Below are 57671 nucleotides of genomic sequence, written 5' to 3'. Positions count from 1 at the left end.
CTGCTGCATGGTTCTGGCTTATCGCATCGCCCATTTCTGCTCTGTCTGGCGCAAGAAGAATGTGATTAATAACCTCTGGGCGGCGCCGGTACTGGTGCTCTATCGCATCATTACCGAATGCTTTTTTGGCTATGAGATTCAGGCTGCGGCCACCATTGGTCGTCGCTTTACGATCCACCACGGCTATGCGGTGGTGATCAATAAATTTGTGGTCGCCGGGGATGATTTCACCATCCGCCATGGGGTCACCCTGGGTAATCGCGGTCCGGACAATCTTGCCTGCCCGGTGATTGGCAATAACGTTGAGCTTGGAGCCAACGTGGTGATGATTGGCGAAATCACCGTGGGGAATAACGTCACCGTTGGTGCGGGCAGCGTCGTGCTCGACAGTATTCCGGACAACGCGCTGGTGGTGGGTGAAAAAGCCCGCGTGAAGGTGATTAAATGAATATTCTGCAATTTAATGTTCGTCTCGCCGAGGGCGGGGCAGCAGGCGTCGCGCTGGATCTGCATCAGCGTGCATTAAAAAAAGGGCTCGCGTCGCGTTTTGTCTATGGCTATGGCAAGGGCGGTAAAAAAAGCGTGAGTCACGATAACTATCCGCAGGTGGTGAAACACACCCCGCGCCTGACCTCGGTGGCAAACATCGCGCTGTTTCGCCTCTTTAATCGGGATCTGTTCGGCAACCTGAATAACCTCTATCGCACGGTAACCCGCACGCCGGGTCCGGTGGTCCTGCACTTTCATGTGCTGCACAGCTACTGGTTAAAGCTGACAGAGGTGGTGGCGTTTTGTGAGAAGGTGAAAGGGCATAAACCCGATACTACCTTCGTCTGGACGCTGCATGATCACTGGAGCGTAACCGGCCGCTGCGCGTTTACCGATGGCTGTGAAGGCTGGAAAACGAACTGCCAGAAATGCCCGACCCTCGAGAATTATCCGCCGGTGAAAATTGACCGTGCCCATCAGCTGGTGGCGGGTAAACGTCAGCTGTTTCGCGACATGCTGGCGCTGGGCTGCCAGTTTATCTCCCCGAGCCAGCACGTCGCCGATGCGTTCAATAGCCTGTATGGGGCAGGGCGCTGCAAGATCATTAATAACGGCATCGACGTCGCCACGGAAGCCATTCTGGCAGAGCTGGAGCCGGTCGCGGCGACAGCGGGCAAACCGAAAATCGCTATCGTCGCCCATGACCTGCGTTACGACGGTAAAACCAATCAGCAGCTGGTGCGCGACATGATGGCGCTCGGCGACAAAATTGAGCTGCACACCTTCGGTAAATTTTCGCCGTTCGAAGGGGCTAACGTGGTGAACCACGGCTTTGAAACCGACAAACGCAAGCTAATGAGCGCCCTCAACGGTATGGATGCGCTGGTGTTCAGTTCCCGGGTCGATAACTACCCCCTGATTTTATGTGAAGCGCTCTCTATTGGCGTGCCGGTAATTGCAACGCACAGCGATGCGGCGCAAGAGGTGCTGGAGAAATCGGGCGGGAAAACCTTCTCTGAGCAGGAGGTACTGCCGCTGGTCCAGTTGCCGAAGGCCGAGATTGCCCAGGCTGTTTTTGGCACTACCCTGGAATCGTTCCGCAACCGCAGCCGCAAGGCTTACAGTGGCCAACAGATGCTGGAGGAGTATGTCTCGTTCTATCAGAATCTGTAGTTATCTGCTGCTGCCGCTGATTTACCTGCTGGTCAACGTCAAGATTGCCCAGCTGGGGGAGAGCTTCCCCATCACCATCGTCACCTTCTTACCGGTTCTGCTGTTGTTGTATGTCGATAAGATAAGCGTGAAGAAGTTGATGATTGCGCTGGGGCTCGGCGCCGGGCTTACCGCCTTTAACTACATCTTTGGTCAGTCGCTGGATGCCAGCAAATATGTCACCTCGACCATGCTGTTTGTTTATATCGTCATTATTATCGGTATGGTGTGGAGTATTCGGTTTAAAACCATCTCTCCACATAATTATCGGAAGATCCTCAGGTTCTTTTATATTGTCATTGCCATCATTGTTATGCTTGCCGCTATGGAAATGGCGCAGATTATTTTAACCGGTGGCAGTAGCCTGATGGAGATAATCTCGAAATATCTGATTTACAGTAACAGCTATGTTCTGAACTTCATTAAGTTCGGTGGAAAACGAACCACTGCGCTCTATTTTGAACCGGCATTTTTTGCTCTGGCTTTAATCTCAATTTGGCTCAGCATCAAACAGTTTGGTATCAAAACCCCTAAGAGCGATGCTATGATTCTTGCAGGAATTGTCCTGTCAGGGTCCTTCTCAGGGGTGATGACATTTATCCTGTTTTACCTGCTGGAATGGGCGTTTCAGTACCTGAATAAAGAGGCGATTAAGAAAAAACTGCCCCTGGCAATCATTTCATTAGCGGTGTTTTTAGTCGGGCTGGTATTCGCGTTCCCGTACATTTCTACCCGTCTGGGTGATTTAGGAACAGAAGGCTCGTCATCGTATTATCGTATAATTGGACCGCTGGTGATGGTGGGTTATTCATTAACCCATATTGATGGTGTAGTAAGATTCGGCTCACTTTACGAATATGTTGCATCATTCGGAATCTTTAACGGTGCGAACGTGGGTAAAACCATAGACAATGGTCTGTATCTGTTAATTATTTATTTTTCCTGGTTCGCCGTTTTGTTAACGCTGTGGTATCTGTTCAAAGTATTCAAAATGACGATCAACGCGTTTGGTGATAATCAGAATTTTCGTGTGCAGCTTTATCTTTTTACGCCGGTTTCACTGTTCTTTACTGGGTCAATTTTTAGCCCGGAGTATGCGTTCTTAATTGTCTGTCCGTTTATTTTGCGCAAAGCGCTTAATATTACGAATTCATAACGAGGTGGTTATATGTTTCTTAGCGTCATTACTGTCGCCTTTCGTAATTACGATGGTGTAGTAAAAACCTGGCGCTCGCTGCGCAATCTGGCACGCGACCCCAGCCTCACTTTTGAATGGATCGTGGTCGATGGCGGCTCGGACGATGGCACCGCAGAGTTTCTCGAAAAACGCAACGGTGAGTTCAACTTACGTTATATCAGCGAGAAAGATAAAGGCATCTACGACGCCATGAATAAGGGCATCGACATGGCGCAAGGTCGTTACGCGATCTTCCTTAACTCCGGTGATGTGTTCCATGAAGACGTCGCGTTGTTTGTGCGCCAGCTGATGCGTGAAAAAGAGAATGCCATGTATATCGGCGATGCGCTGCTCGATTTCGGCGACGGGAATAAAGTCAAACGTGCGGCAAAACATGGTTGGTATATTTATCATAGCCTGCCCGCCAGTCATCAGGCTATTTTCTTCCCGGTCAATGGCTTAAAAACCTACCCCTATGATTTGCAGTATAAGGTTTCATCCGATTACGCCCTTGCCGCCAGAATGTTTAAAGCGGGCTTCCCGTTTAAACGCATTAAAGGGTTGGTGTCGGAATTCTCAATGGGCGGCGTTTCAACCTCGAATAATCTGGAATTGTGCCAGGACGCCAAAAAAGTCCAGCGCAAAATATTACGAGTGCCAGGGTTCTGGGCGGAATTATCTTATTTTTTACGTCTGAAAACGACGGGTAAAACGAAAGCCCTCTATAACAAAGCCTGAATATAAGAGAACGTTATGCAGGATCTTAGTGGTTTTTCCATGCCGAAGGGGTTTCGCGGCGCAAACGGAATCAAAGTTCAATTGTGGTGGGCCGTACAGGCAACATTATTTGCCTGGTCACCGCAAATTTTATATCGCTGGCGAGCATTTTTATTACGACTCTTCGGCGCAAAAATAGGAAAAAACGTAGTCATTCGCCCATCGGTAAAAATTACCTATCCGTGGAAATTAACCCTCGGAGATTATGCCTGGGTAGGGGATGACGCGGTGTTATATACCCTTGGCGACATTACCATCGGCGCAAACGCGGTGGTATCGCAGAAGTGTTATTTGTGCACTGGCAGCCACGATTTTATGAGCCCGCATTTTGATATTACCGCCACGCCTATTGTGATTGGTGAAAAATGCTGGCTGGCAACAGATGTTTTTGTTGCACCGGGTGTAACTGTTGGTGATGGCACCGTTATTGGCGCCCGCAGCAGCGTTTTTAAATCGCTACCGGCAAATGCAGTTTGCCGTGGCAATCCCGCAGTGGTGATACGCGAACGCGTAGAAACTGAAAAACTTTGATAAGTAGAGGAAAATAAACATGTCTAAAGTCGCTCTCATCACCGGCGTTACCGGACAAGATGGTTCTTACCTGGCAGAGCTGCTGCTGGAAAAAGGGTATGAAGTGCACGGTATTAAGCGTCGTGCCTCTTCGTTTAACACAGAGCGTGTTGACCATATCTATCAGGATCCGCACGCGGCTAACCCGAAATTCCATCTGCATTACGGCGACCTGACCGACACCTCTAACCTGACCCGTATCCTGCAGGAAGTGCAGCCGGATGAGGTTTACAACCTGGGGGCAATGAGCCACGTTGCGGTCTCCTTTGAATCCCCGGAATACACCGCAGATGTTGACGCCATCGGTACCCTGCGTCTGCTGGAAGCGATTCGCTTCCTGGGTCTGGAGAAGAAAACCCGTTTCTATCAGGCCTCCACCTCTGAGCTGTACGGCCTGGTGCAAGAGATCCCGCAGAAAGAGACCACCCCGTTCTACCCGCGTTCTCCGTATGCCGTAGCCAAAATGTACGCCTACTGGATCACCGTGAACTACCGTGAATCCTATGGCATGTATGCCTGTAACGGCATCCTGTTCAACCACGAATCACCACGTCGCGGCGAAACCTTCGTAACCCGTAAAATCACCCGCGCTATCGCTAATATCGCGCAGGGTCTGGAGAAGAAACTGCACCTGGGCAACATGGACTCCCTGCGTGACTGGGGCCATGCGAAAGATTACGTGAAAATGCAGTGGATGATGCTGCAGCAGGAAAAACCAGAAGATTTCGTTATCGCTACCGGCGTGCAGTACTCCGTGCGTCAGTTTGTAGAGATGGCTGCGGCGCAGCTGGGCATCAAACTGCGCTTTGAAGGCACTGGCGTTGAAGAGAAAGGCATCGTGGTCTCTGTAACCGGTCATGACGCACCGGGCGTAAAACCAGGCGATGTTATTGTTGAGGTTGACCCGCGTTACTTCCGTCCTGCTGAAGTAGAAACACTGCTGGGCGACCCAACCAAAGCGCACGAAAAACTGGGCTGGAAGCCGGAAACCACGCTGCAGGAGATGGTCGCAGAGATGGTGGCAAAAGATCTCGAAGCCGCGAAGAAACACTCCCTGCTTAAGTCCCATGGCTACGAGGTTGCCATCGCGCTGGAGTCCTGAGAATGACAAAACAACGTATTTTTGTCGCCGGTCATCGCGGAATGGTGGGTTCCGCGATTGTTCGCCAGCTTGAACAGCGCGGCGACGTCGAGGTGGTTGTTCGCACCCGCGACGAGCTGAATCTGCTTGATGGCCGTGCGGTAGAAGATTTCTTTGCCAACACGCGCATTGACCAGGTCTATCTGGCGGCGGCGAAAGTGGGGGGTATTGTGGCGAACAATACCTACCCGGCGGATTTCATCTACGAGAACATGATGATCGAGAGCAACATCATTCACGCGGCGCATAAGCATGACGTGAACAAGCTGCTGTTCCTCGGATCCTCCTGTATCTACCCGAAAATGGCGAAGCAGCCTATCGCGGAGAGCGAACTGCTGCAGGGGACGCTGGAAGCGACCAACGAGCCGTACGCGATTGCCAAGATTGCCGGGATTAAGCTGTGTGAGTCCTACAACCGTCAGTACAACCGCGACTATCGCTCGGTGATGCCGACCAACCTGTACGGGCCGCACGATAACTTCCACCCGAGCAATTCGCACGTGATCCCGGCGCTGCTGCGTCGGTTCCACGAAGCCACTGCGGATAACGCACCGGACGTGGTGGTGTGGGGCAGCGGTACGCCGATGCGCGAGTTCCTGCATGTGGATGATATGGCGGCAGCCAGCATTCACGTGATGGAGCTGGATCGCGAGGTATGGCAGGAGAATACCGAGCCGATGCTGTCGCACATTAATGTGGGTACCGGCGTGGACTGCACCATTCGTGAGCTGGCACAGACCATCGCGAAAGTGGTGGGCTACAAAGGCCGCGTGGTGTTCGACGCCAGCAAACCGGACGGTACCCCGCGCAAACTGCTCGATGTGACCCGTCTGCATCAGCTGGGCTGGTATCACGAGGTATCACTGGAACAGGGGCTGGCAAGCACGTACCAGTGGTTCCTGGAAAATCAGCACCGCTTCCGGGGGTAATGATGTTTTTAAGTCAGGAAGATTTTGCCACGGTCGTTCGTTCCACTCCGCTCATCTCTATTGATTTGATCGTGGAGAACGAACGCGGCGAGTTCTTACTGGGGAAACGAACCAATCGTCCTGCACAGGGCTTCTGGTTCGTGCCCGGTGGGCGCGTACAGAAGGATGAGACGCTGGCGAATGCCTTTGAGCGACTGACTCTCGCGGAGCTGGGCTTGCGTCTGCCGATGGCGGCAGGGCAGTTTTACGGTGTCTGGCAGCACTTCTATGACGATAACTTTTCAGGTCCGGACTTCACCACCCACTACGTGGTGCTCGGTTTCCGTCTGAAGGTCAGTGAGGCAGACCTGCGTCTGCCTGACGCCCAGCATGACGACTACCGCTGGCTGACGCCAGAGGCGTTGCTGGCAAGCGACAATGCTCACGACAACAGTCGGGCCTATTTCCTTGCCGAGCGTCAGGCCGGGGTGCCGGGACTATGAAAATCCTCGTTTACGGAATCAACTACTCCCCAGAGCTGACCGGGATCGGGAAATACACCGGTGAGATGGTCGAGTGGATGGCGAGCCAGGGTCACGAGGTGCGGGTCATTACCGCACCGCCTTACTACCCGGAGTGGAAAGTGGGCGAACGCTACTCCAGCTGGCGTTATCGTCGGGAAGAGGGCAAGGCCACCGTGTGGCGCTGCCCGCTTTATGTACCGAAGCAGCCGTCGACGCTGAAACGTTTAATTCATCTGGGCAGCTTTGCCCTGAGCAGTTTCTTCCCGCTGATGGCGCAGCGTCGCTGGAAGCCGGATCGCATTATTGGCGTCGTGCCGACGCTCTTTTGCACACCAGGCATGCGTCTGCTGGGCAAACTCTCCGGCGCGCGCACCCTGCTGCATATTCAGGATTATGAAGTGGACGCCATGCTCGGCCTGGGAATGGCCGGCAAAGGGAAGGGCGGCACCGTCGCGAAGCTGGCCAGCGCCTTCGAGCGCAATGGCCTGCACAACGTCGATTACGTCTCGACCATCTCGCGCTCCATGATGAACAAAGCGCAGGAGAAGGGGGTGGCGGCGGAAAAAGTCATCTTCTTCCCTAACTGGTCGGAAGTGGCGCGCTTTCGTGACGTGACAGAAAGTGACGCTCAGGCACTGCGCACGCAGCTGGGTTTGCCTGACGAGCACAAAATCATTCTTTACTCGGGCAACATCGGCGAAAAGCAGGGGCTGGAGAGCGTGATTGAGGCAGCGACCCAGCTTAGCGACCAGCCATGGCAGTTTGTCATTGTTGGCCAGGGGGGCGGCAAAGCCCGACTGGAAAAAATGGCCACCGAACGCGGCCTGACGAATGTGAAATTTTTCCCGCTTCAGTCCTACGACGCATTGCCGGCGCTGCTAAAGATGGGCGATTGCCATCTGGTGGTACAGAAACGCGGCGCGGCAGATGCCGTCCTGCCGTCGAAGCTGACCAACATACTCGCCGTCGGCGGTAACGCAGTCATCACCGCCGAAGCCGAAACCGAATTAGGCCAGCTGTGCGACAGCTATCCAGGGATCGCCGTCTGCGTAGAGCCAGAGTCGGTCTCTGCTCTGGTCGCCGGCATTGAACAGGCACTCGCCATGCCAAAAGAGAACACGGTGGCACGTGAATATGCCGAACGCACGCTCGAAAAAGAGAACGTGCTGAGCCAATTTATTGCAGATATACGGGGATAAATCATGAGTCAAAGCAAACTGTATCCGGTCGTGATGGCTGGAGGCTCTGGTAGCCGGTTGTGGCCGCTGTCCCGCGTGCTCTATCCAAAACAGTTCCTCTGCCTGAAAGGGGAGCTCACCATGCTGCAGACGACGGTGAACCGTCTGAACGGCGTGGAGTGTGAAAGCCCGGTGGTGATCTGTAACGAACAGCATCGCTTTATTGTTGCCGAGCAGCTGCGCCAGCTGAACAAACTGACAGAAAACATCATTCTGGAGCCTGCCGGACGTAACACTGCGCCGGCCATTGCCCTGGCGGCACTGGCAGCAAAACGCAGCAGCCCGGAGTGTGACCCGCTGATGTTGGTACTGGCGGCGGACCATGTCATCCAGCAGGAAGAGACCTTCCGCGATGCGGTTCGCGCCGCTATCCCCTATGCCGAAAACGGTAAGCTGGTGACCTTTGGTATCGTGCCGGACATGCCGGAAACCGGCTATGGCTATATTCGTCGCGGTGATGTGACGCCAGGCGAAGGCGACAGCGTGGCATTCGATGTGGCGCAGTTTGTCGAAAAACCGAATCTGGATACCGCGCAGGCCTATGTTGCCAGCGGGGAGTATTACTGGAACAGCGGCATGTTCCTGTTCCGCGCGGGGCGTTACCTCGAGGAGCTGGAGAAATATCGCCCGGATATTTTGCGCGCCTGTGAAAAAGCGATGAACGTCACCGACCCGGATCTCGATTTTATTCGCGTAGACGAAGCGGCATTCCTGGCCTGCCCGGAAGAGTCCGTGGACTACGCGGTAATGGAACGTACCGCCGATGCGGTGGTCGTGCCGATGGACGCGGGCTGGAGCGATGTAGGTTCCTGGTCATCCCTGTGGGAGATCAGTGCGCATACCGCTGAGGGCAATGTCCATCATGGCGATGTCATTAGCCACAAAACCGAAAACAGCTACGTGTATGCCGAGTCCGGCCTGGTGACTACCGTGGGGGTCAAAGACCTGGTGGTTGTGCAGACCAAAGACGCCGTGCTGATTGCTGACCGCAACGCCGTTCAGGATGTCAAAAAAGTGGTTGAGCAGATCAAAGCCGATGGCCGCCACGAGCACCATATCCACCGCGAAGTGTACCGTCCGTGGGGGAAGTATGACTCCATTGATGCCGGTGATCGCTATCAGGTGAAACGCATCACCGTGAAGCCGGGCGAAGGGCTGTCGGTGCAGATGCACCACCATCGCGCGGAGCACTGGGTAGTGGTGGCGGGAACCGCCAAAGTGACCATCGACGGCGAAATCAAACTGCTGGGTGAAAACGAATCCATCTACATCCCGCTGGGTGCAACCCACTGCCTGGAAAACCCAGGGAAAATTCCTCTCGACTTAATTGAAGTGCGCTCAGGCTCCTATCTTGAAGAGGATGACATCGTCCGCTTCCAGGATCGCTACGGGCGGGTGTAACCGCGCACTTGTTTGCCAGATAGCGTGTCGCTTACCTGGCCTGTGAATAAATAAGAATGAAATTGGCCCGGGTATGGGTCGGGCCAACTGTTGCCTGAATAAGGGGTAATCATGGAAAAGCTAACCTGTTTTAAAGCCTACGATATTCGCGGCAAGCTGGGCGAAGAGCTGAACGAAGACATTGCCTGGCGTATTGGCCGCGCCTACGGCGAATATTTAAAACCGCAAACTATCGTGCTGGGCGGCGACGTGCGCCTCACCAGCGAGTCCCTGAAGCTGGCGCTGGCAAAAGGGCTGCAGGACGCGGGCGTGGACGTGCTGGATATCGGCCTGTCCGGTACCGAAGAGATCTATTTTGCGACGTTCCACCTGGGGGTGGATGGCGGTATCGAAGTGACCGCCAGCCATAACCCGATGGACTACAACGGCATGAAGCTGGTGCGCAAGGGCGCCCGTCCTATCAGCGGTGATACCGGCCTACGTGATGTGCAGCGCCTGGCGGAAGCCAACGATTTCCCGCCGGTCGATGAAGCCCGGCGCGGCAGCTACAGACAAATTAATCTGCAAAACGAGTATATCGACCACCTGCTGGGCTACATCAACGTGGCGAACCTGAAGCCGCTGAAGCTGGTGATCAACTCCGGCAACGGCGCGGCCGGCCCGGTGGTGGATGCGCTGGAGGCCCGCTTTAAGGCGCTGAACGTGCCGGTGACCTTTATCAAGGTTCACAACACCCCGGATGGCAACTTCCCGAACGGTATTCCCAACCCGCTGCTGCCTGAATGCCGCGACGACACCCGCAACGCGGTGATCGAGCACGGCGCGGATATGGGCATCGCCTTTGACGGCGACTTTGACCGCTGCTTCCTGTTCGATGAGAAAGGGCAGTTTATCGAGGGGTATTACATCGTTGGCCTGCTGGCGGAAGCCTTCCTCGAGAAAAACCCGGGGGCAAAAATCATTCACGATCCGCGTCTCTCCTGGAACACGGTGGATGTGGTGAAGGCGGCAGGCGGCACACCGGTGATGTCGAAAACCGGCCACGCCTTTATTAAAGAGCGTATGCGTGAAGAAGACGCCATTTATGGCGGCGAGATGAGTGCGCACCACTACTTCCGCGATTTTGCTTACTGCGACAGCGGGATGATCCCGTGGCTGCTGGTCACTGAGCTGCTGTGCCTGAAAGGGCAGACTCTGGGTGAGCTGGTGCGCGACCGCATGGCCGCCTTCCCGGCGAGCGGTGAGATTAACAGCAAGCTGGCACAGCCTGCCGAGGCGATTGCCCGCGTGGAGCATCATTTTGCCCTTCACGCGCTGGAGATTGACCGCACCGACGGGATCAGCATGGCCTTCCCACAGTGGCGCTTCAACCTGCGTTCATCGAATACCGAGCCGGTAGTGCGTCTGAACGTGGAGTCCCGCGCCGACACGGCGATGATGGAAGCACGAACAAAGGACATTCTGGCGCTGTTGAATCAGTAATACGAAAACCTCCCCCTTACCCCGCCTTCTCCCCTTTGGCGAGAGGGCGGTGCGAGGGGAAAGGTAACGAAAGGAACAACGATGACAAATCTAAAAAAGCGCGAGCGAGCCAGAACGAATGCATCGTTAATCTCAATGGTGCAGCGTTTTTCGGATATCACCATCATGTTCGGTGGGCTGTGGGTGGTGTGTAAGCTCAGTGGGCTCTCGTTTTTATACATGCACCTGCTGATGGCGCTGATTGCGCTGGTGGTTTTCCAGATGATTGGCGGTATGACCGATTTTTATCGCTCATACCGTGGCGTAAAAATGACCACGGAGCTGATGTTATTACTGCAAAACTGGACGCTGAGCCTTATCTTCAGCGCAGGCCTGGTGGCCTTTAGCAGCGCTTTCGACAACAGTTTCAGTACTTATTTTTACTGGTATCTGCTGACCAGCGTCGGCATGGTCACCTGCCGCTCGTTGATTCGCTTCGGCGCGGGCTGGTTGCGCAACCGGGGATATAACAAGCGTTATGTGGCGGTAGCAGGGGATCTCCCGGTGGGGCTGGCCCTGATGGAGAGCTTTCGCAATGAGCCGTGGCTGGGTTTCGACGTAGTAGGGGTGTATCACGACGCCAAACCTGGCGGGGTGACCGCTGACTGGGCAGGTAACTACGAGCAGCTGATTGAGGATGCCAAAGCCGGCAAAATCCACAATGTTTATCTCGCCATCCCGATGAGCGAAGAGTCCTGCATTAAAAGGCTGATGCGAGAGCTGGCCGACACCACCTGTTCGGTGATCCTGATCCCTGACGTCTTTACCTTCAACATCCTCCATTCACGCATTGAAGAGGTTAACGGCGTGCCGGTCGTGCCTCTGTACGACACACCGCTCTCGGGTATCAACCGGGTACTGAAGCGCGTAGAGGACATCATCCTCTCCTCCCTGATTCTGTTACTGATCTCTCCGGTGCTGTGCGCCATTGCGCTGGCGGTGAAGTTCAGTTCGCAGGGGCCAATCATCTTCCGACAGACCCGCTACGGTATGGACGGTAAGCCTATCAAGGTCTGGAAATTCCGCTCTATGAAGGTGATGGAGAATGACACGGTGGTGACGCAGGCGACGCAGAACGATCCGCGCGTAACCCGCGTGGGTAATTTCCTGCGCCGTACCTCTCTTGATGAGTTGCCACAGTTCATCAACGTGCTGACCGGCGGTATGTCCATCGTGGGCCCGCGACCGCATGCGGTTGCGCACAACGAGCAGTATCGTGCGCTGATTGAAGGCTACATGCTGCGCCATAAAGTGAAGCCAGGCATTACCGGCTGGGCGCAGATTAACGGCTGGCGCGGTGAGACCGACACGCTTGAGAAGATGGAGAAAAGAATTGAGTTTGACCTGGAATACATCCGCGAATGGAGCGTCTGGTTCGATATCAAAATCGTTTTCCTGACTATCTTCAAAGGTTTTGTGAACAAAGCGGCGTACTAAGATGAGCTTACGAGAAAAAACCATCAGCGGCGCCAAATGGTCAGCCATGGCCACTATCATCATCATCGGCCTTGGGCTGGTGCAGATGACGGTGCTGGCGCGCATCATCGATAATCACCAGTTCGGTCTGCTGACCGTATCGCTGGTGATTATCGCCCTCGCCGATACTCTCTCGGATTTCGGCATCGCCAACTCCATTATCCAGCGCAAAGAGATTAGCCACCTGGAATTGACCACGCTTTACTGGCTGAACGTCGGGCTGGGACTGTCGGTCTTCGTGGTGGTGTTTCTGCTGAGCGATGTGATTGGTCATGTACTGAACAACTCGGATTTGGCCCCGTTGATTCGCACGCTGTCATTTGCCTTCGTATTGATCCCGCACGGGCAGCAGTTCCGCGCGCTAATGCAGAAGGAGCTGGAGTTCAACAAAATTGGCATGATTGAGACCAGTTCGGTACTGGCGGGCTTTACCTTTACCGTGATTAGCGCTCATTTCTGGCCGCTGGCGATGACCGCGATCCTGGGTTATCTGGTCAACACGGCGGTGCGTACCCTGCTGTTCGGCTATTTTGGCCGCAAAATTTACCGCCCCGGTTTGCACTTCTCCCTCAAGTCGGTCTCCTCCAACCTGCGCTTTGGCGCCTGGCTGACGGCCGACAGCATTATCAACTATGTGAATACCAACCTCTCAACCCTGGTGCTGGCGCGTATTCTCGGTGCCAGCGTCGCCGGGGGCTACAACCTGGCTTATAACGTGGCGGTGGTCCCGCCGATGAAGCTCAACCCGATCATCACCCGCGTGCTCTTCCCGGCCTTTGCCAAAATTCAGGATGATACCGAGAAGCTGCGGGTGAATTTCTACAAGCTGCTTTCGGTGGTGGGGATTATCAACTTTCCGGCGCTGCTGGGGCTGATGGTGGTTTCCAACAACTTTGTTCCGCTGGTCTTTGGCGAGAAATGGGTCTCGATCGTTCCCATTCTGCAGCTGCTGTGCGTGGTGGGCCTGCTGCGTTCGGTAGGTAATCCGATTGGTTCACTGCTGATGGCGAAAGCGCGCGTGGACATTAGCTTTAAATTCAATGTGTTCAAAACGTTCCTGTTTATTCCGGCCATTATCGTGGGTGGACACATGGCCGGTGCGATCGGCGTGACGCTGGGCTTCTTGCTGGTACAGATAATCAATACCGTTCTGAGCTATTTCGTGATGATCAAACCGGTGCTGGGTTCCAGCTACCGTCAATACATCCTGAGCCTGTGGCTGCCGTTCTACCTTTCGTTACCGACGCTTGCGGTGAGTTACGGCTTAGGGGTTGCCCTCGGCGGTCACCTGGCGCTGGGGGCCTTACTGGCGGCGCAGATTGCCGCAGGGGCGCTGGCGTTCGTGGTCATGATTGTGCTGTCGCGTAATGCGCTGGTGGTGGAGTTGAAACGCCAGTTTTGCCGCAGCGAAAAGATGAAAACCTTATTGCGTGCAGGATGAGGGCCAAAGGCCGCATCCGCTGAATGAAGAACCCCTTTTAGAGGTCATTATGAAATTATTGATTCTTGGCAACCACACCTGCGGTAACCGCGGCGACAGCGCCATTCTGCGCGGTCTTCTGGATGCTATTAACACGCTTGCGCCTGAGACAGAAGTGGATGTAATGAGCCGCTATCCGGTGAGCTCCTCCTGGTTACTGAATCGCCCGGTGATGGGCGATCCGCTCTTTTCACAGATGAAGCAACATAACAGTGCGGCGGGCGTGGTGGGACGCGTCAAAAAAGTGCTGCGCCGTCGCTATCAGCATCAGGTGCTCTTATCCCGCGTGACCGATACCGGCAAACTGCGCAATATTGCGATTGCCCAGGGGTTTACCGATTTTGTGCGCCTGCTGTCGGGCTATGATGCGATTATTCAGGTGGGCGGCTCCTTCTTTGTCGACCTCTATGGCGTGCCGCAGTTTGAACATGCGCTCTGTACATTTATGGCGAAAAAACCACTGTTTATGATTGGTCACAGCGTGGGGCCATTCCAGGATCCGCAGTTTAATCAGCTGGCCAACTACGTGTTTGGCCATTGTGACGCGCTGATTCTGCGCGAATCCGTGAGCCTGGATTTGATGAAGCGTAGCGATATCGACACCAGCAAAGTCGAGCATGGCGTGGATACGGCCTGGCTGGTGGATCATCAGACGGAAAACTTCCAGCCGAGCTACGCGGTGCAGCACTGGCTGGACGTTGCAGCGAAGCAGAAAACCGTTGCCATTACCCTGCGCGAACTGGCGCCTTTCGACAAGCGTCTGGGCACAACGCAGGCTGCTTATGAGAAAGCCTTTGCCGGCGTGGTAAATCGTATTCTTGAGAGCGGCTACCAGGTGCTGGCGCTCTCTACCTGTACCGGGATCGACAGCTATAACAAAGATGACCGCATGGTGGCGCTGAACCTGCGCGAGCATGTCAGCGATCCGTCCCGTTATCACGTGGTGATGGATGAACTGAACGACCTTGAGATGGGCAAACTGCTGGGTGCCTGTGACCTGACGGTGGGAACCCGTCTGCACTCGGCTATCATCTCCATGAACTTTGCCACCCCGGCCATTGCCATCAACTATGAACACAAGTCGGCTGGCATTATGCAGCAGTTGGGGATGCCGGAGATGGCTATCGATATCCGTCACCTGCTGGATGGTTCGCTGGAGGCGATGGTCGCCGATACGCTGGGCTCGCTGCCCGCGGTTAATGAACGTCTGGCAGTTGCCGTGAAGGCCGAGCGCGAAAATGGCCTTAGCATGGTGAAATCGGTTCTCGATCGCATCGGGGAGGGGAAATGAAGGTTGGTTTCTTCTTGCTGAAATTCCCGCTGTCGTCAGAAACCTTTGTCTTAAATCAGATCACCGCGTTTATTGATATGGGATATGACGTGGAGATTGTCGCCCTGCAAAAGGGCGATACGCAGAACACCCATGCGGCCTGGACTGATTATAATCTTGCGGCAAAAACGCGCTGGCTGCAGGTAGAGCCGCAGGGACGACTGGCAAAATTGCAATACCGTGCGCTGCGTACCCTGAGTGGTATGCATCGCCCCGCCACCTGGAAGGCGCTGAATGTCTCCCGCTATGGCGCGGAATCGCGCAATCTTATCCTCTCTTCTATTTGCGGCCAGACGCCGCAACCGCATCGGGCAGATGTTTTCATCGCCCACTTTGGTCCGGCGGGCGTTACTGCCGCCAAGCTGCGTGAACTGGGCGTGATCGAAGGCAAAATCGCTACCGTGTTTCACGGGATCGATATCTCCAGCCGCGATGTGCTCAGCCACTACACGCCCGAATACCAACAGCTGTTTAAGCGCGGCGATATGATGCTGCCCATCAGCGACTTGTGGGCTGGGCGACTGAAAACGATGGGATGCCCGACAGAGAAAATTACCGTCTCCCGCATGGGCGTGGACATGGATCGCTTTACCCAGCGTCCGGTCAAAGTGCCGGGTAAACCGTTGCAGATAATTTCCGTGGCGCGCCTGACCGAGAAGAAGGGGCTGCACGTGGCCATCGAGGCCTGCCGCCAGCTGAAAGCGCGCGGTGTCGATTTCCATTATCGCATTCTGGGTATCGGTCCCTGGGAGCGCCGTCTGCGCACGCTTATTGAGCAGTATCAACTGGACTCTCATGTTGAGATGCCGGGCTTCAAGCCCAGCCACGAAGTGAAAGCGATGCTCGACGAAGCCGATCTCTTTCTGCTGCCTTCCATTACCGGTACCGACGGGGATATGGAAGGCATTCCGGTGGCCTTAATGGAGGCGATGGCCGTGGGGATCCCGGTGGTCTCCACCGTGCATAGCGGGATCCCGGAGCTGATTGAACCCGGCCATTCCGGGTGGCTGGTGGCGGAAAATGATGCGCAGGCACTGGCCGATCAGCTTGCCGCCTTTGGCGATATCGATAACGACACGCTGACGCCGGTTGTGCATAACGCTCGCCGTAAGGTGGAGACCGATTTTAACCAGCAGCGCATTAATCATCAGCTGGCCAGTCTGTTACAAACGCTTTAAAACGGAGGCTCTATGCCGAAATCCATGACGCGACGCACGTTCGTCACTACCTGTTCATTGCTGGCGGTAGCGCCTCTGGTAGGTGTGCGCGCCGCGACAAAGAGCGGCACGGTGAATATCCGCGATTATAACAACCGCGACTGGATCGCCGCCTTTAAGCAGGCCTTTGCCGAAAGCGATACGGTGGAAGTTCCGGCAGGATTGACCTGCGAGAACATCAACACCGGGATTTTCATTCCCCAGGGTAAAACCTTGCTGATACGCGGCGCGCTAACCGGCAATGGTCGCGGTCGCTTCGTTCTGCAGGATGGCTGTAAAGTTATAGGGGAAGGGGAGGGGAGAACCGAAAACATCACTCTCGATGTACGCGGTTCGAACTGCGAGATCAAAGGGCTGACCATGAGTGGATATGGGCCCGTTACGCAGATCTATATTGGCGGTAAAAAACCGAAGGTGATGCGCAATCTGCTGATCGATAACCTGACGGTAACCAAAGCGAACTACGCCATCCTGCGGCAGGGATTCCACAATCAGGTTGATGGCGCGAAAATCACCAACTGTCGCTTCAGTTACCTGCAGGGGGATGCCATCGAGTGGAACGTGGCGATCAATGACCAGAACATCCTGATTTCTGACCACGTTATCGACCATATTGACTGCACCAACGGTAAGATCAACTGGGGGATAGGTATCGGTCTGGCGGGTAGCACTTACGACAATGAGTACCCTGAAGATCAGTCGGTAAAAAACTTTGTCGTGGCCAACATCACCGGCAGCAACTGCCGCCAGCTGGTGCATGTTGAGAACGGTAAACATTTTATCATTCGCAACGTCAAGGCCCGTAATATCACGCCGGACTTCAGCAAAAAAGCGGGTATTGATAACGCAACGGTGGCGATCTATGGCTGCGATAACTTTGTCATTGATAACGTTGAAATGGTCGACAGCGCAGGCTTTCTCATTGGCTATGGCGTGATCAAAGGTAATTATCTCTCCATCCCGCAAAACTTTAAGCTGAACGATATCCGGCTGGATAATCGTCATGCAGATAAAAAATTGCGTGGGATCCAAATCTCTTCAGGCAACGCGACGTCGTTTGTCGCTATCACCAACGTCAACATCCAGCGCGCCTCTCTTACCCTGCACAACAAACCGCAACACCTCTTTATGCGCAATATTCACGTGATGCAGGAGGCGACGACCGGCCCGGCGTTAAAGCTTAACTTCGACCTGCGCAAAGACGTTAGGGGCAAGTTTATGGCTAAGGAAGAAACGCTTCTGTCACTGGCGAACGTGAAGGCGGTGAATGAGAAGGGGCAGAGCTCGGTGGATATCGACCGGGTGGATCAACATGTGGTGAATGTGGATAGGTTGAATTTTGCGCTGCCCGGTAAAAGATAAAGCGTGCTAAGTGACCAATTATTAGGATTTATGCCCTGTAACCTCTTAAAGTTTATTACTGAACTCCCTGAATTTAAGGTCTATAATCCGTGCCATTAAATTTTTATGTTCATCCCGTCTAAAGCGTGAACCTCATGGAAGATACAACGATAGACCAGAGGGTGCTTTACACATTACAGAATGAGTGGTTTATGAACGATAAAGTATTATTTATTGGTGCGTCAGGTTTTGTGGGTACCCGTTTGATTGAGATTACCCAGGCGGATTTTAACGTGACCAACCTGGATAAACAGCAAAGCCATTTCTATCCCGAGATCACCGTATCGGGCGATGTACGTAATCAGGCGGAACTGGACAGCGCTATGGCGGGTTTTGACACTGTAGTGTTGCTTGCTGCAGAGCACCGTGACGATGTCAGCCCTACCTCGCTGTACTACGATGTGAACGTACAGGGTACCCGCAACGTCCTTTCTGCAATGGAAAAAAATGATGTTAAAAACATCATTTTCACCAGTTCAGTTGCCGTTTATGGCCTTAATAAAGTCAATCCAAATGAATCCCATCCGCAGGATCCTTTCAACCATTATGGTAAAAGCAAATGGAAGGCTGAAGAGGTATTGCGTGAGTGGCATTCTAAAGCACCAGACCAGCGTTCTCTGACCATCATTCGCCCAACCGTTATCTTTGGCGAACGTAACCGCGGAAATGTCTATAACCTGCTTAAGCAAATAGCAGGGGGTAAATTTGCTATGGTAGGCGCTGGAACTAACTTTAAATCAATGGCCTACGTAGGAAATATCGTCGAGTTTATCAAATTCAAACTCCAGAATGTTCATCCCGGCTACGAGGTCTATAACTACGTAGACAAACCGGATTTGAACATGAACCAGCTCGTGTCCGAAGTAGAAAAAAGTCTCGACAAAAAAATCCCTTCTGTACACCTTCCTTACCCACTGGGTATGTTAGGTGGTTATTGCTTTGATGTGTTAAGCAAAGTCACCGGCAAAAAATATGCGATCAGCTCCGTCCGAGTGAAAAAGTTTTGTGCAACCACGCAGTTCGATGCGACTAAGGTGCATAGCTCCGGTTTCAAAGCGCCTTATACTCTTTCTCAGGGACTAGACCGTACGCTGAAGTATGAGTTTGTACATGAGAAGAAAGACGACATCACGTTTGTATCAGAGTAAGCGTCAGGCTGCGATTAGTCGGAAAAAAGTTAGGGCGCACGGAAAATACGATTGATTCCGATTATTCTTGCTCCCTTTAACGTACGATCAGGTTATGTATAACTGCGATTTACACAAAAACGTGATTTGCGTGTGACGAGAATAAGACTTCGTCGTCTGGGCTGTGACCCGCGAAACGTCTATACTTCGTCATCCATACTAAGGTGGAAGAGATAATGATTAATTTGAAAGCAGTCATTCCGGTAGCGGGTCTGGGTATGCATATGCTGCCAGCCACGAAGGCAATTCCTAAAGAGATGCTGCCGATCGTTGACAAGCCGATGATTCAGTACATCGTCGACGAGATTGTTGCTGCAGGGATCAAAGAAATCGTTCTGGTTACGCACTCGTCCAAGAATGCGGTTGAAAACCACTTCGACACCTCTTACGAACTCGAAGCGCTGCTTGAGCAGCGTGTTAAGCGTCAACTTCTTGCCGAAGTTCAATCCATCTGTCCGCCTGGCGTGACCATCATGAACGTGCGTCAGGCTCAGCCGCTGGGCCTGGGTCACTCTATCCTTTGCGCGCGTCCTGTTGTTGGTGATAACCCGTTTGTGGTTGTGCTGCCAGATATCATTCTTGATAACGCCACGGCTGACCCGTTACGCTACAATCTGGCTGCTATGGTGGCTCGCTTCAACGAAACTGGTCGTAGTCAGGTTCTTGCTAAGCGCATGAAGGGCGATCTGTCTGAGTATTCCGTTATTCAGACCAAGGAGCCTCTGGATTCTGAAGGTAAGGTTAGCCGCATCGTTAACTTTATTGAAAAACCTGATCAACCGCAGACCCTGGATTCTGACCTGATGGCAGTTGGTCGCTATGTGCTGAACGCTGAGATCTGGGCTGAGCTTGAGAAGACCGAACCAGGCGCCTGGGAGCGTATCCAGTTGACCGATGCTATTGCTGAACTTGCTAAGAAGCAGTCTGTCGATGCGATGCTGATGACGGGCGAAAGCTATGACTGCGGGAAGAAGATGGGGTATATGCAGGCGTTTGTTCAGTATGGTCTGCGTAACCTCAAGGAAGGTCAGAAGTTCAGGGACAGCATTAAGAAATTATTGGTCAGCGAATAATAACCTAGCCACTTATAACGGCGTTACCAATCTTTCAACGGCAGTGAAGCATAATGGGTGATTCTTGCACGCATGTATGCTCACTGCCGTTTTCTTTTTAATTATTTATATTCAAGTAGTTATGCTGCGGACAAACATTCAATGTTTAATTATTTTTCCTTGTTTCTGACAGCATTTAAGAAGACAATTATCGCCTTAATTATTGTCCATATGGCACGATTACTTTAAGGATCCTGCCGGTAGTCTTACATTCAAATACGCTTAGTGAACTGGTAGCTGTTAAGCCAGGGGCGGTAGCGTGCATATTTTCTGGTACAGCGGACTGTTCCCTCTGTATCCAGTTGATCAATATCACTGTTTTAATCATTAACGGAAAATAACGCGTGAAAATTCTTGTTACGGGTGGCGCCGGATTTATCGGTTCCGCTGTAGTACGGCATATCATTAAAAACACTCAGGACCATGTGGTCAATGTCGATAAATTGACCTATGCCGGTAATCTTGAATCATTATCGGAAGTAAACGGAAGTGAGCGTTATGCTTTTGAGCATGCTGATATTTGCGATAAAAAGGCGATGGAACGAATTTTTGCTGAGCACAAGCCTGATGCTGTAATGCACCTGGCGGCAGAGAGTCACGTTGACCGGTCTATTACCGGCCCGGCGGCATTTGTTGAGACAAATATTGTAGGGACATATGTGCTGCTTGAAGCCGCACGTGGGTATTGGTTAACATTAAAAGATATTCAAAAATCAGCGTTTCGTTTTCACCATATTTCTACCGATGAAGTTTATGGCGATCTTCCACATCCGGATGAACATCTTGAAGGTGAGGACTTAGCGCTGTTTACGGAAACCACCGCATACGCGCCAAGCAGTCCTTACTCGGCTTCTAAAGCCTCGAGCGATCATCTGGTTCGTGCATGGCTGCGTACTTATGGCTTCCCGACAATAGTGACGAACTGTTCTAACAACTATGGTCCTTATCACTTTCCTGAAAAACTGATCCCGCTAGTAATTCTGAATGCCCTGGATGGTAAAGCGCTGCCGATTTATGGAAAAGGGGATCAGATCCGCGACTGGCTGTACGTCGAAGATCATGCGCGCGCGCTTTATATCGTTGCCACTCGGGGTATGCCTGGTGAAACTTATAATATTGGCGGACATAATGAGAAGCAGAACTTAGATGTGGTGCATACTATTTGCGACCTTCTTGATGAAATTGTGCCCAAAAAAGGCTCATATCGCGATCAAATCACTTATGTAACTGATCGACCGGGCCATGATCGCCGTTATGCGATTGATGCAGCCAAAATTAGTGCTGAACTGGGCTGGAAACCCCAAGAAACTTTCGAGAGTGGAATTCGTAAAACCGTTGAGTGGTATCTAAGCAATCAGGAGTGGGTCAATAATGTTAAGAGCGGCGCCTATAAAAGCTGGATAGTGCAGAATTATGGAGATCGAAAATAATGAACATTTTGCTATTCGGTAAAACGGGGCAGGTTGGCTGGGAGCTTCAGCGCGCACTTGCCCCGCTTGGCAATCTAATCGCATTAGATGTGTACTCCCAAGAATATTGTGGGAACTTTAGTAATCCTGAAGGCATTGCGGCTACCGTTCGCGCCATCAAGCCCGACGTCATTGTCAATGCCGCGGCGCATACCGCGGTTGATAAAGCAGAATCTGAACAAGAATTTGCGCAGCTGTTAAATGCTTCGAGCGTTGAAGCCATTGCTATAGAGGCGGCTAAGATTGGCGCCTGGGTTGTGCATTATTCTACGGATTATGTTTTTCCTGGCGATGGTGAAACGCCCTGGAAAGAGACGGATGCCACAGCGCCTTTAAATATTTACGGGCAAACCAAACTCGACGGAGAGAAAGCGCTACAAGCTAATTGTCCTAAGCATCTTATCTTCCGCACAAGCTGGGTGTATGCCGGTAAGGGTAATAATTTTGCAAAAACCATGCTGCGTCTTGCTAAGGAGCGTAGCGAACTTTCCGTTATTAATGACCAGGTCGGTGCGCCGACAGGTGCAGAGTTGTTGGCGGATTGTACTGCTCACGCCATCCGCGCAGCATTGATAAGGCCCGAACTTGCAGGCTTGTATCACTTGGTTGCGTCTAATACTACAACCTGGTATGACTATGCTGCACTGGTGTTTGATGAAGCTAGAAAAGCGGGTATTGAGCTGGCGATTGAAAAATTGAATGCTGTGCCTACTTCGGCTTACCCGACCCCGGCGCTTCGGCCGCACAACTCCCGTTTAAACACCGAAAAGTTCCAGCGTAATTTTGGCTTGACGCTGCCATCGTGGGATGTGGGAGTAAAACGGATGCTTGCCGAGCTTTTCACGGAGCAGGCTATTTAATCAATTTGTAATGCCTGGCGACGGGCATTTTTCACTTAAAGGGAAATTTAGATGACTACTCGTAAAGGTATTATTCTTGCTGGTGGCTCAGGTACTCGTCTTTATCCGGTAACGATGGCAGTAAGCAAGCAATTGCTGCCTATCTACGACAAGCCAATGATTTACTACCCATTGACCACGTTAATGTTGGCTGGCATCAAAGATATTCTTATTATCAGCACCCCGCAGGACACGCCGCGTTTTGAACAGCTGTTAGGCGATGGTAGCCAGTGGGGTCTAAACCTCCAATACAAAGTGCAGCCAAGCCCGGACGGACTGGCTCAGGCATTTATAATTGGTGAAGAGTTTATTGGTGAGGATAGCTGTGCGCTGGTTCTTGGGGACAACATCTTTTACGGCCACGATCTTCCGAAGCAACTTGAAATGGCTAAAGCTAAAGATAATGGCGCAACCGTATTTGCCTATCACGTGAACGACCCCGAGCGTTATGGCGTAGTTGAATTTGATAAAGATGGCACGGCTATTAGCCTGGAAGAAAAACCGCTGGAGCCTAAAAGCAACTATGCTGTGACCGGACTCTACTTTTACGATAATGATGTTGTAGAGATGGCCAAAAATCTGAAACCGTCTGCGCGCGGCGAACTGGAAATCACAGATATTAACCGTATATATCTTGAGCAAGGGCGTTTGTCAGTAGCTATGATGGGGCGCGGCTATGCCTGGCTGGATACAGGTACGCACCAGAGCCTAATTGAGGCAAGCAACTTCATTGCGACGATTGAAGAGCGTCAGGGGCTGAAAGTGTCATGTCCCGAAGAAATTGCTTATCGGAAAGGATTTATTGATGCTGAGCAGGTTAGAAAACTGGCTGAGCCGCTGAAAAAAAATGCTTACGGTCAATATCTGTTGAAGATGGTTAAAGGTTACTAAGTAATGAATGTTATTAAAACTGAGATTCCAGATGTACTTATTTTTGAGCCTAGGGTCTTTGGTGATGACCGTGGTTTTTTCTTTGAAAGCTTCAGTCAAAAGATCTTCGAAGATGTGGTAGGACATAAAGTTGAATTTGTGCAGGATAACCACTCTAAATCTTGTAAGGGCGTGCTTAGAGGTCTCCATTACCAGCTGGAACCGCATGCCCAAGGTAAACTGGTGCGCTGTGTGGTGGGCGAGGTATTCGATGTTGCAGTTGATATTCGTCAATCATCACCTTCTTTTGGTAAATGGGTGGGAGTAAATCTTTCTGCTGAGAACAAACGCCAGTTATGGATCCCCGAAGGATTTGCGCATGGTTTTTTAGTGCTCAGTGATAGTGCAGAGTTTGTTTATAAAACTACAAATTATTACCATCCAGAATCGGATAGAGGTATTAGATGGGATGATCCATCTTTAAATATAGCATGGCCTATAAATGGTGAAGTATTACTTTCTGAAAAAGATAAACGTCAAGCTTATCTTTCAAAAAAATAAAAATTTTAAATCTGAGTTTAAGAATATCTAAATGACGCTTTTCTCGAATGCAAAATGGGTCAGTATATCTCAATTTGGTAAAATATTGATTCAGCTATTAAGCTTAACGATCCTAACTCGTTTTATCCCTCCTGAGGATTATGGCTTAATGGCTTTAGCGACTGTAGTACTAAACTTCGTTCTAATAATTAGGGATCTTGGTACAGCATCAGCAATAATTCAGAGAAAAGAAATAGATAATGATATATTAAATTCAGTTTTTTGGCTCAATATATTAATGGGCGCGGTGTTATTCATTGTTGTGAATGCACTTACCCCGTTAATAGAATCATTTTTGGCCAACCCTAAGTTAGGCAATATTCTTTTCCTTTTATGCTTTTGTTTTCCAATTGCTAGTGCAGGTTCTGCACCACAAGCGTTAATGGAAAGAAATTCAAAATTTAAAGAAGTAGCGATAATTGAGTTAGTGTCTGCTTCTGCAGGGTTCTTCGTTGCTTTATTATTTGCTATGAATAATGGTGGAGTATATGCTTTAGTTTCCCAAATAATAACTAATTCGTTGTTATCTTCATTTTTACTTATTGCATTATCTAGCTGGCGGCCATCTCTTTATTTCGATTTCAAAAGCGCAAATAAGATATTAGGATTTAGTGGGCGATTAACCGTTTTCAATCTAGTAAACTATCTATCTAGAAATGCTGACAGCATGATTATTAGCCGACAATATAATGCTACTATATTAGGCTCGTATTCCCTTGCATACAGAATTATGTTGTTTCCATTACAAAGTTTAACCTTCATTGCCTCGAGATCTTTGTATCCGGTTTTGAGTAGAAATCAAGATGACTTGGTTACAATAAGAAATATTTACCTCAAAACTATTTTTATTATATCTAGTTTAACAATCCCCATGATGTTAGGACTTGCAGTGTTACGTGAGCCGTTTGTAGGCTTTGCTCTTGGTGAAAATTGGACGATCACTGCTAGTTTGCTTCTATGGTTAGCTCCTACAGGAATCATTCAATCTATACTGAGTTGTTCGGGCAGTATCCTAATGTCCACTAATAATGCAAAAACTTTAATGTTTTTGGGTATATTTAGCGCTATTTTACAGATATCGTCATTTTTAATAGGCTCTTTATTCACTATAAAGATCTTTGCTTTTTCCTATTTTATAGCAAATATTATTAATGCGTTTGTTGTTATGTATTTTACGCTGGGGTGTATAAAACAAAGCACCCTTGGATTTTTAAAGGTATTGGCTGTTCCATCTTTATCTGGTGGGATAATGTTTGGTTGCATATATTATCTGTATTCCATTTGTGTGTCTGCAAGGTTTAATGATTTCAGTATTCTAACAATATTAACTATTGCAGGAGTCATTATTTATCTCATGGCTTTTGTTTGCTTTACTAAGGTTCTTGTCAATTTAAACGTTTTTGAAAGCGAAAATCTCCCGGCATTCGTTAAAAATATTTTAAAATTGAGGTAAACTGTGAAGGATAAGGTTTTCATTATTGTCTTATATAATAAAAAATGCTCCGAAAGTATAACATTAAAAAATCTAGTTATGTGCTCATTAAATGTAGACTCCATTTGTATTGTTTGGAATAATGGTCCACAGAGCATAAAAGTTGATGCTAAAGAATTTTTTTCAAAAACGAATGTAGATTATAATTTAATTGAAACCGTTGAGAATATTTCGCTTGCAAAAATTTATAATCGTGTGATGATACAATATGAAGCTAAGCGCTACATTATATTAGACGATGATTCGAAAATATCATCTCATTATTTTACTGCTCTAGACTCGATAGCAGTGAATGATGTAGGTATGCCAGTGATTTATTCTAATGGGGTTATCGTAAATCCCCGTATAAACAATATTGAATACAAACCAAATCAAAAAATTAAAGATGACGATGTTATAACAACCATTGGTAGCGGACTTGTCATTGGGGAAAATGTTGCTTTATCCTTACGTGAAAAGTTTTCAGATGTATTTGATGAAAGGTTTAATTTGTACGGCGTTGATACGTCCTTTTGTTATCGATTAAAGCATGTCTATAACGCTAATATCAAAATAATATCAGGGTTTGAACATAATCTTTCAAGGCTTAATAGCTGTTCTGATACTTTGAAAGTTTTCAGACGTGAAGAAAGAAGTAATGATGTGGCTCTCCAGATTAGATATTATCTTTCAAGAAAGAAATGGATTCCAATGCTAACTATGATTATGTTAAGTTCATTGAAAAAAGCCATAACGAATAAACCACAACAATATAATCTTATAACAGTATTGAAAGTATTTATTAAGGGTAAACATGAACGTCTATAAGAATAGCTTTGCTATATCAGGATTAGGCATTTTTTTTATTTTTTCTATTTTATTTTCATTAACGGCTTTTTCTCCTACTTTATCTGTCTATTTCTTAATATTATTTTTAGTTTTTTGTAATTTCCCTGAAAACAATAGCGCACATGGTCTGCTTGTGCTGTTAGTGTTTACATGGGTTATCTTTAACGCCCTCGATGTCGTTTCATTTGAAAACTTTATTTTAGCAAGTGATGATTTCTCCTCATATTATAATAATTATGTTAATTTTCAAATGAATGGTTTTTATAGTGAAGCTTTTTTTGAATTTGGATATGGAGAGATTGCGTTACCCCTGATAAATTATCTTTCAAGTCTAATTATCGACGGCTATGAACCATACAAACTTAAATTAATTTATTCTGTCCTTCAATCATTTGGTTTAATTGGCTGTTGTATAAGCATTGCAAAATATTATAACTTGAGCTTAAAACAAAGATATTTACTTATTGCAGTAGTAATTGCATTTTTTAAGCCCCTCGTCGGTATACAATTGTCTAGACAGTGTTTTAGCTCAATTTTTATTGTACTTTCAATATTTTCCTATAATCGTTCAAAAAAAATTAGCTTTTTCCTAATTTCCTTTTTATTTCACTCATCAGCAATAATATTATATCCACTAACCGTTTTTCTTTTCAAAAAAAGAACGAAAAGAGATTTTTTACTTACAGTCATCTCTGCACTTGGCTTATATCTATTCTTTACAATAGCATATTCAATTCTTCGTGATTCTATTATTAACATTCCAATTCTAAATAAATTAGATTATGCTCTAAGAATGATTTCAGAACCTGATAAATTAAGGCAATCCGTTATAACCTCACTATTGCTAATGATTTATCTCACGCCATTAATTCTTATATGTTTCTATTCTAAGAAGCAATCCTATTTTAAATTCAACATTTTAATTATATTCACTTTTTTGATCTTTTTTAGCACGTTCCCTGGTGTAAATAATAGAATATTCTTAACACAGCTATATTTGTTTTTGGGAGTCTACTATTACCTCATTATGTTCCATGGTTTTAATACTTACAATTTGTATCATCGCTTGTTCGTCGCTCTTTGTTTTACATTCTTATTTGTGCAGTCACATTATGGAAATGAAGGTAGGCGATTTAGCAATTTCGACATAAATCCATTCTTCTATATGCAGACATTAGATCACAAAGAGTTCGAAATAAATCGAGGAGCTTTAGAATAAAATGAATAGGATTGTAATCTATACGGCTGTAACTGGAGATTATGATGATCTTTCACCATTGATTGAAGAAGATGAAATTGATTATATCTGTTTTACAGATAATAACTTTACCGGCATTATACCTAAACCCTGGAAGCAGATTCGGCTTCCAGGGAGTAAATTTTCAAATAAAGATTTAGCTAGGTTCTGTAAAATAAATCCTCACCGCCTCTTACCACAATATGATAAATCTTTATGGATCGACGGTAATATTATAATTAAAGGCAATATAAAAAAATTTATCGTTGATACATTGAATTCCCATGACATAGCATCCTATGATCATTGGTGGCGTGATAAGACAGAACAAGAATTATTCGAATGCGCAAGAAGTGGGTTCGATCCTGCATGGAAATTGCGTAAGCAATTATCACGATATTCAATGGACGGCTATATTTCAAATAACTTTTATGAAAATAATGTATTATTTAGAAATCATATGAAGTCGGATGTTATTAATATGCATAATACATGGTGGGAAGAGTATATTAAGGGTGGGAAAAGAGATCAATATTCTTTTACATATTCCGCATATAAGAATGATGTTAATATATATTCACTAGGCGTTCATGATCCCAGAGTAAAAAAAAATATTTTTGATTATAAAGAGCATAAGCGAAAGAGGCCTTTCAAACAGTATGTTTTGATTATAATTAACAGAATTTATATTAAACTGTTTTCATGGAAAATAGCACCACCTATGCGTGAAAACATATTGTTAAAAAACAAAATTAAGGCCAAGAGATAAATATGTCTAAAAAAGTTGCTGGAATTATTGTTACTTATAACCCTGATATAATTTTATTACGTGAATCTCTAGAAGCGTCTTCTGAACAACTTGAATGTATATATTTAATTGATAACAATTCTAAAAATTCATCGGAGATTTCCAATTTATCAAAGTTGTTTAGAAATACACACTTTAAATCATTTGCAGAGAATGTTGGACTGGCTAAAGCTCAGAATCTTGGTATTGAATTAGCCAGAGAGAATTCTGAAGTTGATTATATTATTCTCTTTGATCAGGATAGTGTTATAGAGAATAATTTTATTGACACATTATTATCTGACTATCTAAACAAAAAGCAAAACGGTTGTAAAATAGGGGCTATTGGCCCAACATTTTATGATCCTATAACTGGTTTCAAATATCCTGCCACAGTTTATGTGGGACCATTCATCAAAAGAATAGTAGCTGAGAAAGAACCAATAAAGGCTACATATTTGATTGCATCAGGATGTTTTATCAGTAAAGATGTTTTGAATGAAGTAGGTTTAATGCGTTCAGAACTTTTCATTGATTATATCGATGTTGAATGGAGTTTACGAGCTAAAAGCTTAGGTTATGATTTATTTATATCACCTAATGCAAATATGGCTCATACAATTGGTGACGCTAGGCGCAGTATTTTTGGAAGAACAATCTCTATTCATTCACCATTTAGACGATATTTTTTAGTAAGAAATAGTTTTTACATGCTTAGACTCAATTATGTGCCACTAGGCTATAAATTACGAGAGCTATTCTTTAATTTTGCACGCATAATCATCTCGGCTATATTTTCTGATAACAGATTGAAAACGTTAAAATCTGCATTTTTTGGTATCATCGACGGTATATCAGGAAAGTTCGGACCCACAAAAAGAGATATTTAGGATAAAATTGTGAAAGTTTTATATATCATAACCAAAGCCGATGAAATTGGTGGTGCACAGGTTCATGTTCGTGATCTCGCAAAAAAACTTGTAGCCGAAGGCCATGATGTCCATGTCATTGTTGGAGAAAATGGGGCTCTGGTAAATCAACTAAAACAAAATAATATTGAAGTGACTATTGTTGATAAACTAATAAGAGACATTTCACCTTTAAAAGATTTTCAGGCTGTTATTAATATTAGACAATTAATAAAAAAATTAGCACCAGATATAATTGGTCTCCACTCTTCAAAAGCCGGAATTATTGGACGTTTGTCAGCGTTAGGTTTAGGTATACCCGTTGTTTTTACTGCTCATGGTTGGGCTTTTGCTGATGGTGTTGGAGAAAATAAAAAAAAGCTATACATTTTTATTGAAAGATCTCTTGCCCCATTAGTTAATAAAATTATAACAGTCTCAAACCAAGATAAAGAACTAGCATTGAAATATAAAGTCACAAGTGACTATAAGCAGGTTGTGATCCATAATGGCATGCCTGATTTGGCTGAGGAAATAGACTTAACTAGCAAAGAGCTTCGTTCCAAAATCAAGATTATCAGTGTAGCACGTTTTTCTGAACAAAAAGATCATGAAACACTTTTAATAGCGCTAAGTCAAGTCGAGTATAAAAATTGGATATTAACCCTTGTTGGTAAGGGACCAAAAATGGAGTATATTAAATCTTATGCTTGTCAATTAGGTATTCGTGATAAAATTGAGTTTTTAGGCGAATGTAATGACGTAAGTAATCTATTAAGCAACAGCGATATATTCACGTTAATAACTAATTGGGAAGGGTTGCCACTTAGTATAATCGAGGCAATGCGAGCTAGCCTTCCTGTGGTTGCCTCTGATGTTGGTGGCGTACGAGAATTGATCGACGATAATCATACTGGCTTCTTAATAAAACATAAAGATGCAAATCAGTTAACTCAAATATTTGAAAAATTATTCTCTGACTCGAGTCTAAGACAACAAATGGGCCATTCAGGCCGTGTAAAATACCTTGCTAATTTTACATTTGATGATATGTATTATAAAACCCTTTCGCTTTATAAGGGATTAATTAAAAGGTCATAATTTATCCGCGTATTACGATAAAAGCTTTAATGACTCATAACAATGAAATCATTTTTATTGAAGAAATATCTTTTTTTTTAGTATAGTGTTTCTTGACAGTCGTATAATTAGTGATGATCACACCTGACAGGAGTATGTAATGTCCAAACAACAGATCGGCGTTGTCGGTATGGCAGTGATGGGGCGCAACCTGGCGCTCAATATCGAAAGCCGTGGTTATACCGTCTCCGTTTTCAACCGCTCCCGTGATAAGACCGAAGAAGTGATTGCCGAGAACCCGGGCAAGAAACTGGTTCCGTTCTACACGGTGCAGGAGTTCGTTGAATCTTTGGAAACGCCTCGTCGTATCCTGTTAATGGTGAAAGCGGGTGCAGGTACAGATGCTGCTATCGATTCACTGAAACCATATCTGGATAAAGGCGACATCATTATTGATGGCGGTAATACCTTCTTCCACGACACCATTCGTCGTAACCGTGAACTGTCTGAGGAAGGCTTCAACTTCATCGGTACAGGTGTATCCGGCGGTGAAGAGGGCGCTCTGAAAGGTCCATCTATCATGCCTGGTGGCCAGAAAGAAGCATACGAGCTGGTTGCGCCAATCCTGACCAAAATCGCCGCAGTTGCTGAAGATGGCGAACCTTGCGTAACCTATATTGGTCCGGACGGTGCGGGTCACTATGTGAAGATGGTTCACAACGGTATCGAGTACGGCGACATGCAGCTGATCGCTGAAGCTTACGCATTGCTGAAAGGTGGACTGAACCTCTCCAACGAAGAGCTTGCTGAAACCTTCACCGAGTGGAACAACGGTGAGCTGAGCAGCTACCTGATCGACATCACCAAAGATATCTTCACCAAGAAAGACGAAGACGGTAAATATCTGGTTGACGTGATTCTGGATGAAGCTGCGAACAAAGGTACCGGTAAGTGGACTAGCCAGAGCTCTCTGGATCTGGGCGAGCCGCTGTCTCTGATTACCGAATCTGTATTCGCGCGTTATATCTCTTCCCTGAAAGAGCAGCGTGTCGCCGCATCTAAAGTGTTGAGCGGTCCACAGGCTAAACCTGCCGGCGACAAAGCGGAATTCGTTGAAAAAGTGCGTCGTGCACTGTACCTCGGCAAAATCGTTTCCTATGCTCAGGGCTTCTCTCAGCTGCGCGCTGCATCTGATGAGAACAACTGGGATCTGAACTACGGCGAAATCGCGAAGATCTTCCGTGCAGGCTGCATCATCCGTGCTCAGTTCCTTCAGAAAATCACCGATGCGTACGCTGAAAACGCCGGCATCGCTAACCTGTTGTTGGCGCCTTACTTCAAACAGATCGCGGATGACTACCAGCAGGCATTGCGTGATGTTGTGGCTTATGCGGTTCAGAATGGTATTCCGGTACCGACCTTCTCCGCTGCTGTTGCATATTACGACAGCTACCGTGCTGCTGTTCTGCCAGCAAACCTCATTCAGGCACAACGTGATTACTTCGGCGCGCACACTTACAAGCGTACTGATAAAGAAGGTGTGTTCCACACCGAATGGCTGGATTAATCTGATTTAAGTCAGCATGCTATGCGAGCCCGGTATATGTTACCGGGCTTTTTTTTGCGCCAGAATGCCCATGGTGACTCGGTTTACAGTTTCTGGCCTCGCTGAGCCTGTAAAAATCGCTGCAATTCGTGCTTAGTGTATAGAGGTAACTTCCTTGACAGTCGCTCGGCTTAAGGGGTAAAAACCCCAACAGTTGTATATTGCGCTGGCGTTGTTTCGCCTCCAGATTCTTACCAATTAAGACGTTAAACGAATGAAAATAACTATCTCCGGAACAGGTTATGTCGGTCTCTCGAATGGGATTCTGATTGCGCAGCACCACGAAGTGGTAGCGCTGGATATCGTGCAGGCGAAGGTTGATATGCTTAACCAAAAAGTGTCGCCAATCGTGGATAAAGAGATTCAGGAGTATTTAACCACTAAGCCACTCAATTTCCGTGCCACTACGGACAAGCAAGATGCTTATCGAAATGCCGATTACGTCATCATTGCAACTCCTACTGACTATGACCCGAAGACTAACTATTTCAATACTTCCAGCGTTGAAGCGGTTATTAAAGATGTCACAGCGATCAACCCAAATGCGGTAATGATCATAAAATCGACCATCCCGGTAGGTTTTACGCAGTCGATTAAAGAGAAGATGGGAATTGATAACGTCATCTTTTCTCCTGAATTCCTGCGTGAGGGGAGGGCTTTGTATGACAATCTCCATCCTTCACGAATCGTCATTGGCGAGCGTTCAGAACGTGCAGAGCGATTCGCTGCTTTGCTTCAGGAAGGGGCGATTAAGAAAGATATTGAAGTGCTGTTTACGGATGCCACCGAAGCCGAAGCGATCAAACTCTTTGCCAACACCTACCTGGCCATGCGCGTTGCCTACTTCAACGAGCTCGACAGCTATGCCGAGAGCTTGGGGCTGAATACCAGGCAGATCATTGAAGGGGTTTGTCTCGACCCGCGGATTGGCAATCACTATAACAATCCCTCTTTTGGCTACGGTGGCTATTGCTTGCCAAAAGATACGAAGCAGCTGCTGGCTAACTACCAATCGGTGCCAAACAACATCATTTCGGCCATCGTGGATGCAAACCGCACACGTAAAGACTTTATTGCCGATTCCATTCTGGCGCGCCAGCCAAAAGTGGTCGGTATCTATCGTTTGATCATGAAGAGTGGTTCCGATAACTTCCGTGCGTCTTCTATTCAAGGGATTATGAAACGTATCAAGGCGAAAGGTATTCCGGTCATCATTTACGAGCCCGTAATGCAGGAAGATTCATTCTTTAATTCCCGTGTGGTTCGTGATCTGGAGGCTTTCAAAGAAGAAGCCGATGTCATTATCTCTAACCGTATGGCAGAAGAGCTTATCGACGTTGCCGACAAGGTCTACACCCGCGATCTCTTTGGCAATGACTGAAAACCTTGATTGCCCGGCTTGTCCGGGCATTTTTCTTATGTTGCAATAGCTTTTATCAGGCTAACTGTAGGAAAAATTCATTCCGAAAAGGCAATCTGAAACTGCGTAAAAGTTTCGGATATGTAGGACTCATTTCTTTATGCTTCGTCGATTTCCTATAGAAATTAATGCAATAACCGATAAACTGTATTAATAACGTTCTGCCTTGTGGTTTTTTCATTGTTAAGGATTATATGACGTACAATAACAACAACGTGGTCTCACGACGCAATGACCCGGAACAGATTGATTTAATTGATCTTGCACTACAGCTCTGGCGTGGAAAATGGTTGATCGCTGCGTTTGTTGCCATTGCTATCGTTATCGCTGGCGCGTATCTGATGCTTGCCAACGAGCAATGGTCCTCCTCTTCAATTATCACTCAGCCTGATTCAGCTCAAATCGGTACCTACAGCACTGCATTAAATGTACTTTATGGCAATTCTGCACCCCGCCTGCAAGATATCCAGTCTAACGTATTCAACCGTTATAATGCTGCAATTTCAGCTTTAGCCGGCACCCTGGAGAATAAAGAAGAGCCGGAAAAACTGATCATCGAGCCGGTGGTTAAAGGCCAGCCTGTACCTCTTAAGGTTAGCTATGTGAGTGATTCGGCGAAAGCCGCGCAAAAGCAGCTCGCTGTATACATTCAGGAGATTGATGAGCAGATCGGTAAAGAACTGTTCAGCGATCTCAAAGATAACATTGAGCAGCAGGTTGCGACCCTGAAGACCTCGATTGAAAACCAGGAAGAGATTGCGCAAGAGCAGAAAGACCTGCGCATCAGCCAGATTAGCGAAGCGCTCAAATATGCTGAAGCGGCCAACGTAACCAAACCGCAGATCCAGCAGACGCAGGATGTTACTCAGGACAGCATGTTCCTGCTGGGGACCGATGCCTTGTCGGCGATGGTGCAACGCGAGTCTTCACGCCCATTGACCTTTGCGAATGACTACTACCAGAACAAGCAGCGCCTGCTGGATATTGAAAAGCTCAAGATTGAGCCGACATCCATTCATGGCTATCGCTATGTTATGAAGCCAGACCTGTCTATCCATCGCGACAGTCCTAAGCGCAGTATTACGGTTATCCTGGCCGTGCTCCTCGGCGGTCTGATCGGCTCTGGTTTTGTCCTCGGCCGGAACGCACTACGAAATTACCATCAGAAAGCGTGATGATTCATTAAGCAAAAAAAACCGGGTTTCCCCGGTTTTTTTATTTGTGTCTTTTACGCAAGTTTTCAATAACCGTCGTTAAATCCAGCTCCTGATCCTGAAGCAGCACCAGCAGGTGATACATCAAATCAGAGGCTTCATTGGTCAGTTCGTCGCGGTCATGTACCGTCGCAGCGAGAGCGGTTTCTACACCTTCTTCTCCCACTTTCTGCGCGATACGTTTGGTACCGCTGGCGTAAAGTTTGGCGGTATACGAGCTATCCGGGTCGGCCGTTTTACGTTCTGCTAAAAGTTGCTCCAGCTGATATAAAAACAGCCACTGGTGGCTGGCCTCACCAAAGCAACTGCTGGTACCCAGATGGCAGGTTGGGCCGATAGGGTTAACCAGCACCAGCAGGGTATCGTTATCACAGTCCGGCGTGATGCTCACCACATTCAGGAAATGGCCCGAGGTTTCACCTTTGGTCCATAAACGCTGTTTAGTACGTGAGAAAAAAGTCACTTTACCGGTGGAGAGGGTCTGCTGCAGGGCATCCTGATTCATATACCCCAGCATTAGCACTTCGCCCGATACCGCGTGCTGTACCACGACCGGCAACAGGCCGGCGGTTTTTTCCCAGTCCAGCTGCGCGCGTTGTTGCTCTGTTAACATACCCGTATCTCCACGCCCTGGTCCGCCAGGAACGTTTTTAACTCACCAATATTAATTATCTGCTTGTGAAACACCGATGCGGCCAGCGCACCGTCGACATTAGCGTCGCGGAAGGCTTCCAGGAAATGCTCCATCGTTCCGGCACCGCCAGAAGCGATCAGCGGCACGTTGCACACGGCGCGAACTTTGCTCAGCTGTGCCAGGTCATACCCGTTGCGTACGCCGTCCTGGTTCATCATATTCAGTACGATTTCGCCCGCTCCGCGTTTTTGCACCTCCTGCACCCAGTCGAGGGTCTCCCACTGCGTCACCCGGGTGCGGCTCTCATCGCCGGTATATTGGTTAACATGATATTTGCCGGTGGCTTCATCAAACCAGGTATCAATCCCCACCACAATGCACTGTACGCCAAAGCGATCCGCCAGACGGGTGATTAGCTCCGGCTCTGCCAGGGCAGGGGAGTTGATCGAAATTTTATCAGCGCCGAAGGAGAGGATTTTTGCAGCATCCTCTGCCGACTTGATGCCTCCCGCCACGCAGAACGGAATATCAATCACTTCCGCGACGCGTGCCACCCAGCTTTTATCCACCACGCGGCCATCGCTGGAGGCCGTAATATCGTAAAAGACCAGCTCATCCGCGCCTTCATCGGCATAGCGTTTGGCCAGCGGGACGATGTCGCCGATGATCTCGTGGTTGCGGAACTGCACCCCCTTTACCACCTGACCATCGCGTACGTCGAGGCAGGGAATTATCCGTTTTGCCAGCATTGAATTGCCTCCGTCACCGTAAATTTCTCTTCCAGCAGGGCGCGTCCTACGATCACGCCACGCACGCCTGTCCCACGCAGGGCAGCAATATCATCCAGCTCACCAATACCACCTGAGGACTGGAACGCCACCTGCGGATAACGGGCACAGACTTCTTCGTACAGCGAGACGTTCGAGCCCGCGAGGGTGCCATCCCGGGAGATATCCGTGCAAAGGACATGCTTTAGACCAACCGGGAGATAGGTATCCACCAGAGCTTCCAGGGTGACGCCGGAGTTTTCCTGCCAGCCGCTTACTGCCACCTGCTTCGTGCCCTGGTCGTCAATACGTACGTCCAGCGCTAACACCAGCGCGTCAGCGCCAAAGCGACGAAACCAACCTTTCACCGTTTCGGGATCTTTTACCGCAGTAGAACCGACCACCACGCGCGCCACGCCCGCGTTAAGCAACGCCGCCACATCTTCTTCAGTACGTACGCCACCACCGACCTGCACCGGCACGTTCACGCCGGCAACCAGTTTTGTCAGGAGGGAGATCTGGCGTTTGGTGGGATCTTTTGCGCCGGTCAGGTCTACAAGGTGCAGTACTTCAGCCCCCTGAGCGGCATAATCTTGCAAACGCGGCAGCGGATCCTTGCCATAATCGCGCTGCTGGCCGTAGTCGCCCTGGTGCAGACGAACAACGGTGCCGTCAATCAAATCTAATGCTGGAATAATCATTACATCTCCAGGAAGTTTTTCAGCAGCTGTGCGCCTGCGGCACCCGACCGCTCCGGGTGGAACTGCACGCCATAGAAGTTATCTTTCTGCACCGCTGCGGTAAATGCTTCGCCGTATTGGCACTGGGCAATGGTGTAAGTGTTCACTGGCATGGCGTAACTGTGCACAAAGTAGAAATAGGCGCCATCCTCAATGCCCTGGAACAGGCGATTACCCGCTTTCGGGTAGACGCGGTTCCAGCCCATATGCGGCAAAGGCAGACCGTGGTCGGTCATCTTGGGGACGTCCTGCTCGATAATATCCAGCAAATCCACGCCGTTACTCTCTTCGCTACGGCGACCCAGAAGCTGCATGCCGAGGCAGATACCCAATACCGGTTGGGTGCAGGCTTTGATGAGTTCAACTAACTCACGCTCGTGGATCTGGTCCATCGCGGCCTGGGCGGTGCCCACGCCGGGTAAAAACAGTTTGTCGGCGCGCAGCACAATATCGGCATCACGGCTCACCACGGGGTCATAACCGTGGCGGGCGATGGCCGATTTTACCGAGTTCAGGTTGGCGCAGCCGGTATCAAGGATCACCACATTCATCACAGCACTCCCTTCGACGACGGCAGGGCGTCACCTTCCACACGAATAGCCTGGCGCAGCGTACGGCCGAAGGCTTTGAACAAGCTCTCTACGCGGTGGTGATCGTTCTTCCCTTTGGTTTTCAGGTGTAGGGTTACACCCATGGTGTAGGAGAGTGAACGGAAGAAGTGCTCGACCATCTCTGTGCTCAGGTCGCCGACGCGCTGATAGGTAAAATCGGCTTTGTATTCCAGGTGCGGCCGACCCGAAATGTCGAGGGCACAGCGTGCCAGACACTCATCCATGGGCAGCACAAAACCAAAGCGGTTGATGCCACGCTTGTCCCCCAGCGCCAGCTTGAGGGCTTCGCCCAACGCCAGACCGGTATCTTCGACGGTGTGGTGATCGTCAATATAAAGGTCACCTTTAACGGCGATCTCCATGCGAAAACCGGCGTGAGTACAGATCTGATCCAGCATATGGTCAAAAAAACCGACGCCGGTGTGGATTTTGCTACCGCCTTCGCGATCCAGCCAGACCTTCACATCAATTTGCGTCTCTTTGGTATTACGCTCAACGTGAGAGTAGCGGTCGCGTTTCGTGAGTTGTTCGCCAATCATGGCCCAGTTAAGGTCGTTAGCGTTGTAACGCAGGCCAGCGATACCCATATTCTCCGCCAGCTGAATGTCGGTGGCGCGGTCGCCGATGACATAGCTGTTAGCCTTATCGAGTACCGCGTCTGCCAGATACTGCTCTACCAGCTTGACCTTCGGCTTACGGCATTCGCAATTATCCGCTGGCAGGTGCGGACAGATAAGCACGTCATCGAACACCACCCCCTGCGAGGAGAGGATCTGCATCATCAGGTTATGCGGGCCGTCAAAGTCTGCCTGCGGGAAGCTGACGGTACCCAGCCCATCCTGATTGGTGATCATCACCAGTTTGAAACCGGCTTTCTGCAGCTTCAGCAGAGTAGGGATCACGTCGGCTTCAAAGGCCAGTTTGTCGAAACGATCGACCTGATAATCGCTGGGGGGCTCCGAAATAAGGGTGCCGTCACGATCGATAAAGAGGGTCTTCTGGCTCATACTTTCTCCGCATTCAGGGCGTCGATAACGCGCTGGCTCTCTTCACGGGTGCCGATGGTGATGCGCAGGCAGCCGCTCAGAGAAGGTTGTTTATTTTGATCCCGTAAGATAATGCCCTGATCCCACAAAGATTTAAATACTGAGCTGGAGGCGGTAAAGCGCACCAGGATGTAGTTCGTTTCCGAATCGAATACCTGTTCAACGCAGGGAATGGACTTTAAAGCGTTCACCAGGTACTGACGTTCAACAAGGATCTGCGCCACGCGGTCACGCATCGCGTTAATGCCCTGCGGAGCCAGCGCCTGGGCCGCGATATCAGCAACTGGCGTAGAGAGCGGATAGGGTGCGATGACCTTCATCAGCAGGTCAATTACCGGTTTATTGGCCAGAGTAAATCCGCAGCGCAGCCCGGCGAGGGCGAAGGCTTTCGATAATGTACGCAAGATAACCAGGTGCGGATACTCATCCAGCCAGCCTGCCAGCGTCGCCTGCGGGCAAAACTCGATATAAGCTTCGTCTGCCACCACCAGTGCTTTCCCGCGAGTCATCTCCAGCAGGGTGCGGATATCCTGCGGATTGATCAGTTGCCCGGTCGGATTATTCGGGCTGCAGACAAACACCACCTTCACGCCATCCAGATTATCAGCGATAGCCTGCAAATCGAGCTGCCAGTCGTCGCGGGCAGCTACTTTGCGCAGTTCCACGTTGAAGGTTTCGGCGCTCACGCTATACATACCGTAGGTTGGCGGGCAGTAGAGCACCGCGTCCTTGCCTGGTTCACAGAACGCGCGAATCAGCAGTTCGATGCCTTCGTCAGCGCCCCGGCTAACCAGCACCTGCTCCGGCTTTACGCCGGCGTAAGCGGCATAATTTTCAATAACCGCCTTTGGCTGGCATTCCGGATAGCGGTTGAGCGTTTGTTGGGTGAGGGGATACTCCACAGGTGTTGGGAATTCATTGGCATTCAGCCAGACATCGCCGCTTCCGCCCAGACGACGAGCAGACTGATACGGGGTCAGCGCGCGGACGTTGTCGCGGGCCAGCTCTTCAATGTTCATGCTTGCTCCTTCAGGGCTGCAACGCGCAGCGTAACGGCATTCTTATGGGCGGTCAGGCGTTCTGCAGCGGCGAGGGTTTCGATGGTCGCCGCCAGGGAGGCGAAGCCTTCACGAGAGAGTTCCTGCACAGTCATCCGTTTCTGGAAATCTGCCAGTCCCAGGCTGGAGCAGGTAGCGGTATAACCATAGGTTGGCAGCACGTGGTTCGTCCCCGAGGCGTAATCGCCAGCGGATTCGGGTGACCAGTCGCCCAGAAACACCGAACCAGCGCTGGTAATGCTGTCGACCAGGTCACGGGCGTTGCGGGTCTGAATGATCAGGTGCTCAGGTCCGTAGAGGTTAGAGATCGCCACGCACTGGGCCAGGTCGCTGGCCACAATCAGACGGCTGGCAGATAACGCCTGGCGGGCCGTCTCTGCACGGGGGAGGTCGGCCAGCTGGCGCTCTACGGCTTCGCCCACGCGTTGTGCCATGCCCGCATCCGGCGTCAGTAAGATCACCTGAGAATCGGGGCCGTGCTCTGCCTGCGACAGCAGATCGGAGGCAACAAAGTCAGGCGTGGCACCGCTGTCGGCGATCACCAGCACTTCAGAAGGGCCGGCAGGCATATCAATGGCCGCGCCGTCCAGACGCTGGCTCACCTGGCGCTTGGCTTCGGTCACGAAGGCATTGCCAGGGCCAAAGATCTTATCCACGCGAGGAATCGAATCGGTGCCCAGCGCCAGCGCTGCGATAGCCTGCGCGCCACCCACGTTGAAGATTTCCTGCACGCCGCACAGCTGTGCGGCATAGAGGATCTCATCGGCAATCGGCGGAGGAGAACAGAGCACCACTTTATGGCAACCCGCAATGCGTGCCGGGGTCGCCAGCATTAATACGGTAGAAAAGAGAGGGGCTGAGCCCCCCGGGATATAAAGGCCGACGGAGTCAATCGGGCGGGTTACCTGCTGGCAGCGCACGCCTGGCAGGGTTTCGATATCGACGTTTTGCAGTTTCTGCGCCGTGTGGAAGGTGTCGATATTCTTTACAGCAACGGCCATCGCCTGCTTCAGTTCATCGCTCAGGCGCGCGCTGGCGGCATCAATCTCTTCCGCACTGACCTTCAGGGCACGCACCTCGGTTTTATCGAACTTAGCACTGTATTCACGCAGTGCGTCATCGCCACGTTTTTTGACGTTTTCGAGAATCTCCGCAACGGTACGGGTAATGCTGTCGGAGGCGGAGATCGCCGGGCGCATCAGTAATTCTTTTTGCTGCGCGGCACTACAGCTATTCCAGTCGATGATTGTGTTAAAGCTCATGGGCATTACTCCATCATCTTCTCAATAGGCAGCACCAGGATAGAGCTGGCACCCAGCGATTTCAGTTTTTCCATAGTTTCCCAGAAGAGGGTTTCGCTGCTCACCATGTGCATTGCTACGCGCTGCTGATCGCCTGCCAGCGGAAGAATGGTTGGGCGCTCGGCACCCGGCAGCAGGGCAATCACTTCGTCCAGACGCTCGGTCGGGGCGTGCATCATGATGTATTTGGATTCACGCGCCTGGATAACGCCCTGGATACGGGTCAGCAGGCGGTCAATCAACTGCTGTTTGGCATCAGGCATCTCGCCATCGCGCTGAATCAGACAGGCTTTTGAACGGAACATGACTTCCACTTCACGCAGGCCATTAGCCTCGAGGGTCGCACCGGTGGAAACCAGGTCACAGATGGCATCGGCCAGTCCGGCGCGCGGCGCGACCTCAACTGAACCATTCAACAGACAGGATTTAAATTGCACCCCTTTCTGGTCGAGGTAACGCTTCAGCAGGTGCGGATAAGAGGTGGCGATGCGCTTACCGTTGAGGGAGGCCGGGCCGTCCCAGGCTTCGTCAGCCGGGGTTGCCAGCGACAGGCGGCAACCGCCGAAGTCCAGACGACGTAGCGTAAAGTAACGCGGATCCTCACCCTGCGCACGGCGAGTCAGTAGCTCTTCTTCCAGCACGTTCTCGCCAATAATGCCCAGATCCACCACGCCATCCATCACCAGGCCTGGAATATCGTCATCACGTACGCGCAGAATATCAATCGGCATATTCTCTGCCAGCGCGATCAGGCGCTGTGTGTGCAGGTTAATCTTAATGCCGCAGCGCGCCAGAAGTTCGCGTGAATCATCGCTCAAACGGCCTGATTTCTGAATAGCTATGCGTAAACGTGAATTATCTAACATTGTTGGTTCCTCGTGATCCTGTTTTAACCTGTCTGAATACGATCCAAAAAAAAGCCCCCGGAAGAAGATCTTCCGGGGGCTTTTCTCGCGTTCATGCACCACTGGAAGATCTGAATGTCTTCCAGCACACATCGCCTGAAAGACTAGTCAGGATGATGGTGATGATGGTGGTGTTTAAATGGAACGCGTGTCATAAAATTCTCGATGAATGCTTATTCATGTGATGTCTTTTAACCTAAACCACTTGTGTCACTGAAAGCAAGGGCTTTTTTTAATCATTAATTCATTTCATATTGTAGCTATGAATTGTCAGTTCCGGACGGCTGGCGTAGCCTTAACAGAGACGCGTAAATGTCAGGAGAAGACGGATGAAAAAGGTCGCAATTGTCGGTTTAGGGTGGTTAGGGATGCCGCTGGCGATGTCATTAACGGCACGAGGCTGGCAGGTGACGGGCAGCAAAACCACCGCAGACGGCGTGGAAGCCGCGCGGATGTGCGGTATCGAAGGGGTCGAATTGCGCCTGGAGCCAGAGCTTATCTGCGATGCCGACGATCTGGATACGCTGATGAATGTCGACGCGCTGGTCATTACGCTGCCCGCCCGCCGAACCGGACCGGGAGACGGATTCTACCTGCAGGCGATGCAGGAGATTGTCGACAGCGCCCTGGCCCATGATATTCCACGCATTATCTTTACCAGTTCAACCTCGGTCTATGGCGATACCGAAGGAACGGTAAAAGAGGACAGTCCGCGCGCGCCGGTCACCGCGAGCGGACGGGTATTAAAAGACCTGGAGGACTGGCTGCACAATTTACCGGGTACACAGGTTGATATCCTGCGTCTTGCCGGCCTGGTCGGGCCGGGGCGTCACCCGGGTCGTTTCTTTGCGGGGAAAACGGCGCCGGACGGGCAACATGGCGTTAATCTTGTGCATCTTGAAGATGTCATCGCGGCAATTACCCTGCTTTTGCAGGCTCCAAAAGGCGGACACATCTATAATATATGTGCGCCCTCTCATCCCGCTCGTAGCACCTTCTACCCGGTTATGGCGCGTCAGCTTGGTCTGGAACCTCCGCATTTCCACGATGCGCAGGGCGAAAGAAAAGGCAAAGTGATTGATGGTAACCGTATCTGTCACGAACTGGGATTTGAGTATCAATTTCCCGATCCGCTGGTTATGCCGATGGAGTGATGCAGCCCGCGGAGGCAATTGCGCCACAAGGGGGAAGCATGAAACCACTGCTGGATGTTCTTATCATCCTCGATGCGCTGGAAAAAGAGGGCAGTTTTGCCGCTGCGTCGGCAAAACTGTTTAAAACGCCCTCGGCGCTCAGCTATACCGTGCACAAGCTGGAAAGCGATCTCAATATCCAGATCCTCGATCGTACCGGGCACCGCGCCCGCTTTACCCGTACCGGGCAAATGCTGCTGGAGAAAGGGCGGGATGTACTGCACGCCGTGCGTGAGCTGGAAAAACAGGCCATTAAACTGCACCAGGGATGGGAAAATGAACTGGTCATTGGCGTGGATGATACCTTTCCGTTTTCGTTACTGGCCCCGCTGATCGAGGCTTTTTATGCGCGCCATAGCGTCACGCGGCTGAAATTTATCAACGGCGTGCTGGCCGGGTCCTGGGAGGCACTAATTCAGGGCCGGGCGGACATTATCGTCGGTGCACTCCATGAACCTCCCCAGCTCAGTGCCTTTGGCTTTGCCTGTCTTGGTAAACTGGAGCAGGTCTTCGTGGTGGCGCCACATCACCCCCTGGCTCAGGAAGCCGAACCTATTAACCGACGCGTTATTAAAAATTACCGCGCTATCGTGGTGGGAGATAATAGTTTGCCTGGCTGTGCGGTTTCGTCTCAGCTGCTCGACGATCAAGAGGCCATCACCGTCTTTGACTTTAAAACTAAACTCGAACTGCAAATAAACGGCCTCGGTTGCGGTTATCTGCCTCGCTATTTAGCCCAGCGCTTTATAGAAAGCGGAGCGCTAATAGAAAAGCAGGTTTTAGCACAGACCAGTGATGAGTCGGTATGGATAGGCTGGAATGAGCAAACTGCGGGGCTTGCCAGTGCATGGTGGCGGCAAGAGATTTTAGCAAATAGTGCTATTGCTGCAGTTTATGCAGCAGCTGGCGTCGAAAAATCAGCCAGTTAGATCAAATAAAGTTTTGCATGCCTTCGCAATCTATTGCATTACTGCCAGCAGATGGGGCAAAATGCCGCCGCTGCAAACAAATGAATAATCGACGATATAAAAGGCGTCGGTTATTTTTTTTTGCATGTACGAAACGAAACTAAAACCAAGAGGCCGGGCTTCGTACCGGATAGATATTTACTAAAATCCGACAGTTGTTGTCGCTGAGGAATAAACGAAATGGGGCAATTTTTCGCTTACGTGGCGGTTATCACCGTAAAGGAGATTAACTATGTCGCATAACGCAACTCCAAACACCTCTCGCGTGGAATTACGTAAAACCCTTACGTTGATTCCGGTTGTTATGATGGGCCTTGCCTACATGCAGCCGATGACGCTGTTCGATACATTCGGTATCGTATCAGGCCTTACTGACGGTCACGTTGCAACGGCATACGCCTTTGCGCTGGTCGCGATTCTCTTTACAGCGCTGAGCTACGGTAAACTGGTTCGCCGTTTCCCGTCTGCAGGCTCTGCATACACCTATGCTCAGAAATCCATTAGCCCGGCTGTTGGCTTTATGGTGGGCTGGTCATCTCTGCTGGACTACCTGTTCATGCCGATGATCAACATTCTGCTGGCTAAAATTTACTTCGAAGCGCTGGTACCTTCTATACCGTCGTGGATTTTCGTTGTGGCGCTGGTGGCCTTTATGACCATCTCTAACCTGCGCAGCATCAAAACCGTGGCTAACTTCAATACCCTGATCGTTATTCTGCAGATGGGTATTGTGGCGGTTATCGTGGGTCTGATCATTTATGGCGTTTCCCACGGTGAAGGGGCAGGTACGCTCACCAGCACCCGTCCGTTCTGGTCTGAAGGGGCGCACGTTGTGCCGATGATTACCGGCGCGACCATTCTCTGCTTCTCGTTCCTCGGCTTCGATGGTATCTCCTCGTTGTCTGAAGAGACCAAAGACGCAGAGCGCGTGATTCCGCGTGCCATCTTCCTGACGGCGTTGATTGGCGGCCTGATCTTTATCGGTGCTTCCTACTTCCTGCAGCTGTACTTCCCGGATATCTCTCGCTTTAAAGATCCGGACGCGTCACAGCCAGAAATCATGCTGTACGTTGCGGGTAAAACCTTCCAGTGGGGCGTGCTGATCTTCTCCAGCGTGACCGTTCTGGCATCCGGTATGGCTGCACACGCAGGGGTTTCTCGTCTGATGTACGTGATGGGCCGCGATGGTGTGTTCCCGACGCGCTTCTTCGGTTATGTTCATCCGAAATGGCGTACCCCGGCATGGAACGTGCTGCTGGTCGGTGCGATCGCACTGCTGGCCATCAACTTTGACCTGGTAACCGCAACCGCGCTGATCAACTTCGGTGCGCTGGTAGCCTTTACCTTCGTTAACCTCTCGGTTATCTCGCAGTTCTGGATCCGTGAGAAGCGTAACAAGACGTTGAAAGACCACTTTAACTACCTGATTCTGCCAGTTTGTGGTGCCCTGACTGTGGGTGCACTGTGGGTTAATCTGGAAGAGAGCTCCATGGTTCTGGGTCTGATCTGGGGTGGTATCGGTCTGGTTTATCTGGCTTGCGTGACCAAAAGCTTCCGCAACCCGGTACCGCAGTACGAAGACGTTGCATAATCGATAGCGTTGAATAACAAAAACCGGAGACATCGCCTCCGGTTTTTTTATATCTGAAATAACTAAAGGTTCTAACCAGGAACATTTGGTTATTTGTCCCTGCCCGGCGAGTCATTAATAATTTGCCTCCTGATGTTTTGCTGGCTTATTAATAATTATGCTCTCTATGATCTTTAGCGGACTGTTCTGCGGCGCGCTGCTGGGTTTTGTTATGCAGCGTGGGCGGTTCTGTCTCACCGGCGGTTTTCGCGACATGTACATTGCGAAAAACAACCGCATGTTTTATGCCCTCTTAATTGCTATCTCCATCCAGAGTCTGGGCGTATTTGCGCTCATTCAGATGGGACTGGTGCAGTATGATGCCGGCACCTTTCCATGGCTTGGTACCGTAGTGGGGGGCTATATCTTTGGCCTGGGTATCGTCTATGCAGGCGGCTGTGCCACCGGAACCTGGTATCGCGCTGGCGAAGGGTTGATCGGCAGCTGGATTGCGCTCTTCACCTATATGCTGCTGAGCGCGGTAATGCGTTCACCCCATGCGGATGGCCTCAATCAGGTGCTAAAAACTTACAGTACCGGGCACAACTCTATTGCCGAGACCTTTGGTTTCTCCGTCTGGCCGTTGATAGCGCTGTTACTGGTGGTCACGCTCTGGGCTGTAAGCAAAGAACTGCGTAAACCTAAGCTTAAGGTCGCGTCATTGCCGCCGCGCCGTACCGGTCTTGCTCACTTGCTGTTTGAAAAGCGCTGGCATCCCTTTGTCACCGCCGTTCTCATTGGTTTGATCGCGCTGCTGGCGTGGCCACTGAGCGAGGCGACAGGGCGTATGTTCGGTTTAGGGGTGACTTCCCCGACAGCCAATATTCTGCAGTTCCTGGTAGCCGGACAGAGCAAGTTCCTGAACTGGGGCGTCTTCCTGGTGCTGGGGATTTTCCTGGGTTCCTTTATTGCCGCGAAGGCCAGCCGCGAGTTTCGTGTACGCGCCGCAGATGCGCAAACCACGCTACGCAGCGGCCTGGGTGGCATGCTGATGGGAGTAGGCGCCAGTATGGCCGGTGGTTGCTCTATCGGCAATGGCCTAGTCATGACGGCGATGATGACCTGGCAGGGCTGGATTGGTCTGGCCTTTATGATCCTTGGCGTATGGACTGCGTCATGGTTTTTATATGTCCGTCCGCAACGCAAAGCGAAACTTGCGGCTGCGACGGCCTGATGAATAACAGGAGCTGTTATGGCGATTAAAAAACTGGATGTGGTGACGCAGGTTTGCCCGTTTCCACTGATTGAAGCAAAAGCCGCGCTGGCTGAGATGGCCAGCGGTGATGAATTGATTATCGAATTCGACTGCACGCAGGCGACAGAAGCCATCCCACAGTGGGCGGCAGAAGAGGGGCACGCGATCACAGATTATCAGCAGGTGGGTGATGCCGCGTGGAGCATCACCGTTCAGAAGTCCTGAGCCAAACGCCCTCCCGGCCGCGGGAGGGCGTAATCAGACGATCTCCTGGGCGTATTGATAAAGCGCCTTCAGTAGCCCAAGCTTCTCGTTATTACCTTCATACTGACCGTAGAGCATCTCCAGCTCCTGGGCGTAAGCCTGCAAGAACTCAGGCGTAAAGACGTTGCGACGATGCTGCAGCCAGCGCGCCTGCTCGTCTTCATCCAGCGTGCCGGGAAAGTTACGGGCACGGTAATTAAAGATAAGCTTCTCTATACGCGCATCGGCAAAGGTCAAATCCAGCGCGGGCAGATTACGTGGTTCGGTTTGCAGTACGATGTTCATTGCCGCACGGTCCGCATCGCTGAAGAAGCCGTTATAAAGCTGGGCATCCACGTTATCTGATGGCGTGAAAGGTTCGGCTTCGGCGAAAATTGCCACCACTTTCTCACGCACCTGGGGATTCTCGCGAAGCACCTTCAGATTATCCAGACAGCGCTGACGGTCGATACCCAGCCGGTCAGCATCTTCCGGACGCAGGGTATTGGCCTGCGCCAGTACCGGGCATTTATTGACGTGCAGTAGCTTCACCGGCACGGCGGACTCGTCGCCCAGTGCATCTTTAGGCGTATACAGCCGCTCGCGCAGAGTATCGCTATCCAGATCCAGCAGGGGAGAGATGTCCCCCGCCAGGTCTACCATAATCACCGCGTTACGGTTTTCCGGGTGCCAGGCCAGAGGGGCTACCCAGCTGGTGTTACCCCGCCAGGCGCCAAACATCCCCGAGACATGGACCAGGGGTTTCATTTGCGGGACGTCGATGAGGGTAGTCAGTTTCTGCTTACTGCGGTGGCTCAGCAGATAATCGAACAGCTTCGGCTGCTGCGCTTTCACCAGCTTTGCCATGGCAATGGTGGCGTAAACATCCGCCATCGCATCGTGGGCGTTACTGTGTTCGATACCGTTAGCACGGGTTAGATGCTCAAGTCGAAAACTGGGCAGCCCTTCATCGTTTTCAGGCCAGTTAATCCCCTGCGGACGCAGGGCGTAGCATGCGCGCATCACATCCAGCAGGTCCCAGCGGGAGTTGCGATTTTGCCAGCTCCAGGCGTAAGGATCGTAGAAGTTGCGGTAGAAAATGTTGCGCGTCACTTCATCATCGAAGCGCACGTTGTTATAACCCACCACGCAGGTATTGGGTACGGTAAACAGATCGTGAATACGGCGGGCAAACTCCGCTTCGGTAACCCCTTTAGCGCGAGCTTCCTGCGGCGTAATGCCTGTCACCATCACTGCGCCGGGTTGAGGCAGATAATCGTCTGCTGGTTTGCACCAGAACACTTCCGGCTCGCCGATAATGTTGAAGTCGGCATCGGTTCGGATAGCTGCAAACTGGGCAGGGCGGTCCAGCGACGGGCTGGTACCAAAGGTTTCGTAATCGTGGAAAAGGAAGGTAGGTTGTTTATCGGTATCTGCCATTGTTTCACATTATCCAAATTCGTTTATTAACTGCCTGTTACCATTCGAAAAACAACCCTTTCTACACCTGAGTTTGTCCACGAACGTTTAAAATGCCTCGATGTCCATGTGATTGAGCGTACAGGAAACGTACCAAACCAAACCACTCGTTCGAGCGTACCAAATATTATCTATAGGCATCGCAACTTATTCAGCATCCCAGTAATGGTAAACCATAATCGGGTCCACAAGAAGTGCCGATGCTGATTGGGCTTGAGGCCACATTTATAGTGAATGACCCGATTTCGATATTGGCATTAATGGAAAGGGAAATCTCGGTGGGGTGTTATTAATATATACCAATCTTTTGAACTCAAGAGGCTCTGCAGATTACTACTTAAATGCGAGACCGTTATCTCATTGGCGCAGAACCGCATACATAACGCCTCGATTTCTGATTCGGAATTATGTCAAAATTCTTCTCATACAAGGGCTATGATTATTTACCAGTTTACTATTAATGTTACCTCGCTGATAAATACTTATGAGGATGGTATGAAAATGTATTTTTTATATATAAAAGGCTTGATTAGCTTGCCCAACAAAGTATTCTATAGTATGGGGAATCCAGCCGGAACTTGTTATAAAGGCATATTGCCAGCTGTTTTATTAGATAACAAAAGCTAATGCTAATAGCGACGAATACTGCTGAGATAGTTCATGCCTGCTGTCAGGAGGGATTGCTCCGAATAAGTTTACACAGTGTTCAACTGGTTGTATTCGTGTGATGAGCGTTTTTTACATTTAAGATATCGCTAATCCTCAAAAAATAACCCTTACAAGATTGGTGTAAAAAAAGTAATGACCGTGCTTTAATCTATATTTGAAATTTATTACTGGATTTAAAGGTTTCTCAATATTAATAATCATCACTTGCATATGTTCATTGTATCCTTGCTTTCTGTTGCTTTTGTCTCTTGAGGGGAGGCTGGTTAATTAAGCAATAAGATATATAAACCACTCCATTTAATGCTTTATTATAAAGGGCTAGTGTTTAAAATGCTTATGAATAAGGTGAGTGAAACTGAAAATATATTCAGCTAATTAGATGTTAACCGACCTTTGATTCGGTCTTTCAGATGGCATGTAGATATATTATATTCATAAAATGAGGTGGGTTGACTTTGATTAAAAATTTCAGGATTTCTCTACCTCTGATTATATAGAAAATGGCGTGTTAACTTTTTGTTATAAGGGCTATGAAAATTGTTGAAGAAGAGATGACGGTTGTTGAGAACACTTATGACATACCCTCTAGGTATTAGCGCTTATTGAATGCAGGAGTTAATATCATCCATCATTTTTCTTTTAACGTAAATGATTGTAGTGCCATGATTTATATTCCAGGAAATTATCGGGTCGATATGAAATGTCTCTGCTGATATGGCCGATGCAAGCGCCATAAGTAACTTCTAAGATTAAGTGATAGCGCAGGCTCTTATGCGGATAGGTCCATTTTAAGCAGCCTGCGAATATTTTTTGCTCCATTTGCGTGAGTGGAAACAACGCGTCATAGAGTAGCGCTTTTAATATCGAGCCTCGGCTGTGATGTTTTTAGAAAAGCCATTCATGAATCTTTTCTCAATCCAAACATATGTAGCGCAGCATATGACGCATAGTAAAATGAATAACAGCACCACTACAGCTGCAGACGTTAGTGTATACATTTGGAGTTGGTATTGTTTAAGCATTATGAAAAAAGGGAATAATATCGGTCCCTGCATTATATATATGCTATAGCTAATCGTTCCAAGCCTCTTGGCTGACTTCATAGATAAAGAGCCAAAAATATCAGAACCGCAGGTTACGCATAGGAAAATTAAGGCGAGGAGAGGAGTCCCTGTGACGGAAAAAAAACCAGGTTCAGATACAAAAAGAACTAGCAATGATAGTAATGCTAATGAGCTGGCAACTTTGTTGTTTATCTTAACAATTAGGGACAATTCCTTACATAAAATTCCAAATGCGAAGTAAGACCAAATATATGCGTTTTGTGCATCTATCTGTGGAAGTAGATAAAAGCATAATGCGCAGCCGGCAATTGCGAATTCTAGGCCCTTATTTCTGAAAATGAACAGTAGAGGCAGTAAGAAATAAAATAACCACTCCCATTTCAAAGTCCATGTTACCCCAGCCATAGCAACTTTAGGGGTTTTGAAGTTTGTGAAATCAGGTCTAAGGTTAAATATAGAAGCATCAAACCAGGGAATAACATTTTTAACGTTGAAAAAAAATCCATCTGTTTGGTATGAGTATATTGTTACCATTATTACGGCAAGGAATGATGAAAATATAGCCATTGGCACTATTCGGAGTGCCCTTCCTCTGTAGAGTGACGCCCAGTCGATGCTTTGTTTATTGCGTATCTTGCCCCAAAAAAGAAATGCTGTGATCATGAAAAATAAAGCTACACCATACTTACCAAGTGCCCACAGGTAGTATTGTGATGGTGCCCACTTTCCTGTATCTATGAAACTATGAAAACAATCAATGTGATGCAAGACAACAAATGCAGCCAGATAAAATCTTAAGCCATCAAGACCAACAACCCTGCTAGGTGCGCTGGATTCTTCGTCAAGAAAACTGAAAAAATGTGCACGGAATAATATCGATACCGACAAAATAGAAGCAACAAAGATAAGCAAAAAATATAAAGAGTGATTCATCATAAAACTCACTAATAACGTTCCATCCGGTTAGTTAATGATGGTGTTCGGGCGCAGTGGCCAAAGAGTGTTCAGAGCATTTTGGCAGAAAAAGTTCAGCCTGAGTCAGTATGTGAGTCAACAAATTGAAAATTCGCATACTACCGAGCTTCTCGCACATCTAATATCTGAAATAATCAAGATCAAAGATATTAGTGAATTCTGAGAAATGGAGATTTTAGCAAACATTCTGGACTTAATCGACAGCTATAACAGTTGATATTGAATATATTTTGAGAATTTGTGTAGGGCATTACATGGGCAACATCTACGCTATACCAAGCGCCATTGACATTGTAATCAAAGGCGAACCTAACGGGGACTAAACTGTTTCAAAGCTGCATTTTTTAAGCAACGATTTTATAGTCAATTGGAATAGGCCTTTGTATGAAACCAATCAGGGGATCAAGCATTAGCTAAAGACCCTTAATTATAACTCCCGAAATGGAGGCGAGAACTGCTAGATCATGTTCCATAACCCAAACAGGGAGTTTTACGTTAGCTTTCAGTCACTGGTAGTAGCCTGATATTGAGCAGCGACAGTCGCTAGCCAGTTGCTGCCTGAGCGTTGCGAGTGGAGTCATAGAGATTGCCGACGGTCACGCTAACACCAAACCAGTATTAACATAAGGCGTTCATAACAAGCGATGTGAGTCAACAGGAGAGGAGGCTATGGTAGCGGCAGAAGCAATTGTTCGGATGACTGCTTTATCAACCGAGCGCTGTAGAATAATAATTATCAGTAATGTAAAAACCAGTCGGCGTGCCTTATCATATATCTAATAAAACACTCAAACGTTAAATCTCATATTGGTAGCGACTATAAGCAGTTAAGCGCTTAAAAATAGATCGTCATCAGCGCGGCGGAGTCAGACACCAGTAATACCATCCTGTTTGTAAGTCACCCTCTATAGTAAACCATCCGCTCAGGCACGCCGAAGAAAAAGCGGTCGAAAAGATGAAAATTGCGGACCTGCCTCGCAAAAAAATCTGCGCTCTGTCACATTTCATTGCAATTTATCCAGGTATCGACATCAGAACTTCCGTAAAAAGGTCAACGATTTTAAATGACCTGAGGATATACCGTTGAAACGCCGTCTGTTTATTGCAGTTTCTTTGCTCGCTGTAAGTATTTCATCCGCGCTGGCTGCCGACCCGATTGATTATGCGCCGCAACCGCCTGCTATACAGGCAGGATCATGGGTATTGATGGATTATACGACCGGGCAAGTTTTAACGGCGGGCAACGAACATCAGCAACGTAACCCGGCCAGCCTCACCAAGCTGATGACCGGCTATGTTGTTGACCGTGCGATTGATAGTCATCGCATCTCTGCCGACGATGTGGTCACCGTGGGGCGCGATGCCTGGGCCAAAGGGAATCCCGTTTTCGACGGTTCCTCACTGATGTTTATCAAACCCGGCGATCGCATTACCGTACGGGATTTAAGCCGCGGTTTGATTGTCGATTCCGGAAACGACGCCTGCGTGGCGCTGGCCGATCATGTGGCAGGCGGGCAGCCGCAGTTTGTGAACATGATGAACGACTATGTGCAGAAACTGAATCTGCGCGACACCCATTTCGAAACCGTGCATGGCCTGGATGCGCCGGGGCAGCACAGCTCGGCTTACGACCTGGCAGTACTCTCCCGCGCGATTATTCATGGTGAGCCGGCGTTTTATCACATGTATAGCGAGAAGAGCCTCACCTGGAACGGTATTACCCAGCAAAACCGTAACGGTCTGTTATGGGATAAAAATCTTGATGTTGATGGTCTTAAAACCGGGCACACCTCCGGTGCCGGCTTTAACCTGATCGCCTCTGCGGTGGATGGTCAGCGACGTCTTATTGCCGTTGTGATGGGTGCCGAAAGCCCGAAAGCGCGTGAAGATCAGGCGCGCAAGCTGCTGCACTGGGGCCAGCAGAACTTTGATACTGTGCAGATCCTGCGCAGCGGCAAGCAGGTCGGAACCGAGCGTATCTGGTACGGCGATAAAGAGAAGATTGCGCTGGGTACCGATCAGGATTTCTGGCTGGCGCTGCCGAAGGCGGAAGTGGCCAATATTAAAGCGCGCTATGTCCTGGATAAAAAAGAGCTTGAAGCGCCGATTGCTGCGCATCAGCGCGTCGGCGAAATCGCCTTATACGATCGCGACAAAGTGGTGGCGCACTGGCCGCTGGTCACCCTTGAGCCTGTCGGGAAGGGGGGGATGTTCTCGCGACTGAGCGACTATATTCACCACAAAATATAACCTGCCTGCGAGCAGACTGGCGACTCTGCGAGTCTGCTCGCATAATAAACACTTCACGTTTGTCACACCGCTTTTTACTGCTTTATAGTGTATGAATATACAGTGATAAAGGAGGCAGCATGGACTATAACATTTCGCATCAACCTAAACGTAAAATCGCGGGTTTTCACCTGGTCGGACCGTGGGAGCAGACGGTAAAACAAGGGTTCGAACAGCTTGTTATGTGGGTCGACGGTCATGACATTCCCTCACAGGAATGGCTGGCGGTCTATTACGATAACCCTGATGAAGTGCCTGCGGAAAAACTGCGCTGCGACACCGTCGTCCGCGTCGCCGACGATTTTACGCTGCCTGCCAATAGCGAAGGGGTGATCCTGACCGAGGTCGCCGAAGGCGAATATGCCTCTGCCACTACCCGTGTCGAAAATCACGATTTCGCGACGCCCTGGAATCATCTGTTCGCCAGCTTGCTGGAGGACAACCGCTACCAGATCGCGCCAAAACCCTGCTTCGAACGCTATCTGAACGACGGTAATGCCGACGGCTACTGGGATATCGAAATGTATATTCCGGTACAGCACAAAGCGGGCTAGTCACCTTTAGGCATAGAATCTAAAGGGTTTTTCTGCCGCAGACCCCTCTACGGCAGAAAACCAGTTACAATCAGACTTTATTCAATGGCTGGAGAGCGGGTGTGCGCCCCGATAAACCATTAACCTCGTCTGAAATTCGTCTCTATCGTCATTACCGCGTGGTGCATGGATGCCGTATCGCGCTGGCGTTTATCCTTACTTTCCTGCTTGTGCGCCTACTGCATGTGCCGGAAGGGACGTGGCCGCTCATCACCCTGGTGGTAATTATGGGGCCAATCTCTTTCTGGGGTAATGTGGTACCCAGGGCATTTGAACGTATCGGCGGCACCATCTTAGGCTCGGCTCTGGGCCTGATTGCCCTGAAGCTGGAGCTCTATTCATTGCCCTTGATGTTGCTCTGGTGTGCGGCGGCGATGTTCCTTTGCGGCTGGCTGGCGCTGGGTAAAAAACCTTATCAGGCACTGCTGATTGGCATCACCCTGGCGGTGGTTGTCGGTGCGCCAACGGGGGATATGAATACGGCACTGTGGCGAAGCGGCGATGTGATACTGGGTTCACTGCTGGCAATGCTCTTCACGGGTATCTGGCCGCAGCGGGCATTTCTGCACTGGCGCATTCAGATGGCTAACTATGTGACGGCCTTTAACCGCGTTTATCAGGCTGGTTTTTCCCCTAATCTTGTTGAGCGCCCGCGCCTGGAAAAGCGCCTGCAAACCATCCTGAATGACGTAGTGAAAATGCGAGGTCTTATTACCCCCGCCAGTAAAGAGACGCACATCCAGAAGTCTATTTTTGAGGGGATCCAGACCGTCAGTCGCAATCTGGTCTGTATGCTGGAGCTTCAAATCAATGCGCACTGGGCATCGCGAGAGAGCCACTTTGTGATGCTCAACGCCCGTACCCTCAAAGAGACGCAGCAGATGACCCAGCAAACGCTGCTCACTATTGCCCACGCCCTGTATGAAGGCAATCCGCAGCCGATTCTGGCCAATACCGAAAAGCTGAATGAGATCGTTGCCGAACTGCGTGAGTTGATTAATGAGCATCAGAGCCAAAACGTGGCGGAAACGCCTATTCATGGCTATGTATGGTTGAGTATGGAGCTGGCGCGTCAGCTGGAACTGCTTTCGCACTTAATCTGCCGGGCGCTGCGCAAATAAAGCGCAGCCATTACGTTGAGTGATGTCTGCTGCTTCGATTCAGCACCATTTACGGTTATGATAAGACCAAAGCAAAAATTATTGTCATCCGCAATCGCTGTCAGTAAGGTTACTGCCATAGCGGTTGTTTAAACGAATCCGAATCTCACATTATCAGGGGTGTAAAAATGGAAACTACCAAGCCTTCGTTCCAGGATGTTCTGGAATTCGTCCGCCTGTTCCGCCGCAAGAACAAATTGCAGCGTGAAATTCAGGACGTTGAGAAAAAGATCCGTGACAACCAGAAGCGCGTACTGCTGCTGGACAACCTGAGCGATTACATCAAACCGGGTATGAGCGTTGAAGCTATCCAGGGCATCATTGCCAGCATGAAGAGTGACTACGAAGACCGCGTAGATGATTACATCATCAAAAACGCTGAGATCTCCAAAGAGCGCCGTGAGATCTCGAAAAAGCTGAAAGTGATGGGCGAAATGAAGCACGTGGAAGCCAAAAGCGAGTAACCTCCGCCAGCTATCCAGGCCCTCCGATTCGTTCGGGGGGCTTTTTTTTGCGCCTTACATAAGGCCGTTTGGTCACAGAAAAGCAAAAAGCCTGCTCGAAAGCAGGCTTCTTAAATGTGGCTCCTCTGACTGGACTCGAACCAGTGACATACGGATTAACAGTCCGCCGTTCTACCGACTGAACTACAGAGGAATCGTTGTGGAGCGTTATCTTAGCGGCGAAAAAAGTTTTGTCAAACCTGATCTTAACGCATTTTGTTTAACTGACGATTCATTCAGCATATTGACGCATTAACCCCCACTTTTTTCTGCAAAATACTTTGCAGGATCGTCTATTCTCCCTCATCATTTGAAATGGAGTTTCAACTTTCTCGCTAAGGTCCATTTTGAACGTCACTTCCGCTTTACGCCAGCGCGTCATGCGTACGCCCTGGTATACCAAACGTAAAAGTTATCGGGTTCTGTTCTGGCGTGAAATCACCCCCCTTGCTGTGCCTATCTTTCTGGAAAATACCTGTGTATTGCTGATGGGCGTGCTGAGCACCTTCCTTGTCAGCTGGCTGGGCAAGGAGGCGATGGCGGGCGTGGGCCTGGCAGATAGCTTTAACATGGTCATCATCTCCTTCTTTGCGGCTATCGATCTGGGCACCACGGTGGTGGTGGCGTTCAGCCTCGGAAAGCGCGATCCGCGACGCGCGCGCGCTGCTGCCCGCCAGTCGCTGGTGATCATGACCTTGTTCTCAATAGTGCTGGCGGCGGTGATCCACTATTACGGTGAAGAGATCATCAATATCGTGGCGGGTGAGGCGACAAACGAGGTTAAGGCCCTGGCGCTCTCGTATCTGGAAATGACCGTGCTGAGCTATCCCGCGGCCGCCATCGCCCTGATTGGCAGCGGAGCCTTGCGCGGGGCAGGGAATACGAAAATTCCGCTGATGATTAACGGCGGGATGAACATACTGAACATCATGATCAGCAGCGTGCTGATCTACGGTATTTTTTCCTGGGATGGACTGGGCTTTATCGGCGCCGGGCTGGGGCTGACCATCTCTCGCTATATTGGCGCGATTGCTATTATTGCTGTGCTGGCGGTGGGGTTCACTCCCTCGCTTCGCATCAACCTGAAGAGCTACTTTCGGCCGCTTAACTTCGCCATTATCTGGGAGGTGATGGGTATTGGCGTGCCGGCCAGCATTGAATCCGTATTGTTTAACAGCGGAAAATTACTGACGCAGATGTTTGTTGCCGGGATGGGCACCGACGTCATCGCCGGCAACTTTATTGCCTTTTCCATTGCGGCGCTGATTAACCTGCCGGGGAACGCCCTCGGCTCGGCATCCACCATCATCACCGGTAAGCGCCTGGGCAAAGGACAGATTGGCCAGGCCGAGCGGCAGCTCCGCCATGTTTTCTGGCTCTCGACCATTGGATTAACCGCCATCGCCTGGGTTACCGCGCCGTTTGCCAGTCTGATGGCCTCCTTCTATACCCATGAGCAGGATGTAAAAGATGTGGTAGTGATCCTGATCTGGCTTAACGCCGCCTTTATGCCGATCTGGGCTGCCTCCTGGGTGTTACCTGCCGGTCTGAAGGGGGCACGTGATGCACGTTTTGCGATGTGGGTCTCCATGCTCGGTATGTGGGGCTGTCGTGTCGTGGCCGGGTACACGCTGGGTATCATGCTGGGATGGGGTGTGGTCGGCGTCTGGCTGGGGATGTTCCTTGACTGGGCGGTACGCGGCGCGTTCTTCTACTGGCGAATGGTGAGTGGGCGCTGGCTGTGGAAATACCCGCGTCCGGTCCGGGAAGCGCCAAAAGAACGACTTATAGATGCGCAAACTGGAGAATAATTCGGCAATCGATTCAAAATGTGCATTCTGCCTTTGACATCGCCGGGTGGCATCGATAATATGCGCCCCGTTCACACGATTCCTCTGTAGTTCAGTCGGTAGAACGGCGGACTGTTAATCCGTATGTCACTGGTTCGAGTCCAGTCAGAGGAGCCAAATTTAAAAAGCCTGCTTTTAAGCAGGCTTTTTGCTTTTCTGCGTCCGGGAATTTACCCCTTCTGGCGCTGAATCGGGGCGGTTGCGGCAAGTAGCCACTGCTGCGCCTC

General features: G+C 49.6%; 53 protein-coding genes, 2 tRNA genes and 1 other annotated feature (2 of these 56 running past the window's edge). Of the genes, 42 read left to right on the top strand and 13 right to left on the bottom strand.

Annotated elements, in window-relative coordinates; genetic code table 11:
* The 30 genes from wcaB to wzzB form a co-directional block, all read left to right on the top strand.
* On the top strand, positions 1 to 448 hold the 3' portion of the coding sequence (gene wcaB / locus B2Q93_RS16020; RefSeq protein WP_040074888.1) for a colanic acid biosynthesis acetyltransferase WcaB. It extends 44 nt beyond the left edge of the window; the window shows 448 of its 492 coding nt (coding positions 45-492); the start codon falls outside the window, past its left edge; it ends in the stop codon at positions 446 to 448.
* The gene (wcaC, locus tag B2Q93_RS16015; RefSeq protein WP_286933740.1) at positions 445 to 1662 is read left to right on the top strand and encodes a colanic acid biosynthesis glycosyltransferase WcaC; all 1218 of its coding nucleotides are present in this window, start codon (positions 445 to 447) and stop codon (positions 1660 to 1662) included. The genes wcaB and wcaC overlap by 4 nt, the downstream gene beginning before the upstream one ends.
* Entirely contained in the window at positions 1637 to 2857 is a 1221-nt protein-coding gene (wcaD, locus tag B2Q93_RS16010; protein WP_286933993.1) for a colanic acid polymerase WcaD, read from the top strand. Before wcaC ends, wcaD begins: the two co-directional genes overlap by 26 nt.
* 12 nt (positions 2858 to 2869) lie before the next feature.
* Complete coding sequence (gene wcaE, locus B2Q93_RS16005; RefSeq protein WP_046884800.1) at positions 2870 to 3616, top strand: colanic acid biosynthesis glycosyltransferase WcaE; 747 nt, start codon at positions 2870 to 2872, stop codon at positions 3614 to 3616.
* 15 nt (positions 3617 to 3631) lie between these two features.
* Positions 3632 to 4186 (top strand): colanic acid biosynthesis acetyltransferase WcaF, encoded by a 555-nt coding sequence (gene wcaF, locus B2Q93_RS16000; protein ID WP_040074893.1) that lies wholly within the window; start codon positions 3632 to 3634, stop codon positions 4184 to 4186.
* A 19-nt stretch (positions 4187 to 4205) separates the two neighbouring features.
* Entirely contained in the window at positions 4206 to 5327 is a 1122-nt protein-coding gene (gene gmd, locus B2Q93_RS15995; protein WP_040074894.1) for a GDP-mannose 4,6-dehydratase, read from the top strand.
* 2 nt (positions 5328 to 5329) lie between these two features.
* Positions 5330 to 6295 carry a GDP-L-fucose synthase gene (gene fcl, locus B2Q93_RS15990; RefSeq protein ID WP_207292053.1) on the top strand — a complete coding sequence of 322 codons (966 nt, stop codon included), beginning with the start codon at positions 5330 to 5332 and terminating at the stop codon, positions 6293 to 6295.
* Positions 6296 to 6297: 2 nt separating this feature from the next.
* Positions 6298 to 6777: a GDP-mannose mannosyl hydrolase gene (locus B2Q93_RS15985; RefSeq protein WP_286933992.1), complete on the top strand. Its 480-nt coding sequence runs from the start codon at positions 6298 to 6300 to the stop codon at positions 6775 to 6777.
* Positions 6774 to 7997, top strand: a complete 1224-nt coding sequence (gene wcaI / locus B2Q93_RS15980; RefSeq protein WP_212477789.1) for a colanic acid biosynthesis fucosyltransferase WcaI — start codon at positions 6774 to 6776, stop codon at positions 7995 to 7997. The genes B2Q93_RS15985 and wcaI overlap by 4 nt, the downstream gene beginning before the upstream one ends.
* Before the next feature lie 3 nt (positions 7998 to 8000).
* Positions 8001 to 9437, top strand: a complete 1437-nt coding sequence (gene cpsB / locus B2Q93_RS15975) for a mannose-1-phosphate guanyltransferase (RefSeq protein ID WP_040074898.1) — start codon at positions 8001 to 8003, stop codon at positions 9435 to 9437.
* Positions 9438 to 9548: 111 nt separating this feature from the next.
* The gene (gene cpsG, locus B2Q93_RS15970) at positions 9549 to 10919 is read left to right on the top strand and encodes a colanic acid biosynthesis phosphomannomutase CpsG (protein WP_046884804.1); all 1371 of its coding nucleotides are present in this window, start codon (positions 9549 to 9551) and stop codon (positions 10917 to 10919) included.
* Between the two features lie 81 nt (positions 10920 to 11000).
* Positions 11001 to 12395, top strand: a complete 1395-nt coding sequence (gene wcaJ, locus B2Q93_RS15965) for an undecaprenyl-phosphate glucose phosphotransferase (RefSeq protein ID WP_286933739.1) — start codon at positions 11001 to 11003, stop codon at positions 12393 to 12395.
* A 1-nt stretch (position 12396) separates the two neighbouring features.
* Positions 12397 to 13875: a colanic acid undecaprenyl disphosphate flippase WzxC gene (gene wzxC, locus B2Q93_RS15960; protein ID WP_286933738.1), complete on the top strand. Its 1479-nt coding sequence runs from the start codon at positions 12397 to 12399 to the stop codon at positions 13873 to 13875.
* A 49-nt stretch (positions 13876 to 13924) separates the two neighbouring features.
* The gene (wcaK, locus tag B2Q93_RS15955) at positions 13925 to 15205 is read left to right on the top strand and encodes a colanic acid biosynthesis pyruvyl transferase WcaK (protein WP_040078439.1); all 1281 of its coding nucleotides are present in this window, start codon (positions 13925 to 13927) and stop codon (positions 15203 to 15205) included.
* Positions 15202 to 16422 (top strand): colanic acid biosynthesis glycosyltransferase WcaL, encoded by a 1221-nt coding sequence (gene wcaL, locus B2Q93_RS15950; protein ID WP_046884806.1) that lies wholly within the window; start codon positions 15202 to 15204, stop codon positions 16420 to 16422. The genes wcaK and wcaL overlap by 4 nt, the downstream gene beginning before the upstream one ends.
* A 12-nt stretch (positions 16423 to 16434) precedes the next feature.
* On the top strand, positions 16435 to 17823 hold the full coding sequence (wcaM, locus tag B2Q93_RS15945; RefSeq protein ID WP_286933737.1) for a colanic acid biosynthesis protein WcaM: 1389 nt from the start codon (positions 16435 to 16437) through the stop codon (positions 17821 to 17823).
* A 191-nt stretch (positions 17824 to 18014) separates the two neighbouring features.
* A complete protein-coding gene (locus B2Q93_RS15940; RefSeq protein ID WP_286809336.1) occupies positions 18015 to 19010 on the top strand; it encodes an NAD-dependent epimerase/dehydratase family protein in 996 nt (331 codons plus the stop codon).
* Positions 19011 to 19225: 215 nt separating this feature from the next.
* Positions 19226 to 20122 (top strand): GalU regulator GalF, encoded by an 897-nt coding sequence (gene galF / locus B2Q93_RS15935; protein WP_286809334.1) that lies wholly within the window; start codon positions 19226 to 19228, stop codon positions 20120 to 20122.
* 383 nt (positions 20123 to 20505) lie between these two features.
* The gene (gene rfbB / locus B2Q93_RS15930) at positions 20506 to 21591 is read left to right on the top strand and encodes a dTDP-glucose 4,6-dehydratase (protein ID WP_286809332.1); all 1086 of its coding nucleotides are present in this window, start codon (positions 20506 to 20508) and stop codon (positions 21589 to 21591) included.
* A complete protein-coding gene (gene rfbD, locus B2Q93_RS15925; protein WP_286933736.1) occupies positions 21591 to 22490 on the top strand; it encodes a dTDP-4-dehydrorhamnose reductase in 900 nt (299 codons plus the stop codon). Before rfbB ends, rfbD begins: the two co-directional genes overlap by 1 nt.
* Positions 22491 to 22541: 51 nt before the next feature.
* A complete protein-coding gene (rfbA, locus tag B2Q93_RS15920; RefSeq protein ID WP_286809329.1) occupies positions 22542 to 23420 on the top strand; it encodes a glucose-1-phosphate thymidylyltransferase RfbA in 879 nt (292 codons plus the stop codon).
* A gap of 3 nt (positions 23421 to 23423) precedes the next feature.
* Complete coding sequence (rfbC, locus tag B2Q93_RS15915) at positions 23424 to 23960, top strand: dTDP-4-dehydrorhamnose 3,5-epimerase (RefSeq protein WP_286809328.1); 537 nt, start codon at positions 23424 to 23426, stop codon at positions 23958 to 23960.
* A 31-nt stretch (positions 23961 to 23991) separates the two neighbouring features.
* Positions 23992 to 25452: a lipopolysaccharide biosynthesis protein gene (locus B2Q93_RS15910; RefSeq protein WP_286933734.1), complete on the top strand. Its 1461-nt coding sequence runs from the start codon at positions 23992 to 23994 to the stop codon at positions 25450 to 25452.
* Between the two features lie 3 nt (positions 25453 to 25455).
* Positions 25456 to 26298: a hypothetical protein gene (locus B2Q93_RS15905; RefSeq protein ID WP_286809324.1), complete on the top strand. Its 843-nt coding sequence runs from the start codon at positions 25456 to 25458 to the stop codon at positions 26296 to 26298.
* 1241 nt (positions 26299 to 27539) lie between these two features.
* Positions 27540 to 28325 carry a glycosyltransferase domain-containing protein gene (locus B2Q93_RS15900; RefSeq protein ID WP_286809322.1) on the top strand — a complete coding sequence of 262 codons (786 nt, stop codon included), beginning with the start codon at positions 27540 to 27542 and terminating at the stop codon, positions 28323 to 28325.
* A gap of 2 nt (positions 28326 to 28327) precedes the next feature.
* Positions 28328 to 29233 (top strand): rhamnosyltransferase, encoded by a 906-nt coding sequence (locus B2Q93_RS15895; RefSeq protein WP_286809320.1) that lies wholly within the window; start codon positions 28328 to 28330, stop codon positions 29231 to 29233.
* A 9-nt stretch (positions 29234 to 29242) separates the two neighbouring features.
* Positions 29243 to 30352, top strand: coding sequence for a glycosyltransferase family 4 protein (locus B2Q93_RS15890; protein ID WP_286809318.1), 1110 nt, complete (start codon positions 29243 to 29245; stop codon positions 30350 to 30352).
* Between the two features lie 139 nt (positions 30353 to 30491).
* Positions 30492 to 31898, top strand: coding sequence for an NADP-dependent phosphogluconate dehydrogenase (gndA, locus tag B2Q93_RS15885; protein ID WP_212477798.1), 1407 nt, complete (start codon positions 30492 to 30494; stop codon positions 31896 to 31898).
* A gap of 253 nt (positions 31899 to 32151) precedes the next feature.
* Complete coding sequence (ugd, locus tag B2Q93_RS15880) at positions 32152 to 33318, top strand: UDP-glucose 6-dehydrogenase (RefSeq protein ID WP_286933732.1); 1167 nt, start codon at positions 32152 to 32154, stop codon at positions 33316 to 33318.
* A 233-nt stretch (positions 33319 to 33551) separates the two neighbouring features.
* Positions 33552 to 34532 carry an LPS O-antigen chain length determinant protein WzzB gene (gene wzzB / locus B2Q93_RS15875; protein WP_286809315.1) on the top strand — a complete coding sequence of 327 codons (981 nt, stop codon included), beginning with the start codon at positions 33552 to 33554 and terminating at the stop codon, positions 34530 to 34532.
* Between the two features lie 40 nt (positions 34533 to 34572).
* Here wzzB and hisIE read toward each other — a convergent pair whose 3' ends face one another.
* From hisIE to hisL, 9 genes are all read right to left on the bottom strand, one after another.
* Positions 34573 to 35184 (bottom strand): bifunctional phosphoribosyl-AMP cyclohydrolase/phosphoribosyl-ATP diphosphatase HisIE, encoded by a 612-nt coding sequence (gene hisIE, locus B2Q93_RS15870; RefSeq protein ID WP_286809313.1) that lies wholly within the window; start codon positions 35182 to 35184, stop codon positions 34573 to 34575.
* Complete coding sequence (hisF, locus tag B2Q93_RS15865) at positions 35178 to 35954, bottom strand: imidazole glycerol phosphate synthase subunit HisF (RefSeq protein ID WP_040074922.1); 777 nt, start codon at positions 35952 to 35954, stop codon at positions 35178 to 35180. Before hisF ends, hisIE begins: the two co-directional genes overlap by 7 nt.
* Complete coding sequence (gene hisA / locus B2Q93_RS15860; RefSeq protein ID WP_040074923.1) at positions 35936 to 36673, bottom strand: 1-(5-phosphoribosyl)-5-[(5-phosphoribosylamino)methylideneamino]imidazole-4-carboxamide isomerase; 738 nt, start codon at positions 36671 to 36673, stop codon at positions 35936 to 35938. Before hisA ends, hisF begins: the two co-directional genes overlap by 19 nt.
* Positions 36673 to 37263 carry an imidazole glycerol phosphate synthase subunit HisH gene (gene hisH, locus B2Q93_RS15855; RefSeq protein ID WP_040074924.1) on the bottom strand — a complete coding sequence of 197 codons (591 nt, stop codon included), beginning with the start codon at positions 37261 to 37263 and terminating at the stop codon, positions 36673 to 36675. The genes hisA and hisH overlap by 1 nt, the downstream gene beginning before the upstream one ends.
* Positions 37263 to 38330 (bottom strand): bifunctional histidinol-phosphatase/imidazoleglycerol-phosphate dehydratase HisB, encoded by a 1068-nt coding sequence (gene hisB, locus B2Q93_RS15850; RefSeq protein WP_040074925.1) that lies wholly within the window; start codon positions 38328 to 38330, stop codon positions 37263 to 37265. The genes hisH and hisB overlap by 1 nt, the downstream gene beginning before the upstream one ends.
* Positions 38327 to 39388 (bottom strand): histidinol-phosphate transaminase, encoded by a 1062-nt coding sequence (gene hisC, locus B2Q93_RS15845; protein WP_046884824.1) that lies wholly within the window; start codon positions 39386 to 39388, stop codon positions 38327 to 38329. The genes hisB and hisC overlap by 4 nt, the downstream gene beginning before the upstream one ends.
* Positions 39385 to 40689: a histidinol dehydrogenase gene (gene hisD / locus B2Q93_RS15840; protein WP_286933731.1), complete on the bottom strand. Its 1305-nt coding sequence runs from the start codon at positions 40687 to 40689 to the stop codon at positions 39385 to 39387. Before hisD ends, hisC begins: the two co-directional genes overlap by 4 nt.
* 5 nt (positions 40690 to 40694) lie before the next feature.
* A complete protein-coding gene (gene hisG / locus B2Q93_RS15835; RefSeq protein ID WP_040074928.1) occupies positions 40695 to 41594 on the bottom strand; it encodes an ATP phosphoribosyltransferase in 900 nt (299 codons plus the stop codon).
* Between the two features lie 45 nt (positions 41595 to 41639).
* Positions 41640 to 41762: a sequence feature (His leader region), on the bottom strand.
* Positions 41738 to 41788, bottom strand: coding sequence for a his operon leader peptide (hisL, locus tag B2Q93_RS15830; protein WP_154298781.1), 51 nt, complete (start codon positions 41786 to 41788; stop codon positions 41738 to 41740). It overlaps the preceding feature by 25 nt.
* Positions 41789 to 41962: 174 nt before the next feature.
* Between hisL and B2Q93_RS15825 the strand changes: the two genes are divergently transcribed.
* The 6 genes from B2Q93_RS15825 (at position 41963) to tsuB (ending at position 46844) form a co-directional block, all read left to right on the top strand.
* Positions 41963 to 42787, top strand: coding sequence for an SDR family oxidoreductase (locus tag B2Q93_RS15825; protein ID WP_046884826.1), 825 nt, complete (start codon positions 41963 to 41965; stop codon positions 42785 to 42787).
* 38 nt (positions 42788 to 42825) lie between these two features.
* Positions 42826 to 43755: a LysR substrate-binding domain-containing protein gene (locus B2Q93_RS15820; protein WP_040074930.1), complete on the top strand. Its 930-nt coding sequence runs from the start codon at positions 42826 to 42828 to the stop codon at positions 43753 to 43755.
* A gap of 219 nt (positions 43756 to 43974) precedes the next feature.
* The gene (gene yoeI / locus B2Q93_RS21285; protein WP_100245854.1) at positions 43975 to 44037 is read left to right on the top strand and encodes a membrane protein YoeI; all 63 of its coding nucleotides are present in this window, start codon (positions 43975 to 43977) and stop codon (positions 44035 to 44037) included.
* Positions 44027 to 45385 (top strand): APC family permease, encoded by a 1359-nt coding sequence (locus B2Q93_RS15815; protein ID WP_046884827.1) that lies wholly within the window; start codon positions 44027 to 44029, stop codon positions 45383 to 45385. The genes yoeI and B2Q93_RS15815 overlap by 11 nt, the downstream gene beginning before the upstream one ends.
* A 157-nt stretch (positions 45386 to 45542) precedes the next feature.
* Entirely contained in the window at positions 45543 to 46598 is a 1056-nt protein-coding gene (tsuA, locus tag B2Q93_RS15810; RefSeq protein ID WP_207292026.1) for a thiosulfate utilization transporter TsuA/YeeE, read from the top strand.
* Positions 46599 to 46616: 18 nt separating this feature from the next.
* The gene (tsuB, locus tag B2Q93_RS15805; protein ID WP_286933729.1) at positions 46617 to 46844 is read left to right on the top strand and encodes a thiosulfate utilization sulfurtransferase TsuB/YeeD; all 228 of its coding nucleotides are present in this window, start codon (positions 46617 to 46619) and stop codon (positions 46842 to 46844) included.
* Positions 46845 to 46877: 33 nt separating this feature from the next.
* On the opposite strand, the gene sbcB is transcribed toward tsuB, so the two are convergent.
* Positions 46878 to 48302, bottom strand: a complete 1425-nt coding sequence (gene sbcB, locus B2Q93_RS15800; RefSeq protein WP_286933727.1) for an exodeoxyribonuclease I — start codon at positions 48300 to 48302, stop codon at positions 46878 to 46880.
* 1565 nt (positions 48303 to 49867) lie between these two features.
* On the bottom strand, positions 49868 to 51010 hold the full coding sequence (locus tag B2Q93_RS15795) for an acyltransferase family protein (protein ID WP_286809525.1): 1143 nt from the start codon (positions 51008 to 51010) through the stop codon (positions 49868 to 49870).
* Between the two features lie 1116 nt (positions 51011 to 52126).
* On the opposite strand from B2Q93_RS15795, the gene dacD reads away from it, so the two are divergent.
* The 4 genes from dacD to B2Q93_RS15775 all read left to right on the top strand — a co-directional run bounded on the left by dacD (position 52127) and on the right by B2Q93_RS15775 (position 55555).
* The gene (gene dacD / locus B2Q93_RS15790) at positions 52127 to 53299 is read left to right on the top strand and encodes a serine-type D-Ala-D-Ala carboxypeptidase DacD (RefSeq protein WP_154298776.1); all 1173 of its coding nucleotides are present in this window, start codon (positions 52127 to 52129) and stop codon (positions 53297 to 53299) included.
* A 119-nt stretch (positions 53300 to 53418) separates the two neighbouring features.
* A complete protein-coding gene (sbmC, locus tag B2Q93_RS15785; RefSeq protein ID WP_286933726.1) occupies positions 53419 to 53892 on the top strand; it encodes a DNA gyrase inhibitor SbmC in 474 nt (157 codons plus the stop codon).
* 101 nt (positions 53893 to 53993) lie between these two features.
* Entirely contained in the window at positions 53994 to 55052 is a 1059-nt protein-coding gene (locus B2Q93_RS15780; RefSeq protein WP_207292022.1) for an FUSC family protein, read from the top strand.
* Positions 55053 to 55219: 167 nt separating this feature from the next.
* Positions 55220 to 55555, top strand: coding sequence for a DUF496 family protein (locus B2Q93_RS15775; RefSeq protein ID WP_040074937.1), 336 nt, complete (start codon positions 55220 to 55222; stop codon positions 55553 to 55555).
* Between the two features lie 117 nt (positions 55556 to 55672).
* Here B2Q93_RS15775 and B2Q93_RS15770 read toward each other — a convergent pair.
* Positions 55673 to 55748: transfer RNA gene (locus B2Q93_RS15770), tRNA-Asn, on the bottom strand.
* 193 nt (positions 55749 to 55941) lie between these two features.
* On the opposite strand from B2Q93_RS15770, the gene B2Q93_RS15765 reads away from it, so the two are divergent.
* Positions 55942 to 57405, top strand: coding sequence for an EmmdR/YeeO family multidrug/toxin efflux MATE transporter (locus tag B2Q93_RS15765; RefSeq protein WP_286933725.1), 1464 nt, complete (start codon positions 55942 to 55944; stop codon positions 57403 to 57405).
* An 80-nt stretch (positions 57406 to 57485) separates the two neighbouring features.
* Positions 57486 to 57561: transfer RNA gene (locus B2Q93_RS15760), tRNA-Asn, on the top strand.
* A 53-nt stretch (positions 57562 to 57614) separates the two neighbouring features.
* Here B2Q93_RS15760 and B2Q93_RS15755 read toward each other — a convergent pair.
* A protein-coding gene (locus B2Q93_RS15755; RefSeq protein WP_286933723.1) for an aminopeptidase P family protein crosses the window boundary here: on the bottom strand, positions 57615 to 57671 show its end. 1719 nt of this gene lie beyond the right edge of the window; the window shows 57 of its 1776 coding nt (coding positions 1720-1776); its start codon lies beyond the right edge, outside the window — the gene reads right to left on this strand; it ends in the stop codon at positions 57615 to 57617.

It is taken from the genome of Leclercia sp. UBA5958 (genome assembly GCF_002430365.1).
In the GTDB taxonomy this organism is placed as follows: domain Bacteria; phylum Pseudomonadota; class Gammaproteobacteria; order Enterobacterales; family Enterobacteriaceae; genus Enterobacter; species Enterobacter pneumoniae.
The sequence above is the reverse complement of the archived record's forward strand: the minus strand, read 5'-3'. Positions and strand labels throughout refer to the sequence as shown.

Bases quoted from the DNA above. Each gene is read 5' to 3' on its own strand.
- rfbD (WP_286933736.1), top strand. From the start codon at position 21,591: ATGAACATTTTGCTATTCGGTAAAACGGGGCAGGTTGGCTGGGAGCTT.
- wcaM (WP_286933737.1), top strand. From the start codon at position 16,435: ATGCCGAAATCCATGACGCGACGCACGTTCGTCACTACCTGTTCATTG.
- B2Q93_RS15795 (WP_286809525.1), bottom strand. From the start codon at position 51,010: ATGATGAATCACTCTTTATATTTTTTGCTTATCTTTGTTGCTTCTATT.
- hisD (WP_286933731.1), bottom strand. From the start codon at position 40,689: ATGAGCTTTAACACAATCATCGACTGGAATAGCTGTAGTGCCGCGCAG.
- tsuA (WP_207292026.1), top strand. From the start codon at position 45,543: ATGCTCTCTATGATCTTTAGCGGACTGTTCTGCGGCGCGCTGCTGGGT.
- B2Q93_RS15940 (WP_286809336.1), top strand. From the start codon at position 18,015: ATGAACGATAAAGTATTATTTATTGGTGCGTCAGGTTTTGTGGGTACC.
- rfbC (WP_286809328.1), top strand. From the start codon at position 23,424: ATGAATGTTATTAAAACTGAGATTCCAGATGTACTTATTTTTGAGCCT.
- cpsG (WP_046884804.1), top strand. From the start codon at position 9,549: ATGGAAAAGCTAACCTGTTTTAAAGCCTACGATATTCGCGGCAAGCTG.
- gmd (WP_040074894.1), top strand. From the start codon at position 4,206: ATGTCTAAAGTCGCTCTCATCACCGGCGTTACCGGACAAGATGGTTCT.
- sbmC (WP_286933726.1), top strand. From the start codon at position 53,419: ATGGACTATAACATTTCGCATCAACCTAAACGTAAAATCGCGGGTTTT.
- tsuB (WP_286933729.1), top strand. From the start codon at position 46,617: ATGGCGATTAAAAAACTGGATGTGGTGACGCAGGTTTGCCCGTTTCCA.
- galF (WP_286809334.1), top strand. From the start codon at position 19,226: ATGATTAATTTGAAAGCAGTCATTCCGGTAGCGGGTCTGGGTATGCAT.
- wcaI (WP_212477789.1), top strand. From the start codon at position 6,774: ATGAAAATCCTCGTTTACGGAATCAACTACTCCCCAGAGCTGACCGGG.
- B2Q93_RS15895 (WP_286809320.1), top strand. From the start codon at position 28,328: ATGTCTAAAAAAGTTGCTGGAATTATTGTTACTTATAACCCTGATATA.
- cpsB (WP_040074898.1), top strand. From the start codon at position 8,001: ATGAGTCAAAGCAAACTGTATCCGGTCGTGATGGCTGGAGGCTCTGGT.
- wcaE (WP_046884800.1), top strand. From the start codon at position 2,870: ATGTTTCTTAGCGTCATTACTGTCGCCTTTCGTAATTACGATGGTGTA.
- wcaJ (WP_286933739.1), top strand. From the start codon at position 11,001: ATGACAAATCTAAAAAAGCGCGAGCGAGCCAGAACGAATGCATCGTTA.
- wcaL (WP_046884806.1), top strand. From the start codon at position 15,202: ATGAAGGTTGGTTTCTTCTTGCTGAAATTCCCGCTGTCGTCAGAAACC.
- hisF (WP_040074922.1), bottom strand. From the start codon at position 35,954: ATGCTGGCAAAACGGATAATTCCCTGCCTCGACGTACGCGATGGTCAG.
- hisC (WP_046884824.1), bottom strand. From the start codon at position 39,388: ATGAACATTGAAGAGCTGGCCCGCGACAACGTCCGCGCGCTGACCCCG.
- hisB (WP_040074925.1), bottom strand. From the start codon at position 38,330: ATGAGCCAGAAGACCCTCTTTATCGATCGTGACGGCACCCTTATTTCG.
- wcaC (WP_286933740.1), top strand. From the start codon at position 445: ATGAATATTCTGCAATTTAATGTTCGTCTCGCCGAGGGCGGGGCAGCA.
- wcaD (WP_286933993.1), top strand. From the start codon at position 1,637: ATGTCTCGTTCTATCAGAATCTGTAGTTATCTGCTGCTGCCGCTGATT.
- wzzB (WP_286809315.1), top strand. From the start codon at position 33,552: ATGACGTACAATAACAACAACGTGGTCTCACGACGCAATGACCCGGAA.
- wcaF (WP_040074893.1), top strand. From the start codon at position 3,632: ATGCAGGATCTTAGTGGTTTTTCCATGCCGAAGGGGTTTCGCGGCGCA.
- wcaK (WP_040078439.1), top strand. From the start codon at position 13,925: ATGAAATTATTGATTCTTGGCAACCACACCTGCGGTAACCGCGGCGAC.
- B2Q93_RS15820 (WP_040074930.1), top strand. From the start codon at position 42,826: ATGAAACCACTGCTGGATGTTCTTATCATCCTCGATGCGCTGGAAAAA.
- rfbA (WP_286809329.1), top strand. From the start codon at position 22,542: ATGACTACTCGTAAAGGTATTATTCTTGCTGGTGGCTCAGGTACTCGT.
- hisIE (WP_286809313.1), bottom strand. From the start codon at position 35,184: ATGTTAACAGAGCAACAACGCGCGCAGCTGGACTGGGAAAAAACCGCC.
- hisH (WP_040074924.1), bottom strand. From the start codon at position 37,263: ATGAATGTGGTGATCCTTGATACCGGCTGCGCCAACCTGAACTCGGTA.
- fcl (WP_207292053.1), top strand. From the start codon at position 5,330: ATGACAAAACAACGTATTTTTGTCGCCGGTCATCGCGGAATGGTGGGT.
- hisA (WP_040074923.1), bottom strand. From the start codon at position 36,673: ATGATTATTCCAGCATTAGATTTGATTGACGGCACCGTTGTTCGTCTG.
- B2Q93_RS15985 (WP_286933992.1), top strand. From the start codon at position 6,298: ATGTTTTTAAGTCAGGAAGATTTTGCCACGGTCGTTCGTTCCACTCCG.
- hisG (WP_040074928.1), bottom strand. From the start codon at position 41,594: ATGTTAGATAATTCACGTTTACGCATAGCTATTCAGAAATCAGGCCGT.
- B2Q93_RS15910 (WP_286933734.1), top strand. From the start codon at position 23,992: ATGACGCTTTTCTCGAATGCAAAATGGGTCAGTATATCTCAATTTGGT.
- gndA (WP_212477798.1), top strand. From the start codon at position 30,492: ATGTCCAAACAACAGATCGGCGTTGTCGGTATGGCAGTGATGGGGCGC.
- B2Q93_RS15900 (WP_286809322.1), top strand. From the start codon at position 27,540: ATGAATAGGATTGTAATCTATACGGCTGTAACTGGAGATTATGATGAT.
- ugd (WP_286933732.1), top strand. From the start codon at position 32,152: ATGAAAATAACTATCTCCGGAACAGGTTATGTCGGTCTCTCGAATGGG.
- B2Q93_RS15815 (WP_046884827.1), top strand. From the start codon at position 44,027: ATGTCGCATAACGCAACTCCAAACACCTCTCGCGTGGAATTACGTAAA.
- wzxC (WP_286933738.1), top strand. From the start codon at position 12,397: ATGAGCTTACGAGAAAAAACCATCAGCGGCGCCAAATGGTCAGCCATG.
- sbcB (WP_286933727.1), bottom strand. From the start codon at position 48,302: ATGGCAGATACCGATAAACAACCTACCTTCCTTTTCCACGATTACGAA.
- B2Q93_RS15775 (WP_040074937.1), top strand. From the start codon at position 55,220: ATGGAAACTACCAAGCCTTCGTTCCAGGATGTTCTGGAATTCGTCCGC.
- B2Q93_RS15825 (WP_046884826.1), top strand. From the start codon at position 41,963: ATGAAAAAGGTCGCAATTGTCGGTTTAGGGTGGTTAGGGATGCCGCTG.